Here is a 41,782-nt window from a genome sequence, read left to right on the forward strand (position 1 = left end):
AGATGTGTATAAGAGACAGGAGCGAGCTTGCTCGCGAAGGCGATCTGACAGGCAATAAAAATCCCCCGGACTGCAAAGTGCCGGGGGATTTTTTTGTCTGCGGAAAACTAGCGCTGGTGCACCAGCGCGCCTGCCGCATAGGTCTGAGCCACGGTACGGTCATCGCCCAGCGTCATCAGTACAAACAACGCCTCGGCAATGTTGTTGGCCTGCTTCAAGCGGTAGCTCAACAGTGGCGTGGCGTTGTAGTCCAGCACCAGGAAGTCGGCGTCGGAGCCCGGTTGCAGGTTGCCGATCTTGTCTTCCAGACGCAGTGCCCGCGCACCGCCGAGGGTGGCGAGGTACAGCGACTTGAACGGGCTCAGGCGCGCACCTTGCAGCTGCATCACCTTGTAGGCTTCGTTCAGGGTCTGCAGCAGCGAGAAACTGGTGCCGCCGCCGACGTCAGTCCCCAGGCCGACGTTCAGTTTGTGCTTCTCGGCCATCGGCAGGTTGAACAGTCCGCTGCCGAGGAAGAAGTTCGAGGTCGGGCAGAACGAGATCGCCGAGCCGGTTTCCGCCAGGCGCGCGCATTCGTCGTCGCACAGGTGCACGCCGTGGGCGAATACCGAGCGCTCGCCGAGCAATTGATAGTGGTCGTAGACGTCCAGGTAGCCCTTGCGCTCCGGGAACAGCTCCTTGACCCATTCGATTTCCTTGAGGTTTTCGCTGATGTGGGTCTGCATGTACAGATCCGGGTATTCAGTCAGCAACTGGCCGGCGAGGGTCAGTTGCTCCGGGGTACTGGTCGGGGCGAAGCGCGGGGTCACGGCGTAATGCAGACGCCCCTTGCCGTGCCAGCGCTCGATCAGCGCCTTGCTTTCTACATAGCTGGATTCAGCGGTATCGGTCAGATAGTCCGGCGCATTGCGGTCCATCATCACCTTGCCGGCGATCATCCGCAGGTCCAGCTTCTCGGCGGCTTCGAAGAACGAGTTCACCGATTGCGGATGCACGCTGCCGAACACCAGCGCGGTGGTGGTGCCGTTGCGCAGCAGTTCCTTGATGAAAATGTCCGCCACTTCATCGGCGTGGGCCTTGTCGGCGAACTGGCTTTCGCACGGGAAGGTGTAGGTGTTCAGCCAGTCCAGCAGTTGCTCGCCGTAGGCGCCGACCATGCCGGTTTGCGGCAGGTGGATGTGGGTGTCGATGAAGCCCGGGGTGATCAGCGCATCCTTGTGATGCGTGATCTCGATGTCCGCCGGCAGGGTCGGCAGCAGTTCGCTGGCGTGGCCCAGGGCGCTGATCTTGCCGTCATCGACCACCAGCAGGCCGTCCTCGAAATACTCGTAGGAGGCTTCGATGCCGACCTCGGCGGGGTCGGCAATGCTGTGCAGGATGGCGGCGCGGTAGGCTTTGCGAGTCAGAGGCATGAGGGTTCTCTAATCAGTTTGAGGCTTTGAGTGTGGCGGCCTGACTGCGGCGCGAAACCGGCAGCAGTTTGGCAATCGGTTCGGCACTGGCAGTGTGCTGGCCGAAATTGGCGTTATAGGTGGCGATGATCTCGCCGGCGATGGAGATGGCGATTTCCACAGGCAACTTGCCTTTGACTTCACCGATGCCCATCGGGCAGCGCATGCGTTGCACGACACTGGCGTCGAAACCACGATCACGCAGACGATGTTCGAACTTGGCCCGTTTGGTCTTCGAGCCGATCAGGCCGAACCAGATGAAGTCGTTGCGCTTGAGGATCGCGGCGGTGAGTTCCAGATCCAGCTGATGATTGTGGGTCATGACGATGCAGTAGCTGCCGGCGGGCAGGTCGTCGATTTCATCCACAGGCTCCTCGGCGACGATTTTGCGCACGCCGTGGGGAATCTGCTCGGGGAATTCCTCTTCCCGGGAATCGATCCAGCGCACCCGGCAGGGCAGGCTGGCGAGCAAGGGTACCAGCGCGCGGCCCACATGACCGGCGCCGAACACGGCGATCTGCGCCTGCACCTGGCCCATCGGTTCGAACAGCAGCACCGTGGCGCCACCGCAGCACTGGCCCAGACTTGCACCGAGGCTGAAGCGCTCCAGATGGGTGTCCTGCTTGCCGCTGGCGAGCATCTCGCGGGCGATCTGCATGGCTTTGTATTCCAGATGCCCGCCACCAATGGTGTCGAACGTCTGGCGGGCGCTGACGACCATTTTCGAGCCGGCATTGCGCGGCGTCGAGCCGAGCTCTTCGATGATCGTCACCAGAACGCAGGGTTCGCCCTGATTCTGCAGGTCGGCGAGGGCGTCGATCCAGTTGTACATGTTCACCTCGACATCTGTCGTTGTCTGTTCGGGCCTCTTCGCGAGCAAGCTCGCTCCCACAGGGGAATGCATTCCAAATGTGGGAGCGAGCCTGCTCGCGATGGCCGCGCCTCGGTCCTTAAAGCGGGGCCAACTCGGTTTCAGCTTCGACGGCTTTCACCGCCTTGAGCTGACGCATCTGCTCGCAGCCCCACAACACCCGCTCCGGGGTCGCCGGCGCATCGATCTTTGGCTGATGCTGGTAGTCGCCAAGGCTGGCTACCGCATCCTTGATCGCGCACCACGCGGCGATGCCGAGCATGAATGGCGGCTCACCGACAGCCTTGGAGTGGAACACGGTGTCCTCCGGGTTCTTGCGGTTTTCCACCAGTTTCACCCGCAGGTCCAACGGCATGTCCGCCACGGCCGGGATCTTGTAGCTGGCCGGGCCGTTGGTCATCAGCTTGCCCTTGTTGTTCCAGACCAGTTCTTCCATGGTCAGCCAGCCCATGCCCTGTACGAAACCGCCCTCGACCTGACCGATGTCGATGGCCGGGTTCAGCGAGGCGCCGACGTCGTGGAGGATGTCGGTACGCAGCATCTTGTACTCGCCGGTCAGGGTGTCGACGATCACTTCGCAGCACGCCGCGCCGAAGGCGAAGTAGTAGAACGGCCGGCCCCGGGCCTGACTGCGGTCGTAGTAGATTTTCGGGGTCTTGTAGAACCCGGTGCTCGACAGCGACACCTGGTTGAAATACGCCAGTTGAATCAGCGCTTCGAAGGTCAGGATGTGGTCACGAACCCGCACGTGGCCGTTGTGGAATTCCACGTCTTCTTCGCTGACCTTGTAGTGCCGCGCGGCGAATTCGACCAGGCGCTGCTTGATGATCTCGGCGGCATTCTGTGCGGCTTTACCGTTGAGGTCAGCACCGCTGGAAGCCGCGGTCGGCGAGGTGTTCGGCACCTTGTCGGTGTTGGTCGCGGTGATCTGCACGCGGTCCATTTCCACCTGGAACACTTCGGCCACGACCTGCGCGACTTTGGTGTTCAGACCCTGGCCCATTTCCGTGCCGCCGTGGTTCAGGTGGATGCTGCCGTCGGTGTAGACGTGCACCAAGGCACCTGCCTGGTTGAGGAAGCTGGCAGTGAAGGAAATGCCGAATTTCACCGGGGTCAGCGCCAGGCCCTTTTTCAGGATCGGGCTGTTGGCGTTGTAGCGACGGATCGCTTCGCGGCGCTCGGCGTACTGGCTGCTTTCTTCCAGTTCGGCGGTCATCTCTTCGAGCATGTTGTGCTCGACGGTCTGGTAGTAGTGAGTGACGTTGCGCTCGGTCTTGCCGTAGTAGTTGGCCTTGCGCACGGCCAGCGGATCGAGGTTCAAATGACGGGCGATGGCGTCCATCACTTCTTCGATTGCGACCATCCCTTGCGGGCCACCGAAACCACGGTACGCGGTGTTCGACGCGGTGTTGGTCTTGCAGCGGTGACCGTTGATGGTCGCATCGCCCAAGTAGTACGAGTTGTCCGAGTGGAACATCGCGCGGTCGACGATCGAGGCCGACAGGTCAGGCGAGCAGCCGCAGTTGCCGGCCAGATCCATCGCAATCCCGTGCAGGCGTCCGGTGCTGTCGAAGCCGACGTCGTACTCGACATAGAACGGGTGACGTTTGCCGGTCATCAGCATGTCTTCGACCCGTGGCAGGCGCATCTTGGTCGGCTGACCGGTGAGGTGCGCGATCACTGCGCATAGGCAGGCCGGGCTGGCAGCCTGGGTTTCCTTGCCGCCGAAACCACCGCCCATGCGACGCATGTCGACCACGATTTTATTCATCGACACGTCGAGAACTTCGGCCACCAGTTTCTGCACTTCGGTGGGGTTTTGGGTCGAGCAGTAGACGATCATGCCGCCGTCTTCGGTCGGCATCACCGAGGAGATCTGGGTCTCCAGATAAAAGTGTTCCTGGCCGCCGATGTGCAGCGTGCCCTGAATGCGATGTTCAGCCGTGGCCAGTGCGGTGGTCGAATCGCCGCGCTGATGGGTGTGGCTGTCGAGCACGAAGTGGCGTTTGCGCAGGGCTTCGACCACGTCCAGCACTGGTTCCAGATCTTCGTATTCGATGATCGCGGCCATCGCAGCTTTACGTGCGGTTTCCAGATCCTTGGCGGCCACGGCCAGCACCGGTTGACCGACGAACTGCACGTCATCGATGGCCAGCAGCGGATCGCCCGGCATCAATGGGCCGATGTCTTTCAGGCCTGGCACGTCTTCGTGGGTGATGGCGATGCGCACGCCTTCGAAGGCGTAGCAGGGCTGGGTGTCGATGCTGATGATTTTCGCGTGGGCGCGATCCGACAGCCGCGCGTAAACGTGCAACTGGTTGGGGAATTCCAGACGATCATCGATGTACTGCGCTTCACCGGACACATGCTTGGCGGCGCTGTCGTGCTTGACGCTGCGGCCGACGCCGGTGGTCAGGTCCTTGGCGAACAGTTCGGCCAGTTCAGCTTGCGTTTTCTCTACGCCGTGATGGTTAGACATAAGCGGTCACCCGAGTCTCGATGTGCGGTGTTTGCAGTTCGATGAAGTATTTGCGCAGCAGGTTCTGCGCGCTGAGCAGGCGGTATTCCTTGCTGGCGCGGAAGTCCGAGAGCGGGGTGAAATCCTCGCCCAGCGCGGTGCAGGCACGTTCGACCACAGCGTTGTTGAACGGCTGGCCGAGCAGCACGGCTTCGCAATGAGCGGCGCGTTTCGGGATCGCGGCCATGCCGCCGAAGGCGACGCGGGCGTCGGTGATCACACCGTTCTCGACGCGCAGATTGAACGCGGCGCAGACGGCAGAAATGTCATCGTCCAGACGCTTGGAGACTTTGTAGGCGCGGAAACGCTGCTCGGCCGTGGCACGAGGCACGATGATTTTTTCGATGAACTCGCTTTCCTGACGCGCGGTGACCCGGTAATCGATGAAGTAATCCTCGAGGGCCAGCGTGCGGCGGGTCTCGCCCTTGCACAGCACGATCTGCGCGCCGAGGGCGATCAGGAGGGGCGGCGAGTCGCCGATCGGCGAGGCGTTGCCGATGTTGCCGCCGAGGGTGCCCTGGTTGCGGATCTGCAGGGAGGCGAAGCGGTGCAGCAGCTCGCCGAAGTCCGGGTACTCGGCGTTCAGCGCTTCGTAGCAGTCGGAGAGGGCAGTCGCAGCGCCGATTTCGATGCGATCTTCGAAGTGCTCGATGCGCTTCATTTCGGCGACGTTGCCGACGTAGATCATCACCGGCAGGGTGCGGTGGAACTGGGTGACTTCCAGCGCCAGGTCGGTACCGCCCGCCAGCAGTCGGGCTTGTGGATAAGCGTCATAGAGATCGGCCAGATCGGCTACGGTCAGGGGCACCAGGCAGCGTTTGTCGCCGCTGTTGAGTTCGCCGATATCGGTCGGAGCAATGGCCTTGAGGCGAGCGATGGTTTCGGCTTCACGGGCGTCGAACTGATCCGGTTGCTTGCCGCAGCAGGATTGCTCGGCGGCGGCCAGGATCGGCCGGTAGCCGGTGCAGCGGCAGAGGTTGCCGGCCAGCGCTTCGTGGGCCTTGGCATGATCCGGTGCATCGCTGTTCTTTTGCAGGGCGAACAGCGACATCACGAAACCGGGGGTGCAGAAACCGCACTGCGAACCGTGGCACTCGACCATGGCTTTCTGCACGCTGTGCAGTTCGCCCTTGTGCTTGAGGTCTTCGACGCTGATCAATTGCTTGCCGTGCAGCGACGAAACGAACGTCAGGCACGAGTTGAGGCTGCGATAGCGAATGTGCTCGCGGCCATCGTCATCCGTCTGCAATTCGCCGACCACCACCGTGCACGCGCCGCAGTCACCGCTGGCGCAGCCTTCTTTGGTGCCGGATTTACCCACGTGTTCGCGCAGGTAGTTGAGCACAGTCAGGTTCGGGTCCAGGGCGTGCTCGCTACGGAGTTCCTGGTTAAGTAAAAACTGGATCACGGAAGGCCTCGCAGACTCATTATTGTTGTTGAGCGACTTGAGCCGAATTTAGCAGGTCTGACTTTTCGGTCAATGGTTTTCTGACTTAAAGGTCAGGAAAAACCGTTTTGTCGCTCAACCACGTGTCTCTTCAGTATTGACCCTCATTGGATCAAGCGCTTTTTTGCGGGATTCGTGCCAAAAACCGCTGTGCGGGCACTCCGCCATGACCGCGCATTGCGCTACACTGCGCCGCTTGTGCAGATCGAAGAGTTTGAAGGACAACCATGACGTTCAAGGCGCCGGACAGCCTCGCCGAGCAAATCGCTCACCACCTCGCCGAACGGATCATTCGCGGCGAAATGAAGCCGGGAGAGCGTATCCAGGAACAGAAGGTCACGCTGGCGCTGAACGTCAGCCGCGGCTCGGTCCGCGAAGCCTTGCTGATCCTCGAGCGCCGTCACCTGATTGCGATCCTGCCGCGCCGCGGCGCCCACGTCACTGAGCTTACGGCGCACAAGGTGCAGAGCCTGTGCACGCTGATGAGCGAGCTGTACATCCTGCTCGGCAACGCAGTGGCCAATGGCTGGCAAGTCCAGTCCGACATGGCGCCGTTCGTGCAGATCCAGCAGCGCCTGACCGCCAGCTACGAGCGTCAGGACATCCGCACCTTCGTCGACGACAGTTTCAACGTGATGCGCGCTGCGTATCCGTTCGCCAACAACCCGTACCTGCAGGAAACCGTCGAAAACCTGCAACCGGCCATGAGCCGTGCGTACTTCCTCGCGCTGGAGCAGCGCAAGGCCGAGATGAGCGAGTTCCTCGAACTGTTCGAACGCCTGCTCGCCGCCGTCCTCGCCCGTGACCTGCCGCAGATCCGCATCGTGCTGACGGCTTACGCCCAGCGCAGCTGCGATCTGGTGGTGTCCGCCCTGACGGTTGCCTGACCTTGCGGCTCAAGTGCATCAAGCTGGCGGGGTTCAAATCCTTCGTCGATCCGACCACGGTGAACTTCCCCAGTAACATGGCGGCAGTCGTCGGGCCGAACGGTTGCGGCAAGTCGAATATCATCGACGCCGTGCGCTGGGTGATGGGCGAAAGCTCGGCGAAAAACCTGCGTGGCGAGTCGATGACCGACGTCATCTTCAACGGCTCGACCAGCCGCAAACCGGTGAGCCAGGCGAGCATCGAACTGGTGTTCGACAACTCCGACGGCACGCTGCTGGGGGAGTGGGCGGCGTACGCGGAGATTTCGATCCGCCGCAAAGTGACCCGCGACAGCCAGACGACTTATTACCTCAACGGCGCCAAATGCCGTCGTCGCGACATCACCGACATCTTCCTCGGCACCGGCCTCGGCCCGCGCAGCTACTCGATCATCGAGCAGGGGATGATCTCCAAGCTGATCGAGTCCAAGCCCGAAGACCTGCGTAACTTCATCGAAGAAGCTGCCGGCATCTCCAAGTACAAGGAGCGTCGGCGCGAGACCGAAAACCGCATCCGCCGCACTCACGAAAACCTTGCCCGCCTGACCGACCTGCGCGAAGAGCTCGAACGCCAGCTCGAACGCCTGCACCGTCAGGCCGAGGCCGCCAAGAAGTATCAGGAATATAAAGCCGAAGAACGCCAGCTCAAGGCGCAGCTGTCGGCCCTGCGCTGGCAGGATCTGAACGATCAGGTCGGTCAGCGTGAATCGATCATCGGCAACCAGGAAATCAGCTTCGAAGCGCTGGTCGCCGAGCAGCGCAACGCCGACGCCGCCATTGAACGCCTGCGCGACGGTCACCATGACCTGTCCGAGCGCTTCAATCTGGTGCAGGGGCGCTTCTATTCGGTCGGCGGCGACATCGCCCGGGTCGAGCAGAGCATCCAGCACGGTCAGCAGCGTTTGCGTCAGTTGCAGGACGATCTGAAAGAAGCCGAGCGCGCGCGCCTGGAGACCGAATCGCACCTGGGCCACGACCGCACCTTGCTGCTGACCCTCGGCGAAGAGCTCGATCAACTGACCCCCGAGCAGGAAATCACCAACGCCGCCGCCGAAGAAGCCGCCGCTGCGCTGGAGGATTCCGAAACCGTCATGCACGGCTGGCAGGAGCAGTGGGACGCCTTCAACCTGACCGCCGCCGAACCGCGCCGTCAGGCCGAAGTGCAGCAGTCGCGCATCCAGCAGCTGGAAACCAGCATGGAGCGTCTGGCCGATCGGCAAAAACGTCTGGGCGAAGAGCGGGCGCTGCTGTCGGCCGACCCCGAAGACGCGGCGATCATGGAGCTCAGCGAACAGCTCGCCGAGTCCGAAGCGACCCTTGAAGATTTGCAGACCAGCGAAGAAGCCCAGGTCGAAAAGCTTGAGCAACTGCGCCAGGAATTGCAGCAGGCGTTGACCGCGCAGCAGCAGGCGCAGGGCGATTTGCAGCGCCTCAATGGCCGACTCGCATCCCTCGAAGCCTTGCAGCAGGCTGCGCTCGATCCGGGCACCGGCACTGCCGAATGGCTGAAAGAACACAACCTCGCCGAACGCCCGCGTCTGGCCGAAGGCCTGAAGGTCGAGGCCGGTTGGGAGCTGGCGGTGGAAACCGTGCTCGGCGCCGACCTGCAAGCGGTGCTGGTGGATGATTTCGACGGCTTCGATCTGTCCGGTTTCGCCCAGGGCGATCTGCGTTTGCTCAGCCCCGGCAATGACGGCGTGCGCGTGGCCGGCAGCCTGCTGGACAAGGTCGAGGCGCAGGTGGATCTGTCGCCATGGCTGGCTCAGGTCAAACCGGTCGACAGCCTTGAGCAGGCACTGGCTTTGCGTGGCCAACTGGCTGCCGGGCAGAGCCTGATCAGTCGCGACGGCTACTGGGTCGGTCGGCACTTCCTGCGGGTACGCCGCGCCAGCGAGGCCGAAAGCGGCATGCTTGCGCGCGGTCAGGAAATCGAATCGCTGCATGCTGAACGCGAAGAGCGCGAAGCCACGGTCGAGGCCATGGAAACCCGTTTGCAAACCCTGCGCGCGCAACAGCGTCAGCAGGAAAACGGTCGCGAACATCTACGTCGCTTGCTGCAAGACGAAGCCCGTCAGCAAGGCGAACTGAAAGCTCAACTGTCCGCCGGCAAAGCCAAGGCCGAGCAGTTGAATCTGCGTCGTACCCGTCTCGACGAAGAGCTGGTCGAGCTCGCCGAACAGCGCGAACTGGAACACGAAAACATCGGCGAAGCGCGGATCCAGTTGCAGGACGCCCTCGACGCCATGGCTCTCGACACCGAGCAGCGCGAATTGCTGCTGGCCCAGCGCGACAGCCTGCGCGAACGCCTGGATCGCGTGCGTCAGGAAGCCCGCCAGCACAAGGATCACGCCCATCAATTGGCCGTGCGTCTGGGTTCGCTGCGCGCGCAACACGATTCGACCCGTCAGGCCCTTGAGCGTCTGGAAATGCAGGCCGAGCGTCTCACTGAAAAACGTGAACAGCTCAGCCTGAATCTGGAGGAGGGCGAGGCGCCGCTGGAAGAGCTGCGTCTGAAACTCGAAGAATTGCTCGACAAGCGCATGAGCGTCGACGACGAACTCAAGACCGCACAGATAGCGTTGGAAGACGCCGACCGCGAACTGCGTGAAGCAGAAAAACGCCGGACCCAGGCCGAGCAGCAATCACAATTGATCCGTGGTCAGCTCGAACAGCAGCGCATGGAATGGCAAGCGCTGACCGTGCGCCGCAAGGCCCTGCAGGATCAACTGCTGGAAGACGGCTACGATCTGCACGGCGTGCTCAACACCCTGACTGCCGAGGCCAGCGAGAAGGCCGCCGAAGAGGAACTTGAACGCATCGCCGCGCGCATTCAGCGCCTGGGCGCGATCAACCTCGCGGCGATCGATGAATACACGCAACAATCCGAGCGTAAACGTTATCTGGATGCCCAGGACGCCGATCTGGTCGAAGCCCTGGAGACCCTGGAAAACGTCATCCGCAAGATCGACAAGGAAACCCGTAACCGTTTCAAAGATACCTTTGATCAGATCAATGGCGGTTTACAGGCGCTTTTCCCGAAAGTTTTCGGTGGTGGACGCGCGTATTTGGAACTGACGGGCGAAGATCTACTCGATACAGGGGTGACGATCATGGCGCAGCCGCCCGGGAAGAAGAACAGCACCATCCATTTGCTCTCCGGCGGCGAAAAAGCCCTGACGGCACTGGCACTGGTTTTTGCGATCTTCAAATTGAATCCGGCGCCGTTCTGCATGCTCGATGAAGTTGACGCACCACTGGATGACGCTAACGTTGGACGCTACGCACGATTGGTCAAAGAGATGTCGCAGACCGTGCAGTTCATCTATATCACCCACAACAAGATCGCCATGGAAATGGCTGACCAGTTGATGGGCGTGACGATGCACGAGCCGGGTTGTTCGCGACTGGTAGCCGTGGATGTCGAGGAGGCGATGGCGATGGTGGATGCCTGAGCCGGCGCTGTCGGAAAAGGTATTTGTAGTCTGTAGGACATATTTACCGGCTTCGACTTGCTGGCCAATCGACATAATCGCGCAAGCCAATGAGACAGACGGTGTAAAGTTGTCTTTGGTCGTGCTAGTTTAATGTCAATTTTTCGTATACGTGGGCAAAACGCCTGTCAGAACATAGAGTTGGCGCCACGTTTTAAAGCGGTTTGCACAGTGTAAACCCCTTATTTTTCAGCATTTTTTATAGAGGCACGGGATTACATGGAAATCGGTCTGCGCGAGTGGCTGATCGTCATCGGCATCATTGTGATAGCCGGTATTCTTTTCGATGGCTGGCGCCGTATGCGCGGCGGCAAGGGAAAACTGAAATTCCGTCTTGACCGAAGTCTGTCCAACCTGCCGGACGAGGACACCAGCGCTGAGCTGTTGGGCCCGGCCCGCGTGCTGGATACCCATAAAGAGCCGCAACTGGACGAACACGATCTGCCATCGGTGAGCATGCCGGCCCGCGAAGCACGCGAGCCTCGCGAATCCGGTTCCAAGCGCGGCAAGCGTGGCAGCAACGGTCCGGCCCAGGGCGACCTGAACCTCGATCTTGATCTGGACGGCGGTCCGAGCTTCAGCAGCCGCGACGATGATTTCGTCGAGCCTGTCGCCAAGTCGTCGCCGGCGGTTGCCGATAAAGATCAGCCGCAAGCCGAAGAGGTATTGGTGATCAGCGTGATCTGCCGCGACCCGGCCGGCTTCAAGGGCCCGGCACTGCTGCAGAATATTCTGGAAAGCGGTCTGCGTTTCGGCGAGATGGATATTTTCCACCGTCACGAAAGCATGGCCGGCAACGGTGAAGTGCTGTTCTCCATGGCCAACGCGGTCAAGCCGGGCATCTTCGATCTGGACGACATCGACCATTTCAGCACCCCGGCGGTGAGCTTCTTCCTCGGCCTGCCAGGCCCGCGTCATCCGAAGCAGGCTTTCGACGTGATGGTGGCGGCAGCCCGCAAGCTGTCCCAGGAACTGAACGGCGAGTTGAAAGATGACCAGCGCAGCGTCCTGACCGCGCAGACCATCGAGCACTACCGTCAGCGCATCGTCGAATTCGAACGCCGCGCCCTGACCCAGAAGCGTTGATTGAAAAGGTTGCCTCGCAATAAAGGGGCAATCGGCAAAATAGATTGAGCAGCCTCGGCTGCTCTTTTGCTTTATGAGAGAACACCCATGACTGCCGCCAAAGACCGCATTCTAGAGCTGCGTGCTGAGCTCGATCAGCACAACTACCGTTATCACGTCCTCGATGAGCCGAGCATTCCGGATGCCGAGTACGACCGGTTGTTCCACGAGCTCAAGGCGCTGGAAGCGGCCAACCCGGAACTGATCACCAGCGACTCGCCGACCCAGCGCGTCGGCAGCGTGGCGCTGACCGCATTCACCCAGGTGCGTCACGAAGTGCCGATGCTCAGCCTCGGTAACGCCTTTGAAGAAGCCGACATGCGTGAGTTCGACCGTCGGGTGACCGAAGGTCTGGACCTGCCGGCCGGTGATCTGTTCGGCGGTGGCGCGGCGGTGGAATACAGCTGCGAACCGAAACTCGATGGCCTGGCGGTCAGCCTGCTGTATCAGGACGGCGTGCTGGTGCGCGGCGCCACGCGCGGCGACGGCACCACTGGCGAAGACATCAGCGTCAACGTGCGCACGGTACGCAACATTCCGTTGAAGCTGCACGGCACGGGCTGGCCGGCGACCCTGGAAGTACGCGGCGAAGTGTTCATGTCCAAGGCTGGTTTCGAACGCCTGAACGCCTCGCAACTGGAAGTCGGTGGCAAGACCTTCGCCAACCCGCGCAACGCCGCCGCCGGCAGCTTGCGCCAGCTGGATTCGAAGATCACCGCCAACCGTCCGCTGGAATTCTGCTGCTACGGCATCGGCCAGGTCTCTCACGATATTTCCGACACCCACATCGGCAACCTCAAGCAACTGCAAGCCTGGGGCATGCCGATCAGCCACGAATTGAAACTGGCCAAGGGTATCGGCGAATGCCTGGATTACTACCGCGATATCGGCGAACGCCGTAACTCGCTGGCCTATGAAATCGACGGTGTGGTGTTCAAGGTCAACAGCGTTGCCGACCAGCGCGAACTGGGCTTCCGCGCCCGGGAACCGCGCTGGGCCATCGCTCACAAATTCCCGGCGATGGAAGAGCTTACCGAACTGCTCGATGTGGAATTCCAGGTCGGCCGTACTGGTGCCGTCACCCCTGTGGCGCGGTTGAAACCGGTCAAGGTTGCCGGTGTCACCGTGGCCAACGCCACGCTGCACAACATGGACGAAGTCGCCCGGCTGGGTCTGATGATCGGCGATACGGTGATCATTCGCCGCGCTGGCGATGTGATCCCGCAAGTGGTGCAAGTGGTCATGGAGCGCCGCCCTGAAGACGCGCGGCCGGTGCAGATTCCCGAGAACTGCCCGGTTTGTGGCTCCCACGTCGAACGCACGCAACTGGTCAAGCGCAGCAAGGGCAAGGAAACCATCAGTGAAGGCGCGGTGTATCGCTGCGTCGGTCGACTGGCCTGCGGTGCGCAGCTCAAGCAGGCGATCATTCACTTTGTCTCGCGCCGCGCGATGGACATCGAAGGCCTCGGCGACAAGAGTGTCGAGCAGTTGGTCGATGAGGGTCTGGTCAGCTCGCCGGCCGATCTTTACGCGTTGAAGTTCGACGACATCGTCGACCTCGAAGGCTTTGCCGAGGTGTCGAGCAACAAGTTGCTGGCCGCCATCGAGGACAGCAAGAAGCCAGGTCTGGCACGCTTCATCTATGCGCTGGGCATCCCGGATGTCGGCGAGGAGACGGCCAAGGTGCTGGCCCGCTCGCTGGGGTCGCTGGAGCGTGTTCAGCAAGCCTTGCCGCAAGTGCTGACGTACTTGCCGGACATCGGCCTGGAAGTGGCGCACGAGATTCACAGCTTCTTTCAAGATGCGCACAACCAGCAGGTGATCATCGAGCTGCTGGGCCACGGCTTGCAGATTCAGGATCAGGGCGAGCTGGGCGCCGAGTTTGCCGCCAGCACCACGCTGGGCGGCTTCCTCGACAAGCTGCACATTCCTTCGGTCGGGCCGGGCGGGGCGCAGAAGCTGGCAGACAAGTTCGAATCGCTGGAAGGGGTGATGAACGCTGACTGGCTGGACATGCGCCAAGCATTGCCGGAGAAGCAGGCCAACTCGGTTCGCGAGTTTTTTGCCTTGCCCGAGCATCGTCAACTGGCTGAAGACGCCGAGAAGCAACTGCGCGATTTCGGCATGCACTGGCAAAGCGAAAAGAAAGTCGTCGAAGGCCTGCCGTTGGCCGGCGAAACCTGGGTGCTGACCGGCAAGGTCGAGCTGATGAGCCGCGACGTCGCCAAGGAACACCTGGAAAGCCTCGGCGCCAAGGTTGCCGGCTCCGTGTCGGCCAAGACCCATTGCGTGGTCGCCGGGCCGGGCGCCGGGTCGAAACTGACCAAGGCCAACGAACTGGGCGTGAAGGTGATGGACGAAGAGGCGTTTATCGCGTTCCTCAACGGACACGGTATCAGCGCTTAACCGATGATCGTTCCCACGCAGAGCGTGGGAACGATCTTTGGGCGGGAATGATCTAGTCTTGGCAAGCCCAAGGGAGAGATCGCCATGTACCGCTTTTTCGAGCAGCTCAGTTCCCGCATCGTCGCGCCGTTCATGGGCGAATCCTCGCGCAACAGCAAGGTCTGGCCATGCCGCTGCGGCCAGTCGCTGTTCTTTCGCAATAGTCAGTGCCTGGCCTGCAACGCGGCGCTGGGTTATCAACCGGAGCACAGTCGCCTGACCTCGCTGCAACCGGGGCCGCAAGAGGGCACCTGGACGCTGGACGTCGATCCCGAGGCCGGGCTGTTCCGCCGTTGTGCCAATCTTGACACTCCAGCGGCCTGCAACTGGCTGCTGCCCGCCAACGATCACGACACCCTGTGCGCGGCCTGCGATCTGAATCGCACCATCCCCGACCTGTCCGTCCCGGAAAACCCCGAACGCTGGCGCAAGGTGGAAATCGCCAAGCGGCGACTCGTGGCACAACTGATCAGCCTCGGCCTGCCGGTCGTCCCGAAAACCGTTGATGAAGACACCGGCCTGGCCTTCGATTTCATCGGCGTCGATCTGGAAGGCAACGCCCCGATGACCGGCCACGCCAACGGCCTGATCACCCTCGACATTGAAGAAGCGGACGACGCCCACCGCGAGCGGGTCCGGGCGCAGATGCACGAGCCTTATCGCACGCTGCTCGGGCATTTTCGCCATGAGGTCGGGCACTACTACTGGGATCGCCTGATCGACAACGGCCCGTGGCTCGGTTCATTTCGCAATCTGTTCGGCGATGAGCGCGCCAGTTATGCCGAGGCGCTGGAGCGGCATTATCAACAGGGCGCGCCGGCCGACTGGTCGCAGCACTACGTCAGCGCCTACGCCACCATGCACCCGTGGGAAGACTGGGCGGAAACCTGGGCCCATTACCTGCACATGATGGACGCGGTGGACACAGCGCTGGGTTTCGGCATGAGTGCCCGGGAGATGGACCTGGATTACCAGCCGTTCCCGTCGAGCACGCTGTACGACCCCGAGCATCCCGGCGGCGCGGCATTCCTGTCGTTCGTCAACGCGTGGATCGAACTGGCCGGCATGCTCAACGAACTGTCGCGCAGCATGGGCCAGCCGGATTTCTATCCCTTTGTGCTGCCGCCAGCGGCGATCGCCAAGCTGCACTTCATTCATCTGGTGATCCAGCAGGAGGGTGGCCGGGCGGACGAGGTGCTTCAGGCGCAATAGCAAGTGCTTGAAGCCCTTCATGTTTTTTATCTGCAACCAGCGGTTGTAACTTCGTCTCAGATAGGTACAATGGCGCGGCTCGCCGACAGGCAAGCGTCGTTATGGTGACCCTATCGGTCCCCCCGCAACGATTACCCGTGAACCTGGTCAGAGCCGGAAGGCAGCAGCCACAGCGGGAACATTGTGTGCCGGGGTGTGGCTGGTAGGGTTGCCACCTTAACGCCGAAAAAATTCCAAAATTCGAATCTCTACACGACCCCGATCCAGTTCGGCGTTGTGTTTTCTGTTGTCTGGAAGATTATCGCCCGCTTCGTCATTTCTGTTTGCCAGGAGGCTTCATATGTCATTTCCCAAGCTCATTCTCTGCCTGATGGCATCCGCCATGCTTGCATCCTGCGCCACGCCGCTGACGCCTCAGGAGCTGAAGGCGCAGGAGGCTGAAACGGCGGCCGCCCGCGACTACTTTTCGCGCAAGGTCGAACTTACTGATGACGGCGGCGATTCATCCGGTTACACCACGCTGGAGCTGAAAAACACGGCCGAGGGTTACATCCTCGCGTACTACGGCAAGGACAAGGCAGCCCCGCTCTATACCGAACAGGTGACCGAGTGCGTCGGCAAGTCCGGCCCGTTTCCTTCGCTCGATTGCAAGCTATATAACGGTGTTCACCGCTGGGCGGGCTTTTCGTACACTGTGGCGGCTGAAGACACTGTCGTGAAAGACCCTCGACTGATCCCGATGCAAAGCCGGATCAACGTCAAAAAAGGCGACATCATCGTGATGACGCGGCACTCTCCGCAACACTGGCGGTTTGCAGGTCGTTTCGCCCAGGAGTAACGCGCAGTCCATCGCCGCATTGAGGTTGATGGCGACCATGAGGTCGGCGTGTGCGCTGGAATGCCAGGAGGGGCTCATTCTTATGAAGCCCCTTTTTCATGGCTTCCATTCGGGGGAAGGCTCTGAAGTGCCGGTATACAACCGGATAATGTCATCAATCTCCCCCGACATTTTCATCCGCAGCAACGTCCTCAATATCCGCTGCACCGGGACATTCGGATCGTTGCGCACGTAGCAGCCGATCTTCTGTTCCTGCAACACCGCCACCGCTTGCAGTTGCTGCTGCGGCACCAGGCGCTGATTGAACCAGTCCAGTGTCCATTGATTGCTCACGGCGTACCGGTAGCGGCCAGCCAGCAGTTTGTCGAGCACCTGCTCCTGATTGCGTGCGTCTTCGCGCGATAGTCGGTCGGCGTCGAATATCGGTTGCAACGTGGGGTAGCTGTAGCCGAGCACGGTGCCGATCGACTGGCGGGGCAGGAGGGCTGGATCGGCGCTGGGCGGCTGGTCCTGGCGGCTGATCAGCAGATCACGCTGAAAGAACAGCGGAATGCTCCAGATGTAATCCCCTGACAGATTCGGCAGCCAGGATTGTGCGGCATAGCAGCGCACGTCGACTTCGCCGTGTTCCATGGCGTTCTGTACTCGGGCGCGGGGCAGGACGTGAAATTGCGCCGGTACGCCGACCTGGGTCGCGAGGCTGAGCATCATGTCGTAGAGGATGCCCTGGGTCGGGCGGCCGCGTTCGATCTGCACCATCGGCATCGCCCAGCTGTCGGCGACGACGAAGCGCAGCGGCGGTTGCGACGCCATCGCGCTCAGGCTCAATCCCAGTAATGCCCCCATGGCCCACCGCATAAACGCTCCGGTAATTCCCGATCCCGAGCCGACAAAAGCCCTCGCTCATGCAGCTTAGCCAGAATAGACGAGCACACCGGATGCAATTTTGCCCTTGCTCCGCTAGCATTAGCCGCTTCTGCTTCCTTTGCCGCGACGGTTTTCGATGAGTTATCAGGTTCTTGCACGTAAATGGCGTCCGCGCTCGTTCCGCGAAATGGTCGGCCAGACCCATGTGCTCAAGGCTCTGATCAATGCCTTGGACAGCCAGCGCCTGCACCACGCCTACCTCTTCACGGGTACGCGGGGCGTCGGCAAGACCACGATTGCGCGGATCATCGCCAAATGCCTGAACTGTGAAACAGGTATCACTTCAAGCCCCTGCGGAGAGTGTTCGGTGTGCCGCGAGATCGATGAAGGCCGTTTCGTCGACCTGATCGAGATCGACGCCGCGAGCCGGACCAAGGTCGAGGACACCCGCGAGCTGCTCGACAACGTGCAGTACGCCCCGAGCCGCGGGCGCTTCAAGGTCTACCTGATCGACGAAGTGCACATGCTCTCCAGCCATTCCTTCAATGCGCTGCTGAAAACCCTCGAAGAGCCGCCGCCCTACGTCAAGTTCATCCTGGCGACCACCGACCCGCAGAAACTTCCGGCAACGATTTTGTCGCGATGCCTGCAGTTCTCCCTGAAGAACATGACCCCTGAGCGGGTGGTCGAGCATTTGACCCACGTTCTCGGTGCCGAAAACGTCCCGTTCGAAGACGACGCGCTATGGCTGCTCGGCCGCGCGGCCGACGGTTCGATGCGCGACGCCATGAGCCTGACCGACCAGGCCATTGCCTTCGGTGAAGGCAAGGTGTTGGCCGCTGATGTGCGGGCAATGCTCGGTACGCTGGATCACGGCCAGGTTTACGACGTGCTGCACGCGCTGATCGAAGGCGACGCCAAAGCGTTGCTCGAAGCCGTGCGCCATCTGGCCGAACAGGGGCCGGACTGGAACGGCGTGCTCTCGGAAATTCTCAACGTGCTGCACCGCGTCGCCATCGCCCAGGCCTTGCCGGAAGGTGTCGACAATGGTCACGGTGACCGTGACCGGGTGTTGGCGCTGGCCCAGGCGTTGCCGGCCGAAGACGTGCAGTTCTATTACCAGATGGGCCTGATCGGTCGCCGCGACTTGCCGTTGGCGCCGGATCCGCGAGGCGGTTTCGAAATGGTCCTGCTGCGGATGCTGGCCTTCCGGCCGGCAGACACGGCGGACGCGCCGAGGCAACCGCTAAAGCCAGTGGGGATCAGCCAGGCCACAGTTGATTCCGCAAACTCAGTGGCTGCCGCGCCGAAACCTGCGCCGGTAGTTGCTGCGGCTGTTGCGCCCGCGCCGGCTCCGGTGGTTGAACCTGCGCCGGCTCCCGAGCCTGCCCCGGTTGCCCCGGTGATTGCGCCTGAACCCGTTCCTGAGCCAGAGCCTGAGCCGGTCGTGGCGGAAGAGGTCGTCGACCTGCCGTGGAACGACCCGGTAGAACCGGCTCCGGCACAACAGCCAGCCGTCGAGCCGGTGCTGGAAACCACCGCCGAACAGCCAGACCTGCCGCCAATGCCGCTGCCGACCCCGGACAGCGTCGTGCCGGATGCTCCGGAGTGGGCCGCCGCGCCGATCCCCGAGCCGTCGGTTGCCGACGTTGATGCCGCCACGCCGGGCATGGACATGGACGATGAGCCGCCGCTCGACGAGGACTACATCGAGCCGGACATGGATTCGGCCTACAGTTACCTCGATGATCTGGCCAGCGAGCACGCCGCAGAACCGGCCCCCGAACCCGAGCCGGAACCCGCCGCCGCGCCGGCCACAGGTTTAGCCCTGCAATGGCTGGAGCTGTTCCCGCAACTGCCTATCTCCGGCATGACCGGCAGCATCGCCGCCAACTGCACGCTGATCGCGGTCGATGGCGACAACTGGCTGATGCACCTGGATCCGGCCCACAGCGCCTTGTTCAACGCCACCCAGCAGCGTCGTCTGAACGATGCGCTGAACCAGTTCCACGGCCGCACGCTGACCCTGACCATCGAGCTGATCAAGCCCGAGCAGGAAACCCCGGCCCAGGCCGCGTCTCGGCGCCGTGCCAACCGTCAGCGCGAGGCGGAGGAGTCGATCCACGGCGATCCGTTCATCCAGCAGATGGTGCAGCAGTTCGGTGCGGTCGTGCGACACGATACTATTGAACCTGTCGACGCCCTGGTCAGTCAGGGCTAATAACTGAGGGCGTCCGGCTTGTATGGCCGGGCGCTGTTTTGATCCAAGTACTTTTGAGGTGATTCCCATGATGAAAGGTGGCATGGCCGGCCTGATGAAGCAGGCGCAGCAGATGCAGGAAAAAATGGCCAAGATGCAGGAAGAACTGGCCAACGCCGAAGTCACCGGCAAAGCCGGTGGCGATCTGGTCACCGTGGTGATGACCGGTCGTCATGACGTGAAAAAAGTCAGCATCGACCCGAGCGTACTGCCGGGCCTGGACGAAGACGACCGTGAAGTGGTCGAGGATCTGGTGGCTGCAGCCGTCAACGCCGCCGTGCGTCAGATCGAAGCCAACAGCCAGGCGAAAATGGGCAGCATGACCGCTGGCATGAACCTGCCGGCCGGTATGAAACTGCCGTTCTGATTCGCCTTTGCGGGTTGGATGAGCTACAAAAAATGCCAGGCATCGCGCCTGGCATTTTTGTTTCCGCCTGATCGAAATGTACTGGCAGGGCTGGCGCCTTCGCGAGCAAGCTCGCTCCCACATTTGATATGCGTTCCACTGTGGGAGCGAGCTTGCTCGCGAAGAAGCCGCCTCGGTGCAACGGATGAAAATTCGAACGCTCCATCGAAACAAACGGTCTGCTCCCTATACCGCCGAATTCCCCATTCAAAGGAGACGCTGACATGTCCGATCCTCTGACCCTCAACCAACGCTTCGTGCTGGCCTCGCGGCCGGTGGGCGCGCCGACGCCCGAAAACTTCCGTCTGGAGCGCGAGGCGCTGCCGGACCTTGAAGACGGCCAGGTGTTGCTCAAGACCCTGTACCTGTCGCTCGATCCCTACATGCGCGGGCGCATGAGTGACGCGCCGTCCTACGCGGCGCCGGTACAAATCGGCGAGGTGATGACCGGCGGCGCTGTCAGCCGGGTCGAACAGTCGCGTCATCCGAAATTCCACCCCGGCGATCTGGTCGTCGGTGCCACCGGCTGGCAAAGCCACAGCATCAGCGATGGCCGCAACATCATCCCGATCCCGATCCCGTCCGGCCTGCCGAGCCCGTCGATGGCGCTCGGCGTACTGGGCATGCCCGGCATGACCGCCTACATGGGTTTGATGGACATCGGCCAGCCAAAAGAAGGGGAGACCCTGGTGGTTGCCGCCGCTTCCGGCGCGGTGGGTTCGGTAGTCGGCCAGGTCGCCAAGATCAAAGGCCTGCGCGCCGTCGGCGTGGCCGGTGGTGCCGAGAAGTGCAAATACGTGGTCGAGGAACTGGGCTTCGACGCCTGCATCGATCACAAGGCGCCAGACTTTGCCGAGCAACTGGCCAAGGCCTGTCCCAATGGCATCGACATCTATTACGAAAACGTCGGCGGCCATGTCTTCGATGCGGTCGTGCCGCTGCTCAATCCCAAGGCGCGGATCCCGCTGTGCGGCCTGATCGCCGGCTACAACGCCTCGGAAGCGCCGAAAGGCCCGGATCGTTTGCCCGCCTTGCAACGCACGCTGCTGACCAAGCGCGTACGGATTCAGGGCTTCATCGTGTTCGACGACTACGGCGACCGTCAGCCGGAATTCATCAGCGCGATGGTGCCGTGGGTGCGCGACGGCAAGGTCAAATTCCGCGAGGACGTGGTCGATGGTCTGGAGCAGGCGCCGCAAGCATTTATCGGGCTGCTGGAGGGGCGCAACTTCGGCAAACTGGTGGTGAAGGTTGCACAGGACTGAGGATTTGACGCTGGCCGGAGGCGCGGGTATAAACCGCGTCTCGTTGTTTTGTCGGACTTTTTCCCCATGAGCTTCAGCCCTTTGATTCGCCAACTGATCGACGCCCTGCGAACTTTGCCGGGCGTGGGTCAGAAAACTGCCCAGCGTATGGCGTTGCAGTTGCTCGAACGTGACCGCAGTGGCGGTACGCGCCTGGCCCAGGCCTTGAGCCAGGCCATGGAAGGGGTCGGACACTGCCGCCAGTGCCGCACGCTGACCGAAGACGATCTGTGCCCGCAATGCGCCGACACCCGCCGCGACGACACGTTGCTGTGCGTGGTGGAAGGGCCGATGGATGTCTACGCGGTCGAGCAGACCGGGTTCCGTGGTCGCTATTTCGTGCTCAAGGGGCACCTGTCGCCGCTGGACGGACTGGGCCCGGAAGCCATCGGCATTCCGCAACTGATGGCGCGGATCGAAGAGGCGGGCACCTTCACCGAAGTCATCCTCGCCACCAACCCGACCGTGGAAGGTGAAGCGACTGCCCACTACATCGCCCAGTTGCTGCAGAACAAAGGCCTGATCGCCTCGCGCATCGCCCATGGCGTGCCGTTGGGCGGCGAACTGGAACTGGTGGACGGCGGCACGCTGGCTCACTCGTTTGCCGGGCGTAAACCTATATCGCTCTGATTCCGGTGTCTGACCTGACGCCTTCGTCGGATCGCCGCCCGGACCAAGCTCGCTCCCACAGTGAATGGTGTTGCTCATCAAATATGTGAGCGCCGCCAGAATCTTGTGGGAGCGAGCTTGCTCGCGAAGGGTGCGCCTCGGTCTTGCTGAATCTCACAATCTTGTTGAAAACCAAGCAAGCGCTCGGTTAAGTTCGGCGAACCCTTCCATGGAGTTCGCCGATGCCCGTCTTCCAGGAGTACTTCGACCCCAGCCACCAATTGGTCCGCGACAGTGTCAGGCGTTTCGTCGAGCGCGAGATCCTGCCGGACATCGATGCGTGGGAAGAAGCCGAAAGCTTTCCCCGTGAGCTGTACCTCAAGGCCGGTGCGGCCGGCATCCTCGGCATCGGTTATCCCGAAGCGCTGGGTGGCAGCCACGAAGGTGACCTGTTCGCCAAGATCGCCGCCAGTGAAGAACTGATGCGCTGCGGCTCCGGCGGGTTGGTCGCCGGACTTGGCTCGCTCGATATCGGTCTACCGCCGATCGTCAAATGGGGCCGGCCCGAAGTGCGTGATCGTGTCGTCCCCCAAGTGCTCAGCGGCGAGAAAATCAGTGCCTTGGCCGTCACCGAACCGGGCGGCGGCTCCGACGTCGCCAACCTGCAGACCCGCGCCGTGCGCGATGGCGATCATTACCGGGTCAGCGGCAGCAAAACCTTTATCACCAGTGGCGCGCGCGCCGACTACTACACCGTCGCAGTGCGCACCGGAGCGCCCGGTTTTGGCGGCATCAGCCTGCTGCTGATCGAGAAGGGCACGCCGGGCTTCACCGTCGGCCGGCCACTGAAGAAAATGGGCTGGTGGGCATCGGACACGGCTGAATTGTTCTTCGACGATTGCCAAGTGCCTGTAGGAAATCTGATTGGCGCGGAGAACATGGGCTTTGCCTGCATCATGGGCAACTTCCAGAGCGAACGTCTGGCCTTGGCGCTGATGGCCAACATGACCGCGCAACTGGCGCTTGAAGAAAGCCTGAAGTGGGCAAAGGAGCGGCAAGCGTTCGGCAAACCCATCGGCAAGTTCCAGGTGATCAAGCATCGCCTCGCGGAAATGGCCACGGCGCTGGAAGTCTCGCGGGAGTTCACCTATCGGCAGGCGACGAAGATGGCAGCGGGGCAGAGTGTGATCAAGGAGATTTCCATGGCCAAGAACTTTGCCACGGACACTTCGGACCGGATAACCACAGAGGCGGTGCAGATTCTCGGCGGGTTGGGTTATATGCGCGAAAGCCTGGTGGAGCGGCTGTACCGGGATAACCGCATCTTGTCGATTGGCGGCGGGACGCGGGAGGTGATGAACGAGATCATCAGCAAACAGATGGGGCTATAGATTTTGCAGTGAGGCTGCCGGCCCATTCGCGAGCAAGCTCGCTCCCACAGAGGAACGCATTCCAACTGTGGGAGCGAGCTTGCTCGCGAAAGCGGTGGTGCAGGCGCTGATTACTTGTCAGTCAACGCAAACTGCGTCAGGCAGAACGTCGGAATCCCCATGTCCTCAAGACGCTGCGAACCACCCAGCTCCGGCAGATCGATGATCGCCGCCGCTTCATGAACGCGGGCGCCCATGCGGCGGATCAGGTTGGCAGCTGCGATCAGCGTGCCGCCAGTGGCGATCAGGTCATCGAACATCACCACCGAATCGCCTTCGCACAGGCTGTCGGCGTGCACTTCCAGAAACGCTTCGCCGTACTCGGTCGCGTAGCCTTCAGCCAGCACGTCCGCCGGCAGTTTGCCTTGCTTGCGGAACAGCACCAGCGGCTTGTTCAGTTGATAGGCCAGCACCGAACCGATCAGGAAACCGCGCGCATCCATCGCGCCGATGTGGGTGAAGTCGGCTTCCACGTAACGGTGGGCGAAGCTGTCCATCACCAGGCGCAGGGCCTTGGGCGACTGGAACAGCGGGGTGATGTCGCGAAAGATCACGCCCGGTTTCGGGAAGTCGATCACGGGGCGGATCAGGGATTTGATGTCGAAGGAGTCGAAGACCATCGTCGAGGTGTCCTGGCAGGGCTGCAAACGGCGCAGTATACCCGCGGCTGAAACGATACGCTCGGCCGCGGGTCGAGATCAGACTTCGAGCGAGCCGCCGGCCAGGGCGCAGAGCTGGATCGGGTCGAGGATATGGATTTCCTTGCCTTCGGCTGCGATCAGTTCGTTTTGCTGGAAGCGGGTGAAAACCCGGGACACTGTTTCTACCGCCAGCCCCAGATAGTTGCCGATTTCATTGCGCGACATGCTCAGGCGGAACTGATTGGCCGAGAACCCGCGAGCGCGGAAACGCGCCGACAGGTTGACCAGGAACGTGGCGATGCGCTCGTCGGCGGTTTTCTTCGACAGCAGCAACATCATTTGCTGGTCGTCGCGGATTTCGCGGCTCATCACACGCATCAACTGACGGCGCAGTTGCGGCAATTGCAGGGCCAGCTCGTCGAGGCGTTCGAACGGAATCTCGCAGACCGAGGTGGTTTCCAGCGCCTGGGCGGAAACCGGGTGTTTCTCGGTGTCCATGCCGGACAGCCCGACCAGTTCGCTCGGCAGGTGGAAGCCGGTCAGTTGCTCTTCGCCGGTGTCGCTCAGGCTGAAGGTCTTGAGGGCGCCGGAGCGTACTGCATAAACGGAATCGAAGGTGTCGCCCTGGCGGAACAGGAACTCACCCTTTTTCAGCGGGCGGCCACGTTTAACGATTTCGTCCAGCGCATCCATGTCTTCCAGATTCAGCGAAAGTGGCAGGCAGAGAGGGGCCAGGCTGCAATCCTTGCAATTAGCCTGGTTGTGAGCGCGCAGTTTAACTGGCTCGGACATTTCTTAAATCCTTGTGGGAAAACACACATAAGGCGTAAGGGTAACCCAGCGGAGGACATTCAGGCCAGTCTGTGGCGAGATTGCCCCCACGGCATAAAGCCGCAGGGATGACGGCCGATAAACAGGTATCTGACGGCATGCAAGGAACCGCTTCGATGACTGCTATTGGTACGCTGACCCCCGGTAACAGTGGCGTTGCGTCGTTGCTGGAAAGTGCTGAAACCTCCGTTGACGATGAGTCCGGCACAGACGCGGCATCGTTGGGAAGCCCGACCTTGGTCGAGGGTGTCAAAGTGTCGCTGTCCGGTGCGGCCATTGCTAAATCCGCCGGTGCCGGCGGGAAAAACCGCGATATCGAAGAAAGCGGCCTGCCGGAAAACGTCCAGCAATTGCTGAAGATGATTCGCAAGTTTCGCCAGCAGATCGCCGAAAAGAACGCTCAGATCAACGCACTGATGGCCAACAAGACCCTTTCCAACGAAGAGCGGTTCGCCAAGATCGCTGCCCTCAAAGGCGCCATCTCCGCCCTCAACAACGGTCTGATCACCGCCAACCTGTCTCTGGCCAAAGTCATCGACCAATCGGCTCTGACCGCAGACCAGAACCTGAAAACCACCTCGCTGCTGATGAAGAGCTAAATCACCCGCGAAAAACGCTGGCGGTTCTGCTGCTCCAGATACGCGTCGAACACCATGCACACCGAACGCACCAGCAGGCGCCCGGCCGGCAGCACGGTGATGCGCTCGCGATCCAGTTCGATCAGCCCGTCCTGCGCCATGCCCTGCAATTGCGGCCAGAGCGCACCGAAGTAACCCTGAAAATCGATGTTGAAGCTGCGCTCGATCTCGGCGAAGTCCAGACTGAAATTGCAGATCAGTTGCTGGATCACCGCACGGCGCAAGCGGTCGTCAGCGTTGCACACCAGGCCACGGCTGGTGGCCAGTTGCGCGCCGGCGAGGGTGTTCTGGTAGTGATTGAGGTCGCTGCTGTTCTGGCAGTACAGGTCGCCGATCTGGCTGATCGCCGACACGCCCAGCCCGATCAGGTCGCAATGACCGTGGGTGGTGTAGCCCTGGAAGTTGCGTTGCAGGGTCGACTCTTCCTGGGCAATCGCCAATTCATCGTCGGGCAGGGCGAAGTGATCCATGCCGATGTAGCGGTAACCGGCGGCGGTCAGTTGTTCGATGGTGCGTTGCAGCATTTCCAGTTTCTGCGCCGGGCTCGGCAGTTCGTTGCCGTTGATCCGCCGCTGCGGCATGAAGCGTTCCGGCAAGTGCGCGTAGTTGAACACCGAGAGCCGATCCGGTTGCAGGCTGATGACTTCCTCGACGGTGCGGGCGAAGTTGTCCGGGGTCTGCTTGGGCAGGCCGTAGATCAAATCGATGTTGATCGAGCGAAATTGCAGAGTCCGCGCCGCGTCGATCACCGCGCGGGTTTCTTCCAGGCTTTGCAGGCGATTGACCGCCCGTTGCACGGCCGGGTCGAGATCCTGCAGGCCAATGCTGACCCGGTTGAAGCCCAATTCGCGCAGCAGGCCCATGGTCGACCAGTCGGCTTCGCGCGGATCGATCTCGATGCCGTAATCACCGGAGTCATCGTCCAGCAGATTGAAATGCTTGCGCAGGTGCGCCATCAGTTGCCGCAATTCATCGTGGCTGAGAAAGGTCGGAGTACCGCCGCCGAAGTGCAGTTGCTCGACTTTCTGCGCCGGGTCGAGGTGGCAGGCGATCAGCTGGATTTCCTGCTCGAGCCGTTGCAGATACGGCAGTGCGCGGCCGCGATCCTTGGTGATGACCTTGTTGCAGGCGCAGTAGTAGCAAATGTTCGCGCAAAACGGCACGTGAACATACAGCGACAACGGGCGCAGGGCCTTGCGGCTGTCGCGCAGGGCGTGAAACAGATCGAAGGTGCCGACCTGACTGTGAAATTGCACGGCCGTCGGGTACGAGGTGTAGCGCGGCCCCGCCAGGTCGTAGCGGCGGATCAAATCGGTGTCCCAACGAATGGCGTCGAGCATGCGGGCATTCCCCGGATAGGCTGGCAGTGTGCCGAGTCTAGGGGAGGGCGCGAAAAGGCATCTTGATTTGCATCAACGGGGATATGTGTGTTGCCAGTGCGGTCCTCTTCGCGAGCAAGCTCGCTCCCACAGGTTTTGTGTACGCCACAAATCTCCTGTGGGAGCGAGCTTGCTCGCGAAGGCCGCGCCGCCGGTCAGTGGCCCATCAGCCAGTGCTGGTGCGGCCCCGGCAGGGTCCAGATGCCGAACAGGATCACCAGCAAACCGCCGGCCATGCGCACGCTGCGTTTGCGCAACAACGCGGTCACTCGTTCGGCTGCAAGACCGGTCGCGAGTAAAACCGGCCAGGTGCCGAGCCCGAAGGCGAGCATCAGCAACGCGCTGTCGAGTGCATTGCCCTGACTCGCCGACCACAACAGCGTGCTGTAAACCAGCCCGCACGGCAGCCAGCCCCACAGCGCGCCGAGCAGCAAGGCCCGGGGCAGGCTCGACACCGGCAGCAGGCGATTGGCGACTGGCTGAATGTAACGCCACAGTCCACGACCGAGGCTTTCGATGCGGGTCAGGCCGCTCCACCAGCCTGCCAGATACAGGCCCATGGCGATCAGCAGCAACCCGGCGAGAACACGCATGAACAGCGCAGCAGGACTGTTGGCCACCGCCCATCCCGCCAGCCCGATCAGCAATCCCGCCGTGGCATAGCTGAGAATTCGCCCGAGGTTATAGGCCAGCAACAATCGAAAGCGTCGGCTGCGTTGCTCCTTGGGAATCGCCAGGGTCAGCGCGCCCATCAAGCCGCCGCACATGCCCAGGCAGTGCCCGCCGCCGAGCAGGCCGAGAATCAACGCAGACACCAGCAGCGGCGCCAGTTCAAGCATGGGGTGGCGCCTTGTCGTCCGGTTTGGCCGGGTTGGCTTCGTCCACTGCGGCGGTGTGGTTCGGGTCCTGATCGTCGAACAGGATGCTGTGGGCCGGGCCGTCGAGGTCGTCGTACTGGCCGCTGTCCACCGCCCAGAAGAAGATGTAGACGGCGATGGCCACGATCAGCAGCGCGGCCGGAATCATCACGTAGAGAGCTGGCATCTGTACTCCATGCCCGCGCGGCTCAGGCCGGCAGCGGGCGGGTTTCTGACGTGGCGCTGACGGCCTGCGCGCTCGGCAGGCGAGTCAGGCGCAGGGCGTTGAGCACCACGGTCAGCGAACTGATCGACATGCCGACGGCGGCCCACACCGGAGTGATCCAGCCGAGGGCGGCGAACGGCAACATGAGGCCATTGTACAGCGCGGCCCACAACAGGTTCTCGATGATCACCCGGCGGGTGCGGCGTGCCAGCGTGAAGGCTTGTACCAAGGCGTCGAGCCGGTTGGACAGCAGCACCGCATCGGCACTGGTTTTCGCCAGATCAGTGGCCGATCCCATGGCCACGCTGATGTCCGCAGCGGCCAGCACCGGCACGTCGTTGACCCCGTCGCCGAGCATCAACACCTTGCGGCCGTCCCTGTGCAGTTGTTGCAGCACTTGCAGCTTGTCGTCCGGGCGCAGGCCGCCTCGGGCCTCGTCGATGCCCAGTTCGGTAGCGACACTGGCGACCATCGGCGAACTGTCGCCCGACAGCAGCAGCGTGCGCCAGCCGCGCGCCTTGCATGCCGCGAGCAGGGCCGGGGCGTCATCGCGCAGACGGTCGTCGAGGGCGAACCAGGCGAGCGGTCCCTGAATATCACCCAGCAGCAGCCATTGGCCTGGCTCCTTAGGCATCGACGGCACCGGCGCGCCGCTGAGATCACAGACAAAATCCGCCTGACCGATGCGCAAGCGCTGTTCGCCGACCAGTCCCTCAAGCCCCAGGCCCGGCGTGCTGTGGACATCTTCGGCAGCCAGTGGCGCGCGACCGAAGGCGCGGGCAATCGGGTGTTCAGAACGGTTTTCCAGGGCAGCGGCCAGACTCAGGCATTGATCGCTGTCGAGGGCGCCAAGCGTGCGGATCGAGCGCAGCACCAGTCGGCCTTCGGTGAGGGTGCCGGTCTTGTCGAAAATCACCGTGTCGATCTGGTTCAGGCCTTCCAGCACATGGCCGCGTGTCAGCAGCAAGCCAAGTTTATGCAGGGTGCCGGTGGCGGCGGTGAGGGCGGTCGGGGTCGCCAGCGACAGCGCGCACGGGCAGGTCGCCACCAGCATGGCGAGGACGATCCAGAACGCCCGCGACGAATCCAGTTCCCACCACAGCAGACCGATTGCGGCGGCTGCGATCAACGACAGCAACAGGAACCACTGCGCGGCGCGGTCGGCGATTTCCGCCAGCCGAGGTTTTTCCGCCTGGGCGCGATCCAGCAGGCGGACGATCGCCGAGAGTCGCGTGTCCTGGCCGAGCGCCTGCACCTCGACGGTCAGCGCACCTTCCACGTTCAGCGTGCCAGCGGTGACGGCATCGCCCTTGGCGCGCGGCTGCGGCAGGTATTCGCCGGTCAGCACCGATTCGTCGATGCTCGACTGGCCATCGAGGATCTTGCCGTCCGCCGGCAGCACTGAACCCGGTTGCACCAGCACCCGGTCACCGAGGCGCAGTTCGCTGAGCAGGATGCGTTCACTCTGGCCGGCGTCGTCGAGGCGCAGGCACGAGGCGGGCAACAGATTGACCAGTTGCGCGGTGGCAGCGGCGGTGCGTTCACGGGCGCGGCGTTCGAGGTAGCGTCCGGCCAGCAGGAACAGCGCAAACATGCCCACCGCGTCGAAATACAGCTCGCCGACCCCGGTGATCGAGGTCCAGATCCCGGCGACATACGCCGCACCGATCGCCAGCGACACCGAAACGTCCATGGTCAGGTGATGGGTACGCAGGTCGCGCATGGCACCTTTGAAAAACGGCGCGCAGCTGTAGAACACGATCGGCGTGGTGAGAAACAGCGCGACCCAGCGCAGGATCGTATGCAGCTCCGGGCTGAGGTCGATGTTGAATTCCGGCCAGGTCGCCATGGTCGCCATCATCGCCTGGAACCACAGCAGTCCGGCGACGCCGAGTTGGCGCAAGGCGAGGCGATTTTCGCTGGCCAGTTGTTCGCTGGCGCTGTCGGCTTGATACGGGTGTGCGGCGTAGCCGATGTGGCGCAGTTCGCCGAGGATCTGGCTCAGCGGCAACTGAGCGTCAGCCCAGCGTACGTGCAGGCGATGGTTGGACAGGTTCAGCCGCGCCTCGGCCACGGCGGGCAGGGTGCGCAGGTGTTTCTCGATCAGCCAGCCGCACGCGGCGCAACTAATGCCTTCCATCAACAGCGTGGTCTCGGCCAGCTCGCCTTCGTGGCGCACAAACGGTTGCTGTACGTCGGCGCGGTCGTACAGCTCTAGTTCATCGACCAGTTGCACCGGCAGCGCTTCGGGGTTGGCCGAGGCTTCGCTGCGATGCTGGTAATAGCTTTCCAGCCCGCCGGCGACGATGGCTTCGGCCACGGCCTGACAGCCGGGGCAGCAGAACTCGCGGGACTCCCCGAGCACGACGGCGGTGAAGCGACTGCCGGACGGGACGGGCAGGGCGCAGTGGTAGCAGGGGAGTGGGGTGGTCATCAGGAGTTCACTAATACTGCAGAATCGATGTCGTCAGGTCATGCCCTTCGCGAGCAGGCTCGCTCCCACATTTTGATCTGTGCCTGACGCAGATTTTGTGAGCGCCGCAAATCCATTGTGGGAGCGAGTCTGCTCGCGATGCGCGAAGCGCGGCTTTATTTCTTCAGGTCTTCAGCACCTTGCAACGGCTCGTCACCCAGCAACAAATCCTTGTCATGGCTGACCAGCTCTTCCTCGAACATCCGCCACACGTGATCGTCCTGAGTGCCCAGCAACTCAACAAAACGCCGACCTTCAATCTTGTCGCTCAACTGGCCGATGTAGCGGCCCTGTTCGGTCTCGCTGCGGGCCAGGACAATCTTGCGATCTTTCTCCGGCTGGGTCGGCGAGATCAGGTTCAGTTCCAGGGTTTTCGGCTGGCTGTCGCCGCTCAGGCGCAGGTCGACTTCGCCGGTCACATCATCCAGGTGCACGGCAGCGCGCATCTTCAGGGTCTGGGCCAGCAGCTCGCGATCCAGCGAACGGTTGATGCCTTTGCCGGCCTCGTAGTAGTTGTCGTTGACCAGGTTGTCCGGGTTGTTCACCGCGATGGTCACCATGGACAGCGTCAGGGTCACCGAACAGGCCAGAATCCCGATGATGATCCATGGCCAAAGGTGCTTGTACCAGGGACTTGCGGCGTTTGCTGCGGGCATGTTCAGTTCTCTCAACGATTTTGTGGGCCGATGAAACGGCTCTTGGCTTCTACGTGGACGCTGTCGTCATCGGCATCCTTGAGGATGAATTTCACCTCGTTGGTGCTCGATGGCAATTGCTCAGGCGCGCTCGACAGCTCGACCGGCATGCTGAAGATTTCCCCGGCCGGCACCTTGATCTCGCGTTTGCCTTGCAGGCGCAGATCCGGCAAACCGGCGGCTTCCAGCACGTAGGTGTGGTCGCGCTGATCCTTGTTCATGATCTTCAGGCTGTAGACGTTTTCGATCCGGCCTTCGGCGTTTTCACGGTACAGCACGCGGTCCTTGCTGACGTCGAAACCCACCAGCGAACGCATGAAGAAAGCCGTCACCAGCAGGCTGATCATCGCCAGCAGCACCACGGCATAACCGATCAGCCGAGGGCGCAGTTTATGGGTTTTCTGCCCGGACAAGTTGTGTTCGGTGGTGTAGCTGATCAGCCCGCGCGGGTAATCCATCTTGTCCATGATGCTGTCGCAGGCGTCGATGCACGCAGCGCAGCCGATGCACTCGATCTGCAGGCCGTCGCGGATGTCGATGCCGGTCGGGCAGACCTGAACGCACATGGTGCAGTCGATGCAGTCGCCCAGGCCTTGGGCCTTGTAGTCGACGCCTTTCTTGCGCGGGCCACGGCTTTCGCCGCGACGCGGGTCGTAGGAAACGATCAGGGTGTCCTTGTCGAACATCACGCTCTGGAAGCGCGCATACGGACACATGTAGATGCACACCTGCTCACGCAGCCAGCCGGCGTTGCCGTAGGTGGCGAGGGTGAAGAAACCGACCCAGAAATACGACCAGCCATCGGCTTGCCCGGTGAAGAATTCGAAGACCAGTTCGCGGATCGGCGAGAAGTAGCCGACGAAGGTCATGCCGGTGACGAAACCGATCAGCAACCACAGCGCGTGTTTGGCGAGTTTGCGCAGGAACTTGTTGGCGCTCATCGGCGCCTTGTCGAGCTTGATGCGCTGGTTGCGGTCGCCTTCGGTGACCTTCTCGCACCACATGAAAATCCACGTCCACACGCTTTGCGGGCAGGTGTAGCCACACCAGACCCGCCCGGCATACACGGTGATGAAGAACAGGCCGAACGCGGCAATGATCAGCAGCCCGGAAAGCAGAATGAAATCCTGTGGCCAGAACGTGGCGCCGAAAATGAAGAACTTGCGCTCCGGCAGGTTCCACCACACGGCCTGATGGCCGCCCCAGTTTAGCCAGACCGTACCGAAATACAGCAGGAACAAGGCAGCGCCGCCCATCATCCGCAGATTGCGGAACAGACCGGTGAAAGCACGGGTGTAGATTTTTTCTCGAGAGGCGTAAAGGTCGACGCTGTTGTTCGCGTTCTTGCTGGGTGGCGTGACGTCGTGTACCGGAATCTGGTTGCTCATCATTGCATCCCACGGCAGTGGAAAAATGCCTCGGTCGATACGTGCCGACCGGGGTCAAAAAGGGGTGTTGCAGTGGCCCAATGATACGCCTGTCATGCCGACGAACGGGTGCGACCTTTGGTCGCGTTGGGCAAAATCAATTGATGGTGTAATGACTTGAATCAATTGACTTGTGAGATATCGCCTTTTTTGGTTCGGCCGATGAGTGAGTCTAGGCGATTCGTCGCCGTTGCGCTGCCTGGTGATCTGTGGGCCGAAAGCCAGTCCTTGGTTGTCCGGTGAATCCTGACCAAACTTCGAAATAATCCGGTTGAACTAAGGAGCTTTGGTTTTTATGGTTCGTTAGTTTGAAACAAGTTTGTTTAATTGTTCCTGTTGTCGGCTTTGAAAGATTCCGTTTGATCGAATATGTTTGCGTCTGGCGATATTCAGTTGCCGGTCATTATTCAAGTTGAATGGAGTTTTAATGTTATGAATTTAAATGGAATTGTAAAGTTGCTGCTGGGCGTCTGTTTAATCTCTACTGTTACTTTGGCTCATGCCGTTGAGGGCACTCCGTGGCATATGGTGTTCGCGTCCGACACGCAATATCCCTGGACTGACAAGACCGACAGCGGAGAGCCGGAATCCGATGCAGACTTCGAAAAACGTGCCAGGTGGCTGGTGGACAGCCAGTTGGGCAGTATCGCCGAGTTTCGAAACACCCATGGTGGGCAGGCGGCAATCCCGTTGATGATCAACGGTGACATTACCGCTTTTGGCCATGGTTGGCAGCGCTCATATATGAAATCGGCCCTGCAGAAGTACTTCAAGGGCGATTACCTGTATGGCTTGGGTAATCATGATTACGAAAACAATGTGGATGACTGTTTCAGTAATAGTTGTGCGGCGGGTAGTATCGTCGAGTTCAACGAACATCATAAGGGCAAGGTGGATAATTTTGACCTCAAGGTCACAGGCGCTTTTCTGGATATTCTTTATTCGGGCAGTCTTGCCTACTCAAAAAATGTCGGGGAAGTTCATTTGGTGCAACTCAACAACGAGCCCACCTACACCACGAAGATTGCTCATGCGTTGAACCCGACAACTTTCAATATCACCAGTGCGCTGGACTGGCTGGAAAATGATTTGAGGGTGGCGAGGGCCCAGGGTTACGCCATCATCATCAACATGCACAAATGGGATGACTGGCAAGGGGACTGGCAACAGAAGCAGCGCTTTCTGAACATGATCGAAAAGTATGAAGTCACGGCCATTTTTGCGGGTCATTACCATGCGCGAGGTGGGGCCAAGCGCTTGATGGGTACGGTGCCGATGTTTCTCAGCGGCGGAACGTCCCAGCAAACGTATCTGACCGCCAGTTTTTCGGCTGATCGCAAGCAACTGCATGTCAATCTGGTCGAGAACAATGAATGGCGAGAGCCCCGGCTCGTGCACACCGTGCCAGTGAAATCGATCTGGGCCAGGCGCCCATGAAAAAGGCCCCGCCAGATGACTGGCGGGGCCTTTTTTTGCTTCAAGCGTTGGCCTTACTGGGCCTCGGCTTCCGCTGGTTTTTCACCGTGGGACAGGCTGTAAACGTACGCCGCCAGCAGGTGAACCTTGTCGTTGCCTTGCAGTTGTTCCTGGGCAGGCATCTGGCCCTGACGGCCGTAACGGATGGTCTGCTGCAATTGCGCGAAGCTCGAACCGTAGATGAACGCGGCCGGGTGGGTCAGGTCAGGTGCGCCCATCGCTGGCGTACCTTTGCCCGCCGGGCCGTGGCACGCCACGCAGTTGGCGGCGAACAGTTTCTGGCCGTTGGCCGGATCTGCCTTGGTGCCTTCCGGCAGCTTGCGGCCATCCAGATTGGTCAGCACGAACGCGGCCACGTCGGCCACGCCTTGCTCGCCGATCACTTCAGCCCAGGCCGGCATCACGGCGTGACGACCGCCCATGATGGTGGTCTTGATGGTTTCCGGCTCGCCGCCCCAGCGCCAGTCGGCGTCGGTCAGGTTCGGGAAACCATAAGCGCCCTTGGCGTCGGAACCGTGGCAGACCGAGCAGTTGGAGGCGAACAGACGGCCACCCATCTTCAGGGCTTGCGGATCCTTGGCGACTTCTTCGATCGGCATGGCGGCGAACTTGGCGAAGATCGGACCGAACTTGGCGTCCGAACGCGCCATTTCCTTTTCCCACTCGTGAACGCCGGTCCAGCCGGTCTGGCCGTTGGCGAACGCGGTCTGCTTCTCGGTATCGAGGTAGTTGTAGCCCGGCAGCAGGCCTTTCCAGTTGCCCAGGCCCGGGTACAGCACCAGATAACCCAGAGCGAACACGATGGTGCCCACGAACAGCATGAACCACCATTTCGGCAGCGGGTTGTCGTACTCCTCGATCCCGTCGAAGGAGTGGCCGACCGTCTCGTCGGTCTGCTCGGTGCGCTGGCCCTTTCGGGTCGACAGCAACAGCCAGGTCAGGGAAAAGATCGTACCGAGACTGAGGACTGTGACGTACAGACTCCAGAATGTAGTCATTCTTTGTTACTCCTAGAAGCTTGCTCGACGTGCTTGATGGCTTCGGGATCGTCCGCGAAGGGCAGCAAGGTCGCGTCTTCAAACTCCGACTTGCGCTTGGGGCTGAACACCCACAACGCCAGGCCGATGAAGGCAACCATCACGACAACGGTGCCCAGGCCTCGAATCATCCCGATATCCATCTAGATCACCGTTTGCTTTTGATGATGGTGCCCAGGCCTTGCAGATAGGCCACCAGCGCGTCCATTTCGGTTTTGCCCTTCACGGCATCCCTGGCACCGGCGATGTCTTCGTCGGTGTAAGGGACGCCGAGTGTGCGCAACACTTCCATTTTCTTGGCCGTGTCTTTGCCATCGAGCTTGTTTTCTACGAGGAACGGGTAGGCCGGCATTTTCGACTCGGGGACGACGTTGCGCGGGTTGTACAAGTGCGCACGCTGCCAGTCATCGGAGTAACGACCGCCGACGCGGGCCAGATCCGGGCCAGTACGTTTGGAACCCCACAGGAACGGGTGATCCCAGACGCTTTCACCGGCGACCGAGTAGTGGCCGTAGCGTTCGGTTTCGGCACGGAACGGACGGATCATCTGCGAGTGGCAGCCGACACATCCGTTGGCGATATAAACGTCGCGGCCTTCCAGTTCAAGGGCGGTGCGCGGCTTCATGCCTTCGACCGGCTTGTTGGTGACGTCCTGGAAAAACAGCGGAACGATTTGGGTCAGACCACCGACGCTGACGGCGATGACCATGAAGAAAGCCAGCAGGCCAATGTTCTTCTCGACGGCTTCATGCTTCATCAGTGAGCTCCAACTACGGCAATCTTGGCGGCGGCTTCGGCTTCAGCCGGGTTCGAGGCGCGAACGGTGCGCCATACGTTGTAAGCCATCAGCAGCATGCCGCTGGCGAAGAACGCACCGCCCAGGGCGCGGACGATGAAACCAGGGTGGCTGGCCTGCAGCGCTTCGACGAACGAGTAGGTGAGGGTGCCGTCATCGTTGATTGCACGCCACATCAGGCCTTGAGTGATGCCGTTGACCCACATCGAAGCGATGTACAGAACGGTACCGATGGTCGCGAGCCAGAAGTGCGCGTTGATCAGGCCGGTGCTGTGCATCTGCGCACGGCCGAACAGTTTCGGGATCATGTGGTAGATCGCGCCGATCGAGATCATCGCTACCCAGCCGAGCGCGCCGGCGTGTACGTGGCCGATGGTCCAGTCGGTGTAGTGCGAGAGCGAGTTGACGGTCTTGATCGCCATCATCGGACCTTCGAAGGTCGACATGCCGTAGAACGCCAGCGATACCACGAGGAAACGCAGGATCGGGTCGGTGCGCAGCTTATGCCAGGCGCCCGACAGGGTCATCATGCCGTTGATCATGCCGCCCCAGCTCGGCGCCAGCAGAATGATCGACATCGCCATGCCCAGCGATTGTGCCCAATCCGGCAGCGCGGTGTAGTGCAGGTGGTGCGGGCCGGCCCAGATGTACAGGGTGATCAGCGCCCAGAAGTGCACGATCGACAGACGATACGAGTAGATCGGACGTTCGGCCTGTTTCGGCACGAAGTAGTACATCATCCCCAGGAAGCCGGTAGTCAGGAAGAAGCCTACGGCGTTGTGGCCGTACCACCACTGGATCATCGCGTCGGTGGCGCCCGAGTAAGCCGAGTAGGACTTGAACAGGCTGACCGGCAGCGACATGTGGTTGACGATGTGCAGCATCGCGGTCACCACGATGAACGCACCGTAGAACCAGTTACCGACATAAATGTGCTTGGTCTTGCGCTTGGTGATGGTGCCGAAGAACACCAGACCGTAGGTGACCCAGACAATGGCCAGCAGAATGGCGAGGGGCCATTCCAGTTCCGCGTATTCCTTGGTGGTGGTGTAACCCAGCGGCAAGGTAATGATCGCGCCGACGATCACCGCTTGCCAGCCCCAGAAGGTGAAGGCCGCGAGGCTGTCGGAAATCAGTCGCGTCTGGCAGGTTCGCTGCACGACATAGTAGGAAGTGGCAAACAGTGCACAACCACCGAAGGCGAAAATCACCAGGTTTGTGTGCAACGGGCGCAGGCGTCCAAAGCTCGTCCACGGCAGACCGAAATTCAACTCCGGCCAGACCAGTTGCGAGGCGATGAAGACACCGAGCCCCATGCCAAGGATCCCCCAGACCACCGTCATGATGGCGAACTGGCGGACTACCTTATAGTTATAAGCAGTCGGACTGATTGCTGTGCTCATTCTAAGGTTCCACGGTTTGGGTGTTTTATTAGGATTAAAATCGGCCGCAAGTATGTAGAAAGCAGGGGGGCAATGCAACGCGCCATGACCTGGGTCAATGCTTTCCAACGCTGATTCTGCGGCCTTTCCATGCGCCGCGTAAGGACAAAATTGCCCTCGGGCAAAATGTCGCAGCGGACGAAAAAAGCGAGGGGTCCCGGTCGGATGTAACGGGGTGTGTTCGAACGCTCGGTTCGGGTGACGGACGGTAATTGGCACGACAGCCGGTATCTACCGGCCTTTGCGGCCATGTCAGTCAGCCGATTCGTTCAACGCCTCGCTCGGGGTCGACCTGGAACCGGCACGGGCCAGTCCGCATCGAGCAAGCGTAGACCCGAATCCGGGTAACCGAAAGGAGAGGGGGTGAAGGGGTGCGACAATGCGTCGCAAAGGGGCTGGAAACTGCCGCACTGGAAACGTGCGGCAGTCTTGTGCGCAATGATTACTTTTTATTGTCCTCAGTAATCAGTTTTTCTGTATTCAATCCATTGCTAAGGCTGTACACATAAGCGGCCAGCAATTGCACTTTATCGTTGCCCAGCAGCTCGTTCTGAGCCGGCATGTGGCCCTGACGACCATGGCGAATGGTCTGCTCGAGCTGGGTCAGGCTGGTGCCGTAGATGAAACCGGCTGGGTGCGTCAGGTTCGGCGCGCCCATGGCTTCAGTGCCCTGGCCGTTTGCCCCGTGACAGGCGACACACATGGTGCTGAACGCTTGCTGCCCGGCTTGCAGATCCGCCTTGTTGTCCGCCGCCAGTGGCAGGCCGGCCAGTTCGTGACGCACGTAAGCCGCGACGTTTTTCACCCCGGCCTCGCCCAGTGCGTCGCCCCACGCCGGCATCGCCGCCATCCGGCCACCCATGATGGTGGTCTTGATGGTTTCGGCGCTGCCGCCCCAACGCCAGTCCTTGTCGGCGAGGTTAGGGAAGCCGAACGCGCCCTTGGCATCCGAGCCGTGGCACACCGAGCAGTTGGAGGCGAACAGGCGGCCGCCCATTTTCAGCGCCTGCGGATCCTTCGCCACTTCTTCCACCGGCATGGCAGCGAATTTGGCGAAGATCGGCCCGAACTTGGCGTCAGCCTTGCTCATTTCCTTTTCCCACTCGTGGACGCCGGTCCAGCCGTCCTCGTAGCCGGGCAGGATGCCTTTCCAGTTGCCCAGGCCCGGGTAAAGGATCAGATAGCCCACGGAAAACACCAGCGTGCCGGCGAACAGCATGAACCACCACTGCGGCAGCGGGTTGTCGTACTCCTCGATGCCGTCGAAGCTGTGGCCCATGGTCTGGTCGACACTGCCCTTGGTTTCGCCCCGACGGGTGCCGACCAGCAGCCAGGTCAGGCCGATCAGGCTGCCGATGGTCAGTACGCAGATCCACGTACTCCAGAAGGTGGTCATGGCCGGGTACTCCTTGTTTCAGATGCTTGGGTTGGGTCGGGTTGCGGCTCGTCGGCAAACGGCAGCAGGCGCGCTTCGGCGAATTCCGGCGTGCGCTTGCGGTTGAACACCCACAGGGTCAGGCCGACGAAGGCCACGAACACCACGACCGTGCCGAGGCCGCGAATCAGCCCCGCGCTCATTTCAATGACCATCGGGCTCACCTCTTGCTCTTGATCGCAGTGCCAAGCACTTGCAGGTAGGAGACGAGGGCGTCCATTTCGGTCTTGCCCTTGAGGCTGGCCACCGCGCCGCTGATGTCGTCGTCGGTGTACGGCACGCCGAGGGTGCGCATGACCTTGAGCTTGGTTTCGGTGTGGCTGCTGTCGACCGGTTGGGTGACCAGCCATGGGTAGGCCGGCATTTTCGATTCCGGTACAACGTTGCGCGGGTTGTACAAGTGCGCACGGTGCCAGTCATCCGAGTAACGCGCGCCGACCCGGGCCAGGTCCGGACCGGTACGTTTCGAGCCCCACAGGAACGGGTGATCCCACACGCTTTCACCCGCCACCGAGTAGTGCCCGTAACGTTCGGTTTCAGCGCGGAACGGACGGATCATCTGCGAGTGGCAACCGACGCAGCCTTCGCGGATGTAGATGTCACGGCCTTCCAGTTGCAGCGCGGTGTAGGGCTTCATGCCTTCCACCGGTTTGTTGGTCACGTCCTGGAAGAACAGCGGGACGATCTGGGTCAGGCCGCCGATGCTCACGGCGAACACCATCAGCAGCATCAGCAGGCCGACGTTCTTTTCAATCGTTTCGTGTTTCATGGCGGACTCCTCAGGCCATCTGCGCGGCAGCAACGACGTCAGCAGGCTGCGAGGCCCGCACGGTGCGCCAGGTGTTGTAAGCCATCAGGAACATGCCGCTGAGGAAGATCGCCCCGCCAATCAGCCGCACGACGAAGCCAGGGTGGCTGGCCACCAGGGTTTCGACGAAGGAGTAGGTCAGCGTGCCGTCCTCGTTCACCGCACGCCACATCAGGCCCTGGGCGATGCCGTTGACCCACATCGAAGCGATGTACAAAACGGTGCCGATGGTCGCGAGCCAGAAGTGCGCGTTGATCAGGCCGATGCTGTGCATCTGCTCTTTGCCGAAGACTTTCGGGATCATGTGGTACAGCGCGCCGATGGAAATCATCGCCACCCAACCGAGCGCGCCGGCGTGTACGTGGCCGATGGTCCAGTCGGTGTAGTGGGAGAGGGCGTTCACCGTCTTGATCGCCATCATCGGACCTTCGAAGGTCGACATGCCGTAGAACGCCAGCGACACCACGAGGAAGCGCAGGATCGGGTCGCTGCGCAACTTATGCCAGGCGCCCGAGAGGGTCATCATGCCGTTGATCATGCCGCCCCAGCTCGGGGCCAGCAGTACCAGCGACATCACCATGCCCAGCGACTGTGCCCAGTCTGGCAGCGCGGTGTAGTGCAAATGGTGCGGGCCGGCCCAGATGTACAGGGTGATCAGCGCCCAGAAGTGCACGATCGACAGGCGATACGAATACACCGGACGTTCGGCCTGTTTCGGCACGAAGTAGTACATCATCCCGAGGAAACCGGCGGTGAGGAAAAAGCCTACGGCGTTGTGGCCGTACCACCATTGCACCATCGCATCGGTTGCACCGGCGTACACCGAGTAGGACTTGGTGAAGCTCACTGGCAACTCGAGGTTGTTGACGATGTGCAGGATCGCCACGGTGATGATGAACGCGCCGAAGAACCAGTTGCCCACATAAATGTGCTTGGTCTTGCGCTGCATGATCGTGCCGAAGAACACGATGGCGTAGGCGACCCAGACGATGGTGATCAGGATGTCGATCGGCCATTCCAGCTCGGCGTATTCCTTGGAGCTGGTGTAACCCAGTGGCAGGCTGATGGCTGCCAATAGAATCACAAGCTGCCAGCCCCAGAAGCAGAACGCGGCGATTTTCGGCGCAAACAGTTGGGTCTGGCAGGTGCGCTGCACCGAGTAGAACGAACTGGCGAACAAGGCACAGCCGCCGAACGCGAAGATCACCGCGTTGGTGTGCAGCGGGCGCAGGCGTCCGAAGCTGGTCCACGGCAGGTTGAAGTTGAGTTCGGGCCAGACCAATTGAGCCGCGAGAAAAACCCCGAGCCCCATGCCGACGATGCCCCACACCACCGTCATAATGGCGAATTGGCGGACCACCTTGTAGTTGTAGGCGGTACTGATAGAAGTGTTCATGGTTCCCCATCCACGGTTCAGCCGAAGTGAGCGCGCGCAGAAAACGCCGCGAATCCTTCGCCTGGAGTTATAGGCAGACTAAAAGCGAGGCAAGCATGGACAAACAGCACAAGGCCAGTATTGACGGGGATCAATGGGCGCAGTGCCTGCGGGATCACGGGTGGCTTTGGGATGCGGCTAGTGGTGAGGCTTCGGCGACGCTCATCCTCGCGCATGGGGCGGGGGCGCCGATGGACAGTGAGTGGATGACGGATGTGGCTGGGCGCCTTGCTGGGCTTGGTATTAACGTGTTGCGGTTTGAGTTTCCTTATATGGCGCAGCGGCGGGTTGATGGCAGTAAACGTCCGCCGAATCCGGCGCCGAAGTTGCTGGAATGTTGGCGTGAGGTTTATGGCTTGGTGCGACCTCATGTCGCTGGTTCACTGGCGATTGGCGGGAAGTCTATGGGGGGGCGGATGGCGAGTTTGCTGGCTGATGATTTGGGTGCGGATGCGCTCGTGTGTCTGGGTTATCCGTTTTATGCGGTTGGGAAACCGGAGAAGCCGCGGGTTGAGCATTTGGCTTCTTTGCGGACTCGGACGTTGATCGTGCAGGGCGAACGGGATGCTCTCGGCAATCGGGAGGCGGTTGAAGGGTATTCCTTATCGCCGAGTATTGAAGTGTTTTGGTTGGCGGCGGGGGATCATGATTTGAAGCCGCTCAAGGTTTCCGGGTTTACGCATGAGCAGCATTTGGCTTCGGCTGCGGAGAGGGTTGCCGGGTTTCTTTGTTGAGGCTTTCTGGGGCGGGGGGCATATCCGTTGCTGCGGTAACGGCTGCTTAGGGTTTCGCCCTTACGGCGACTCACTTTTTTGACAAACGCCTCAAAAAAGTAAGCAAAAAAAGGCTTGCTCCTACGTCCGGCCCGCTCGCTGAGGCTCGGGGTTCCTTCGCTCCGGGATTCATCCGGGGGGCATCGCCTACGGTTTGCTTCGCTGCACCTCCTCTCGATGTGTTTGGCTTCGCCAAACGGTCGCTGCGCTCCC

Annotated in this window: 35 protein-coding genes and 1 other RNA gene; 15 read left to right on the top strand and 21 right to left on the bottom strand. The window is 61.2% G+C overall.

What is annotated here, in order from left to right; genetic code table 11:
* Positions 1–107: 107 nt before the first annotated feature.
* The 4 genes from guaD to xdhA form a co-directional block, all read right to left on the bottom strand.
* Positions 108–1,412 carry a guanine deaminase gene (gene guaD, locus N8H71_RS27475; protein WP_262196398.1) on the bottom strand — a complete coding sequence of 435 codons (1,305 nt, stop codon included), beginning with the start codon at positions 1,410–1,412 and terminating at the stop codon, positions 108–110.
* Positions 1,413–1,425: 13 nt separating this feature from the next.
* Complete coding sequence (gene xdhC, locus N8H71_RS27480) at positions 1,426–2,283, bottom strand: xanthine dehydrogenase accessory protein XdhC (RefSeq protein WP_262196399.1); 858 nt, start codon at positions 2,281–2,283, stop codon at positions 1,426–1,428.
* A 118-nt stretch (positions 2,284–2,401) separates the two neighbouring features.
* Entirely contained in the window at positions 2,402–4,801 is a 2,400-nt protein-coding gene (xdhB, locus tag N8H71_RS27485) for a xanthine dehydrogenase molybdopterin binding subunit (RefSeq protein WP_262196400.1), read from the bottom strand.
* Entirely contained in the window at positions 4,794–6,248 is a 1,455-nt protein-coding gene (gene xdhA, locus N8H71_RS27490; protein ID WP_262196401.1) for a xanthine dehydrogenase small subunit, read from the bottom strand. The genes xdhB and xdhA overlap by 8 nt, the downstream gene beginning before the upstream one ends.
* Before the next feature lie 266 nt (positions 6,249–6,514).
* On the opposite strand from xdhA, the gene N8H71_RS27495 reads away from it, so the two are divergent.
* The 7 genes from N8H71_RS27495 to N8H71_RS27525 all read left to right on the top strand — a co-directional run bounded on the left by N8H71_RS27495 (position 6,515) and on the right by N8H71_RS27525 (position 16,324).
* Positions 6,515–7,174 carry a GntR family transcriptional regulator gene (locus tag N8H71_RS27495; protein ID WP_007952019.1) on the top strand — a complete coding sequence of 220 codons (660 nt, stop codon included), beginning with the start codon at positions 6,515–6,517 and terminating at the stop codon, positions 7,172–7,174.
* A 2-nt stretch (positions 7,175–7,176) separates the two neighbouring features.
* A complete protein-coding gene (smc, locus tag N8H71_RS27500) occupies positions 7,177–10,665 on the top strand; it encodes a chromosome segregation protein SMC (protein ID WP_262196402.1) in 3,489 nt (1,162 codons plus the stop codon).
* Between the two features lie 258 nt (positions 10,666–10,923).
* Entirely contained in the window at positions 10,924–11,790 is an 867-nt protein-coding gene (zipA, locus tag N8H71_RS27505) for a cell division protein ZipA (protein ID WP_102686952.1), read from the top strand.
* A gap of 87 nt (positions 11,791–11,877) precedes the next feature.
* Entirely contained in the window at positions 11,878–14,235 is a 2,358-nt protein-coding gene (ligA, locus tag N8H71_RS27510) for an NAD-dependent DNA ligase LigA (protein ID WP_262196403.1), read from the top strand.
* An 84-nt stretch (positions 14,236–14,319) separates the two neighbouring features.
* Positions 14,320–15,486 carry a zinc-binding metallopeptidase family protein gene (locus tag N8H71_RS27515; RefSeq protein ID WP_262196404.1) on the top strand — a complete coding sequence of 389 codons (1,167 nt, stop codon included), beginning with the start codon at positions 14,320–14,322 and terminating at the stop codon, positions 15,484–15,486.
* A 111-nt stretch (positions 15,487–15,597) separates the two neighbouring features.
* An RNA gene (ffs, locus tag N8H71_RS27520) (signal recognition particle sRNA small type) lies at positions 15,598–15,694 on the top strand.
* Positions 15,695–15,826: 132 nt separating this feature from the next.
* A complete protein-coding gene (locus N8H71_RS27525) occupies positions 15,827–16,324 on the top strand; it encodes a hypothetical protein (RefSeq protein WP_262196405.1) in 498 nt (165 codons plus the stop codon).
* A 96-nt stretch (positions 16,325–16,420) separates the two neighbouring features.
* Here the strand turns inward: N8H71_RS27525 and N8H71_RS27530 are convergent, their stop codons facing one another.
* A complete protein-coding gene (locus N8H71_RS27530; protein ID WP_262196406.1) occupies positions 16,421–17,182 on the bottom strand; it encodes a substrate-binding periplasmic protein in 762 nt (253 codons plus the stop codon).
* Positions 17,183–17,327: 145 nt separating this feature from the next.
* On the opposite strand from N8H71_RS27530, the gene dnaX reads away from it, so the two are divergent.
* From dnaX to N8H71_RS27555, 5 genes are all read left to right on the top strand, one after another.
* On the top strand, positions 17,328–19,412 hold the full coding sequence (dnaX, locus tag N8H71_RS27535) for a DNA polymerase III subunit gamma/tau (protein WP_262196407.1): 2,085 nt from the start codon (positions 17,328–17,330) through the stop codon (positions 19,410–19,412).
* A 67-nt stretch (positions 19,413–19,479) separates the two neighbouring features.
* The gene (locus tag N8H71_RS27540; protein WP_007951650.1) at positions 19,480–19,818 is read left to right on the top strand and encodes a YbaB/EbfC family nucleoid-associated protein; all 339 of its coding nucleotides are present in this window, start codon (positions 19,480–19,482) and stop codon (positions 19,816–19,818) included.
* A 263-nt stretch (positions 19,819–20,081) separates the two neighbouring features.
* Complete coding sequence (locus N8H71_RS27545) at positions 20,082–21,122, top strand: NADP-dependent oxidoreductase (protein WP_262196408.1); 1,041 nt, start codon at positions 20,082–20,084, stop codon at positions 21,120–21,122.
* 66 nt (positions 21,123–21,188) lie between these two features.
* The gene (gene recR / locus N8H71_RS27550) at positions 21,189–21,791 is read left to right on the top strand and encodes a recombination mediator RecR (RefSeq protein ID WP_007951652.1); all 603 of its coding nucleotides are present in this window, start codon (positions 21,189–21,191) and stop codon (positions 21,789–21,791) included.
* Positions 21,792–22,012: 221 nt separating this feature from the next.
* Entirely contained in the window at positions 22,013–23,161 is a 1,149-nt protein-coding gene (locus N8H71_RS27555) for an acyl-CoA dehydrogenase family protein (RefSeq protein ID WP_262196409.1), read from the top strand.
* A gap of 110 nt (positions 23,162–23,271) precedes the next feature.
* Here N8H71_RS27555 and N8H71_RS27560 read toward each other — a convergent pair whose 3' ends face one another.
* Positions 23,272–23,820, bottom strand: a complete 549-nt coding sequence (locus N8H71_RS27560; RefSeq protein ID WP_003223345.1) for an adenine phosphoribosyltransferase — start codon at positions 23,818–23,820, stop codon at positions 23,272–23,274.
* Positions 23,821–23,898: 78 nt separating this feature from the next.
* On the bottom strand, positions 23,899–24,633 hold the full coding sequence (gene fnr / locus N8H71_RS27565; protein WP_007951654.1) for a fumarate/nitrate reduction transcriptional regulator Fnr: 735 nt from the start codon (positions 24,631–24,633) through the stop codon (positions 23,899–23,901).
* Between the two features lie 155 nt (positions 24,634–24,788).
* Here fnr and N8H71_RS27570 point away from each other — a divergent pair, with 155 nt between their 5' ends.
* On the top strand, positions 24,789–25,271 hold the full coding sequence (locus N8H71_RS27570) for a hypothetical protein (protein ID WP_262196410.1): 483 nt from the start codon (positions 24,789–24,791) through the stop codon (positions 25,269–25,271).
* On the opposite strand, the gene hemN is transcribed toward N8H71_RS27570, so the two are convergent.
* The 6 genes from hemN to ccoG form a co-directional block, all read right to left on the bottom strand.
* Entirely contained in the window at positions 25,268–26,650 is a 1,383-nt protein-coding gene (gene hemN, locus N8H71_RS27575) for an oxygen-independent coproporphyrinogen III oxidase (protein WP_011333280.1), read from the bottom strand. The two genes, N8H71_RS27570 and hemN, sit on opposite strands and share 4 nt — an antisense overlap.
* A gap of 194 nt (positions 26,651–26,844) precedes the next feature.
* Positions 26,845–27,528 carry a sulfite exporter TauE/SafE family protein gene (locus tag N8H71_RS27580; RefSeq protein ID WP_039770036.1) on the bottom strand — a complete coding sequence of 228 codons (684 nt, stop codon included), beginning with the start codon at positions 27,526–27,528 and terminating at the stop codon, positions 26,845–26,847.
* Entirely contained in the window at positions 27,521–27,733 is a 213-nt protein-coding gene (gene ccoS / locus N8H71_RS27585) for a cbb3-type cytochrome oxidase assembly protein CcoS (RefSeq protein ID WP_007951659.1), read from the bottom strand. Before ccoS ends, N8H71_RS27580 begins: the two co-directional genes overlap by 8 nt.
* Positions 27,734–27,755: 22 nt before the next feature.
* On the bottom strand, positions 27,756–30,206 hold the full coding sequence (locus tag N8H71_RS27590; RefSeq protein WP_262196411.1) for a heavy metal translocating P-type ATPase: 2,451 nt from the start codon (positions 30,204–30,206) through the stop codon (positions 27,756–27,758).
* A 155-nt stretch (positions 30,207–30,361) separates the two neighbouring features.
* Entirely contained in the window at positions 30,362–30,901 is a 540-nt protein-coding gene (locus N8H71_RS27595; protein ID WP_085613300.1) for a FixH family protein, read from the bottom strand.
* 11 nt (positions 30,902–30,912) lie between these two features.
* Positions 30,913–32,328: a cytochrome c oxidase accessory protein CcoG gene (gene ccoG, locus N8H71_RS27600; RefSeq protein WP_262196412.1), complete on the bottom strand. Its 1,416-nt coding sequence runs from the start codon at positions 32,326–32,328 to the stop codon at positions 30,913–30,915.
* A 471-nt stretch (positions 32,329–32,799) separates the two neighbouring features.
* On the opposite strand from ccoG, the gene N8H71_RS27605 reads away from it, so the two are divergent.
* Positions 32,800–33,804 (top strand): metallophosphoesterase family protein, encoded by a 1,005-nt coding sequence (locus tag N8H71_RS27605; protein WP_262196415.1) that lies wholly within the window; start codon positions 32,800–32,802, stop codon positions 33,802–33,804.
* Positions 33,805–33,857: 53 nt separating this feature from the next.
* Here N8H71_RS27605 and ccoP (N8H71_RS27610) read toward each other — a convergent pair whose 3' ends face one another.
* From ccoP (N8H71_RS27610) to ccoN (N8H71_RS27645), 8 genes are all read right to left on the bottom strand, one after another.
* On the bottom strand, positions 33,858–34,841 hold the full coding sequence (gene ccoP, locus N8H71_RS27610; protein ID WP_102717707.1) for a cytochrome-c oxidase, cbb3-type subunit III: 984 nt from the start codon (positions 34,839–34,841) through the stop codon (positions 33,858–33,860).
* The gene (locus N8H71_RS27615) at positions 34,838–35,023 is read right to left on the bottom strand and encodes a CcoQ/FixQ family Cbb3-type cytochrome c oxidase assembly chaperone (RefSeq protein ID WP_003175465.1); all 186 of its coding nucleotides are present in this window, start codon (positions 35,021–35,023) and stop codon (positions 34,838–34,840) included. The genes ccoP (N8H71_RS27610) and N8H71_RS27615 overlap by 4 nt, the downstream gene beginning before the upstream one ends.
* A gap of 5 nt (positions 35,024–35,028) precedes the next feature.
* On the bottom strand, positions 35,029–35,637 hold the full coding sequence (ccoO, locus tag N8H71_RS27620; protein ID WP_011333287.1) for a cytochrome-c oxidase, cbb3-type subunit II: 609 nt from the start codon (positions 35,635–35,637) through the stop codon (positions 35,029–35,031).
* The gene (gene ccoN, locus N8H71_RS27625) at positions 35,637–37,079 is read right to left on the bottom strand and encodes a cytochrome-c oxidase, cbb3-type subunit I (RefSeq protein ID WP_007960352.1); all 1,443 of its coding nucleotides are present in this window, start codon (positions 37,077–37,079) and stop codon (positions 35,637–35,639) included. Before ccoN (N8H71_RS27625) ends, ccoO (N8H71_RS27620) begins: the two co-directional genes overlap by 1 nt.
* Positions 37,080–37,560: 481 nt before the next feature.
* Positions 37,561–38,514, bottom strand: coding sequence for a cytochrome-c oxidase, cbb3-type subunit III (gene ccoP / locus N8H71_RS27630; protein ID WP_262196413.1), 954 nt, complete (start codon positions 38,512–38,514; stop codon positions 37,561–37,563).
* The gene (locus N8H71_RS27635) at positions 38,511–38,708 is read right to left on the bottom strand and encodes a cbb3-type cytochrome oxidase subunit 3 (protein WP_064378782.1); all 198 of its coding nucleotides are present in this window, start codon (positions 38,706–38,708) and stop codon (positions 38,511–38,513) included. The genes ccoP (N8H71_RS27630) and N8H71_RS27635 overlap by 4 nt, the downstream gene beginning before the upstream one ends.
* A 5-nt stretch (positions 38,709–38,713) precedes the next feature.
* Positions 38,714–39,322, bottom strand: coding sequence for a cytochrome-c oxidase, cbb3-type subunit II (gene ccoO / locus N8H71_RS27640; RefSeq protein WP_007960355.1), 609 nt, complete (start codon positions 39,320–39,322; stop codon positions 38,714–38,716).
* A gap of 10 nt (positions 39,323–39,332) precedes the next feature.
* The gene (gene ccoN / locus N8H71_RS27645) at positions 39,333–40,757 is read right to left on the bottom strand and encodes a cytochrome-c oxidase, cbb3-type subunit I (RefSeq protein ID WP_011333291.1); all 1,425 of its coding nucleotides are present in this window, start codon (positions 40,755–40,757) and stop codon (positions 39,333–39,335) included.
* A gap of 95 nt (positions 40,758–40,852) precedes the next feature.
* Here ccoN (N8H71_RS27645) and N8H71_RS27650 point away from each other — a divergent pair, with 95 nt between their 5' ends.
* Positions 40,853–41,530, top strand: a complete 678-nt coding sequence (locus tag N8H71_RS27650) for an alpha/beta family hydrolase (RefSeq protein WP_262196414.1) — start codon at positions 40,853–40,855, stop codon at positions 41,528–41,530.
* Positions 41,531–41,782 lie beyond the last annotated feature (252 nt).

The sequence above is a fragment of the Pseudomonas koreensis genome (genome assembly GCF_025447595.1).
In the GTDB taxonomy this organism is placed as follows: domain Bacteria; phylum Pseudomonadota; class Gammaproteobacteria; order Pseudomonadales; family Pseudomonadaceae; genus Aquipseudomonas; species Aquipseudomonas koreensis_H.

Coding starts and splice junctions, on each gene's coding strand:
- ccoN (WP_011333291.1), bottom strand. CDS start 40,757: ATGAACACTTCTATCAGTACCGCCTACAACTACAAGGTGGTCCGCCAA.
- fnr (WP_007951654.1), bottom strand. CDS start 24,633: ATGTCCGAGCCAGTTAAACTGCGCGCTCACAACCAGGCTAATTGCAAG.
- xdhB (WP_262196400.1), bottom strand. CDS start 4,801: ATGTCTAACCATCACGGCGTAGAGAAAACGCAAGCTGAACTGGCCGAA.
- N8H71_RS27530 (WP_262196406.1), bottom strand. CDS start 17,182: ATGCGGTGGGCCATGGGGGCATTACTGGGATTGAGCCTGAGCGCGATG.
- N8H71_RS27515 (WP_262196404.1), top strand. CDS start 14,320: ATGTACCGCTTTTTCGAGCAGCTCAGTTCCCGCATCGTCGCGCCGTTC.
- N8H71_RS27605 (WP_262196415.1), top strand. CDS start 32,800: ATGAATTTAAATGGAATTGTAAAGTTGCTGCTGGGCGTCTGTTTAATC.
- N8H71_RS27525 (WP_262196405.1), top strand. CDS start 15,827: ATGTCATTTCCCAAGCTCATTCTCTGCCTGATGGCATCCGCCATGCTT.
- hemN (WP_011333280.1), bottom strand. CDS start 26,650: ATGCTCGACGCCATTCGTTGGGACACCGATTTGATCCGCCGCTACGAC.
- N8H71_RS27590 (WP_262196411.1), bottom strand. CDS start 30,206: ATGACCACCCCACTCCCCTGCTACCACTGCGCCCTGCCCGTCCCGTCC.
- ccoN (WP_007960352.1), bottom strand. CDS start 37,079: ATGAGCACAGCAATCAGTCCGACTGCTTATAACTATAAGGTAGTCCGC.
- ccoO (WP_011333287.1), bottom strand. CDS start 35,637: ATGAAGCATGAAGCCGTCGAGAAGAACATTGGCCTGCTGGCTTTCTTC.
- N8H71_RS27595 (WP_085613300.1), bottom strand. CDS start 30,901: ATGCCCGCAGCAAACGCCGCAAGTCCCTGGTACAAGCACCTTTGGCCA.
- xdhC (WP_262196399.1), bottom strand. CDS start 2,283: ATGTACAACTGGATCGACGCCCTCGCCGACCTGCAGAATCAGGGCGAA.
- N8H71_RS27560 (WP_003223345.1), bottom strand. CDS start 23,820: ATGGTCTTCGACTCCTTCGACATCAAATCCCTGATCCGCCCCGTGATC.
- N8H71_RS27570 (WP_262196410.1), top strand. CDS start 24,789: ATGACTGCTATTGGTACGCTGACCCCCGGTAACAGTGGCGTTGCGTCG.
- N8H71_RS27555 (WP_262196409.1), top strand. CDS start 22,013: ATGCCCGTCTTCCAGGAGTACTTCGACCCCAGCCACCAATTGGTCCGC.
- zipA (WP_102686952.1), top strand. CDS start 10,924: ATGGAAATCGGTCTGCGCGAGTGGCTGATCGTCATCGGCATCATTGTG.
- ccoP (WP_262196413.1), bottom strand. CDS start 38,514: ATGACCACCTTCTGGAGTACGTGGATCTGCGTACTGACCATCGGCAGC.
- N8H71_RS27580 (WP_039770036.1), bottom strand. CDS start 27,528: ATGCTTGAACTGGCGCCGCTGCTGGTGTCTGCGTTGATTCTCGGCCTG.
- N8H71_RS27545 (WP_262196408.1), top strand. CDS start 20,082: ATGTCCGATCCTCTGACCCTCAACCAACGCTTCGTGCTGGCCTCGCGG.
- recR (WP_007951652.1), top strand. CDS start 21,189: ATGAGCTTCAGCCCTTTGATTCGCCAACTGATCGACGCCCTGCGAACT.
- N8H71_RS27650 (WP_262196414.1), top strand. CDS start 40,853: ATGGACAAACAGCACAAGGCCAGTATTGACGGGGATCAATGGGCGCAG.
- N8H71_RS27635 (WP_064378782.1), bottom strand. CDS start 38,708: ATGGTCATTGAAATGAGCGCGGGGCTGATTCGCGGCCTCGGCACGGTC.
- guaD (WP_262196398.1), bottom strand. CDS start 1,412: ATGCCTCTGACTCGCAAAGCCTACCGCGCCGCCATCCTGCACAGCATT.
- N8H71_RS27615 (WP_003175465.1), bottom strand. CDS start 35,023: ATGGATATCGGGATGATTCGAGGCCTGGGCACCGTTGTCGTGATGGTT.
- ccoP (WP_102717707.1), bottom strand. CDS start 34,841: ATGACTACATTCTGGAGTCTGTACGTCACAGTCCTCAGTCTCGGTACG.
- ccoG (WP_262196412.1), bottom strand. CDS start 32,328: ATGAGCAACCAGATTCCGGTACACGACGTCACGCCACCCAGCAAGAAC.
- ccoS (WP_007951659.1), bottom strand. CDS start 27,733: ATGCCAGCTCTCTACGTGATGATTCCGGCCGCGCTGCTGATCGTGGCC.
- ccoO (WP_007960355.1), bottom strand. CDS start 39,322: ATGAAACACGAAACGATTGAAAAGAACGTCGGCCTGCTGATGCTGCTG.
- N8H71_RS27540 (WP_007951650.1), top strand. CDS start 19,480: ATGATGAAAGGTGGCATGGCCGGCCTGATGAAGCAGGCGCAGCAGATG.
- ligA (WP_262196403.1), top strand. CDS start 11,878: ATGACTGCCGCCAAAGACCGCATTCTAGAGCTGCGTGCTGAGCTCGAT.
- dnaX (WP_262196407.1), top strand. CDS start 17,328: ATGAGTTATCAGGTTCTTGCACGTAAATGGCGTCCGCGCTCGTTCCGC.
- N8H71_RS27495 (WP_007952019.1), top strand. CDS start 6,515: ATGACGTTCAAGGCGCCGGACAGCCTCGCCGAGCAAATCGCTCACCAC.